We start from the raw sequence: 57,671 nt of genomic DNA on the forward strand, positions 1-57,671 counted from the left end.
CCCCCGCCCTTCTACCATCATTTGCTGCCCGCCCGGCGCTAAATAAGCACAACCAGGTTGGAGTCTATCGCCTTGTTGCGCTTCTTTTACTTTAATTTTACACAAGCTATCTAATCGGGTTGCAAACGCAGGTGTGAATGCCGCAGGCATATGCTGTATGAGGAGTATTGGGTGTGGAAAATTAGCAGGCAACTGAGTCAAAATAGTTTGCAGTGCAACCGGTCCGCCTGTTGATGTGCCAATAGCAACTAATTGATACTGCTTACCACTGGCGCGCGCTGATGTGCTACTACTGGTTGGTGTAGGAGCTGCATTATTAAAGCTGCGATCAGGTTGAACAATTGGCTTTTTAGCGAGATTAGAAAAGCGATCAGACTTGCTTGCAGCAGGTTTACTTATACTAGGATATGCTGGTGCTCTTGTGATTCTACCAATGCGCTGGCGACCTATTTCCTTTACCTTATCTTGTAATAACTTAATTGCGTCATCGTTATTACGGGCAATATCTTCAAACTTTTTCGGTAAAAAGTCCATCGCTCCGGCATCAAGTGCATCTAAGGTGGCTGATGCTCCAGCGCGTGTTAACGATGAGAACATTAAAATAGGAGTGGGGTTACTCGCCATGATCTCTTTAACCGCGCTAATACCATCAAGCACCGGCATTTCAACATCCATGGTGATCACATCGGGTCGTAACTGAGCTGTTTTATCGACCGCTTCTCGACCATTAACAGCGAAACCTATAACCTCAATGCCGCTGTCTTGTTCAAGAATTTCACTCACCCTGCGGCGAAAAAAGCTTGAATCATCAACTACTAAAACTTTAACAGCCATTTCGCTCTCTTATTCAATGAATGGGTAGGCATAACGTTTATGCCTACTTTTTATTATCCAGCGTAATGCTTTAGCATACTCGGCACATCTAATATCAGTGCAATACCACCATCAGAGGTGATTGTTGCACCTGCCATACCTGGCGTCCCTTGAAGTAATGCATCTAAAGGCTTAATCACCACTTCTTCTTGACCAATGAGCGAGTCAACAACGAACCCCACTTTTTGAGTTCCTATTTGCACAATCACCACATGGCCTTGTGCTTTTCGTTGTCCTCTATCAGCGCCTTTAATGAGCCAGTGTTCAAGATAGAACAGCGGTATCGATTTTTTACGAACAATAATAGTTAGCTGGCCATCAACCACATTAGTTTTTGTTAAATCTAAGTGGAATATTTCACTAACACCTGCCAGTGGCAAGGCAAACGTTTGTTCGCCAACCACTACCATTAAGGTGGGCAGTATCGCCAGAGTAAGTGGTACTTTAATTTCTAAAGTAGTCCCTACGCCCATCTCTGATTTAATATTTACCGAGCCATTGAGCTGAGTGATTTTTGTTTTAACCACATCCATACCAACGCCCCGGCCGGAAATATCTGATATCTCTTCTTTGGTTGAAAAGCCAGGCGCAAAAATAAGGTTATACGCTTCAGTATCAGAAAGGCGACTCGCTTGGTCGTGATCAAGCACGCCTTTACTAATCGCAATCTTTTTAAGCTTTTCAGCATCCATTCCGGCACCATCATCCTGGATAGTAAGTAGAATATGATCGCCTTGCTGAGAAGCAGATAAAGTCACAGTACCCGTTCTTGGTTTACCTGATGCTTCACGAACATCTGGCATTTCAATACCGTGATCTACTGAGTTGCGAACCAAATGCACTAATGGGTCTGCTAATGCTTCGACTAAATTTTTATCTAAATCGGTGTCTTCACCGACAAGTAATAAATTAATATCTTTCTGCAGCGTTCGTGCTAAATCACGTACCACACGAGGAAAACGACCAAATACTTTTTTAATTGGCTGCATTCGTGTTTGCATTACCGCACCTTGGATATCAGCAGTCACTACATCTAAGTTGGAGATTGCTTTACCCATGGCCTCGCTATCAGAGTTAGTCGCTAGACTTACTAAACGATTTCGCACAAGTACCAGTTCACCTACCATGTTCATTATTTGATCTAGGCGTTTGGTATCAACACGTACTGTTGTTTCTGCCGGTGGTGGCGCTGCTTTTTTAGCGGGAGCTGCTTTTGCAGGCTGTGCAGCCGGTACCGGCTTGGCTGGCTCTGGCTTGGGCTGTGGTTTTGCTGCAGCAACAGGCGCTGGTTTGTTAGCGGCTACGGGTTCAGATTTACTTTCAGGAGCCGGTGTTTCTATCGACTTAGGTGCACCTTTGCCGTGTAACTCATCTAGCAGAGCTTCAAACTCATCATCACTTATTTCATCATCGCTCGCGCTTGAATCATTATTTTGCGAGGCTGTAGGAGCTGATGGTGCTTGCTGTGGTGTGCTTGGGGCGTTTTGAGTTACTTCACCAAAACTACCGACACCATGAAGCTCATCTAATAAGCTATCAAACTCATCATCTGTAATATCGCCACTGACATCACTGTCGCTTGATGAGGATTGTTTTTCTTGCGGGGCTTGCCCTTTTCCATGAAGTTCATCAAGTAGACTTTCAAATTCATCTTCAGTGATCTCATCAATCTGAGAATCTGTACTACTAGTATCTGGGCCGCTAAATAATTCATCAAAAGCAAACGGATCTTCTTCCGCATCATTGCTTGGCTGCTCAACTACAGGTTCAGGTTCTACCGAGGGAGTTTCAACAGGAGCTATGTCTTCAACTGCAGAATCGCCGGCGAGTTCTTCAGCCGTTGGTGGTTGTCCAAGCTTGTGAAGTACTGCAAGTAACTCTGGATCTGCAGGCTCTGGCTGGTCACGATTTTTAATTGTGGCAAACATTTCATTAATGGTATCAAGTGCTTGTAAAATCACATCCATTAATTCAGAGTTAACTGTTCTTACACCTTGGCGCAATAAATCAAACACGTTTTCAGCACCATGACATGCATCAACAAGCTCTGTCATTGCCAAAAATCCGGCACCACCCTTAACGGTATGGAAGCCACGGAATATTGCGTTTAGTAGTTCAGTATCATCTGGGTTGTTTTCCAGTTCTACTAACTGTTCAGATAAAAGCTCAAGGATTTCTCCGGCCTCTACTAAAAAGTCTTGTAAAATATCTTCATCGACTTCAAAGCTCATGCAGTACTCTCCTATTAGAAGCCCAAACTTGATAATAGATCATCAACTTCATCTTGATCAGATACAACATCATTACGCGATTCTTTATCAATAATAGGCCCTTCTGGACCTGCTAGTGTTTGTGCAACAATGGAATCTTCTGTTTCTTCTGGTTGTTCAGTTGGTTGTACTTGCTCAACCTCACCTTGCGCCGCAAATGCAGTTAACAAGTGGATTAAGCTCTCTTCAACTTCACGCACAAGTTCAATAACACGACGAATAACCTGACCAGTTAAATCTTGATAGTCTTGAGCCATCAATACATTGGTCATCAACATTTGTAACTCATCCGTTTTATGATGAGAGCTGTTCATAAACTTATCAATGCTATGGCAAAGTGACTTAAACTCACCAAGCTCAATTTCACGGTTCATTAACCGATCCCATGTTGGCTTGATATCAGCTATTTCGTCAGCAATTTCTTGCGCTAAAGGTAAGCTTGCTTCAACCGCATCCATCGTTTTGTTGGCTGCGTTTTCTGTCATTTCCATAACATAGTTGAGGCGTTTTTTAGCATCAGGGATGGCATCAGTGGTAATGTCTGTTAATCGCGTATCTAATTCAAAGCTTTTTAAAGCTTCATGTAATTGACGCGTTAACTTACCCACCTCAGCAAATAACTGTGATTGCTCTTGTGAAGCTGTTTCTAAAATTAACTGATTCGCTTTATCTTGCTCACCATTTTCTAAAAAAGCCACTAATTGGCGAGCTTGTTCTAAAGTAATCTGAGGCGCAGCAGGTGCTGACATAAGCCTCTCCCTCTCATTAACCTAAGCGTTCGAACACTTTTTCTAATTTAGTCTTCAATGTACCTGCAGTAAATGGTTTAACAATATAACCATTAACACCTGCTTGGGCCGCAGCAATTATTTGTTCTTTTTTAGCTTCTGCCGTTACCATTAAAACAGGGATATGCTTTAATTTTTCGTCAGCTCGAATTGCCCTTAAAAGATCAATACCTTGCATGCCTGGCATATTCCAATCTGTTACCACAAAATCAAACACTTGATTTTGCAACATAGGTAAAGCAGTTGACCCGTCATCTGCTTCTTGAACATTGGTAAAACCTAAATCGCGCAACAGGTTTTTAATAATACGTCTCATCGTCGAAAAATCATCAACAACAAGAATTTTAATGTTTTTATCCAAAACATCCTCCAGTGAGGCCTGAACCTTTATTTACTTACTTCTAGTTTATCCAGTCATTGATCTTTGCTTTAAGCTTAATCATCGCCTGACCATGTATCTGACTTACACGCGACTCACTAACATCGAGTATATGCCCAATTTCTTTTAAATTCATTTCATCGTTATAGTACAAAGAAAGCACCATTGCATCTTTTTCCGGTAACGACTTTATCGCGCTGAGTAAAGACTCATTAAACCGTTCATTTTTAACATTATTGAAAGGTTTGTCTAGTGCTAAATCTTGACCATGAGGTGTAATCACATCATCGTCAATACCAAGGTCTTCAATACCTAAAACTTTACTTACGTTTACATCGTTTAAAATATGATGGTACTCATTTAACGAAATTTCAAGTTTTTCAGCAACTTCAATATCTTTGGGTTCACGGTTTAAACTGCTTTCAAGGGCAACTATTGTCTCTGCTACCAAGCGACTTTTTCTGTGAACTGAACGTGGAACCCAATCACCCCGGCGCATTTCATCTATCATTGCACCACGAATGCGAATACCCGCAAAGGTTTCAAAACTTGCGCCCTTGCTTGCGTCAAAGTTTTTAGAAGCTTCTATTAAGCCAATCATACCTGATTGGATCAAATCATCTAGTTGCACACTGGCCGGTAAACGAGCAATTAAATGGCACGCCACTTTTTTGACTAATGAGGCATGCTTTTCAACAATCATATTTAAATTCTGTGTTGACTGATATCCCATAGCTCTATTCACCGGTATTGTCATTGTTAGTTACTAACTAACTTCTCAATGAAAAACTCTAAGTGACCCGAGGCTTGACTAGGTGTTGGCCACTTAGCAATTTTTGTCGCCAGTGTTTTAAAAGCAATCGCAGCAGGAGAGCCTGGAAAAACTTCAACTATCACTTTTTGGCGACGCGTTGATTTGCGCATATTCTCATCATAAGGAACCGTTGCAACCAGCTCCATTGATATATCTAAAAATCGGTCGGTTACTTTTGAAAGTTTAGCAAATAATTCTTGCCCTTCACGTAAGCTACGCACCATATTGGCAACAATTTTAAATTTGTAAACACCGTGCTCACGGCTCAGCACTTTTATTAACGCATATGCATCAGTAATTGAGGTTGGTTCGTCACAAACCACCACAACCACATCCTGTGCGGCGCGAGAAAAACTCAATACCATGTCAGAAATACCCGCAGCGGTATCTACAATTAAAATATCAAAATCGGTGTTAAGCTCACTAAATGCACGTATCAGTCCCGCGTGCTCTGAAGGTGATAACTCAACCATACTTTGCGAACCCGATGTTGCTGGCACTATTTTAATTCCTGCAGGGCCTTCAACTAAAATATCTTCGAGTTCACACTCACCTGATAAAACATGAGATAAATTACGCTCTACGCGTAGTCCAAGCATAACATCACAATTGGCTAATCCTAAATCAGCATCTAATACCAGCACACGCTTGCCTTGTTGGCCTAACGCGATTGCCGTGTTAAGGGATACGTTTGTTTTACCCACTCCACCTTTGCCGCCGGTGACAGCGATAACTTTTACGCCGTTATTATTATTGTTGCTCATTTTGCGAAGGCCGCTTGCTTGATCTAAAACTGTGTTAATCATACATCTCTACTGTGCTCGACGCCACTGATTGGTGTCGTGATTGTTGTGCTTTTATTCTTTTTAAATACAATTGCTCAGCTTTTTTTACTAGTTTTTCGGCATTTGCCACTCTAATATCTTCTGGTACTCGCTGACCATTAGTAAGATACCCTATTGGGAGGCGGTTTTGAATCGCAATACTAATAATTTCACCTAAACTCAATGACTCATCTAGCTTAGTAAAAATACACCCACTGAGCTGTACCTTTTTAAAGTGCCTTACGGTTTCTTGTAATACATTAATTTGTGCTGTTGCACTTAATACTAAATAACTACGTATATCCACACGCTGATTACGCATTAAGGTATTAAGTTGCTCAGTTAAACGTAAATCTCGCTGACTCATTCCTGCTGTATCAATTAAGACTAGACGTTTATTTCGTAAATGGTATAAAACTTCTGCTAATTCATTTGCATCTTTGACTTGTTTTACGCCACAGCCAATAATTCGACCATAAGTTGCTAGCTGCTCATAGGCACCAATACGGTAGGTATCAGTCGTAATAAGCGCAACTTTATCAGCACCGTACTTTTGCGCACCTAATGCTGCCAATTTTGCAACAGTGGTGGTTTTGCCTACCCCTGTTGGGCCTACTAATGCATAAACACCACCTTGGCGAAGTATTTCGTTGTTAGTGGTTTGCATTTGGTCTTCAACCATATTCAATAAGGCTTTCCAACCTTGTTGGCGAGATACATCGTCGGGTACAAAGCATGCCATCTGCTCAGCAACGTCTTTATCTATTCCCATACCCACTAAACGGTCAATCATGCAGGCGCGGGTTGGATCACGACGCGCCATATCTTGTTGCATTAAACCTGACACTTGATGTTCTAGTAATTGACGAATTGCGTTCATTTCTTCGCGCATGGTGGTTATATCACTCGACTCGTTTTGCATCGTTTGCTGGCGCGGTGCACTCGGTGAGTCTAAATCGTCAAAGCCAGTGTCTAAATCATCAAAGCCTAAGCTATCAGCTTGGGTGCGAGGACGTGCAGGCGCGCTTTGTTCACGTTCAAACATATTTTTAGGTCGAGATTGAACAGCTTCTTGTTCTTGGTAATGACCAGAGGTATCAATTCCAGATTGTGAAAACATTGACGCAAGCTCTGCTGAACGAGGACGGGGAGATTGACGTTCTAATAAAGCTTGTAAACTGTCTGCTACCTTTGCTTGTGGCTTAGGTTGAGCGCGTTGAGGTTCTGGTTTTACAAAATTATGTGAACTCTCAGTATGCGCAAATGAAGCTCTTGCAGCTGGTTGGCTTTGAGGCTGCTCTGGCGCTTTTGTCGCGGCTTTGTCGTAATCAACAGCAGCAACAATTTCAACGCCATTAGCTAGTTTCTTATTTGACATAATAACCGCATCAACACCAAGCTCTTCTTTTACTTCTTTTAGTGCGGTGCGCATGTCTTTAGCAAAAAAACGTTTAATTTTCATAATTCAAACCCCTTTAAAATCTTATTGTTGGCCTACAGAGCTGACAATCTTGATCTGTCTTTCATCTGGTATCTCTTGATAAGACATCACTCGCAATCCTGGAATGGTGTATTTAACAAATCGAGATAACACAGTGCGTAACATTCCTGACGTTAGCAATATTGAAGGTTCACCGGCCATTTCTTGATTTTGATGCGCTTCATTCAATGATGTTTGAAGTCTATCAGCAAGTCCTGGTTCTATTCCGGCACCTTCATCACCTGCATTTTGAAGTGACTGATGCAACATCTGTTCCAACTCAGGCGCCAAGGTTATGACAGGGATTTCAGAAGACATACCAACAGCATCTTGAACGATTAATCTACGCAACGATATTCTCACTGCAGCCGTTAATACATCAGGGTCTTGGCTACGAGGGCCATATTCAACAAGGGTTTGAACAATTGAGCGCATATCACGTATTGCTACCCCTTCATTTAACAAGTTTTGTAGTACTTTAACGATAGTGGTTAGCGGTAATACCTCAGGTACTAGCCCTTCAACTAAGCGAGGATGGCTCTTACCTAACATATCTAATAAGTTTTGTACTTCTTCATGGCCGAGTAATAAAGCGGCACTATTAGTCAGTAACTGGCTAATATGAGTGGCTACAACAGTTGCTGAATCAACTACGGTATAACCTAAAGATTGCGCTTCATCTTTTTGATCTGGTTTTATCCATACCGCATCTAAACCAAATGCAGGGTCTTTGGTTTCAATGCCTTTTAGCGGACCAAATACTTGGCCTGGGTTAATTGCCAATTCATCACCGTGTTTAAGCTCTCCCTCACCACTTGATACGCCCATCATGGTGATGCGATACGCATTTGGGTCGAGCTCTAGATTATCGCGTATATGCACAGGCGGCACTAAAAAGCCCAGCTCTTGAGATAGTTTTTTACGCACCCCTTTAATGCGGTTTAATAGCTCACCACCTTGTGACTGATCAACCAGAGGAATTAAGCGATAACCTACTTCTAAGCCAATAACATCAACTTGTTGTACATCATCCCAGCCCAGCTCTTTTTGCTCTTGTTTAGCTGCAATCCCAGTGCCTGAAGCTGCATTTTCAGCTTCTTCGGCTTCAGCAGCCGCTAATTTAAGTTTATTTTGTTGGGTATAGTATGCAAGGTAGCCTAAAAGCGCCCCTAAGCTTAAAAATGCAAGGTGCGGCATACCGGGTACTAAGCCCATAGTTATGAGGATACCAGAGGCAATAAATAACGATTTTTCGTTACCTAGCTGCTGCTTAAACTGATCGCCCATGTTGTGCGATTCATTTTGACGCGTTACAACAATCGCAGTACCAATTGAAAGTAGTAATGACGGTAATTGCGCTACTAAGCCATCACCAATTGTCAATAATGTGTACACTTCCATAGCGCGAGAAAAGCTCAAGTCATGTTGGATCATGCCAACAAATAAGCCACCTACGATATTGATCACTAAAATGACGATACCCGCGATAGCATCCCCTTTTACAAACTTACTTGCACCATCCATAGAGCCATAAAAGTCAGCTTCACGGGTTACTTCTTCACGGCGCTCTCTGGCTTGCTCAGCGCTAATAAAACCAGCATTCATATCCGCATCAATCGCCATTTGCTTACCTGGCATAGCATCAAGGGTAAAGCGCGCTGACACTTCAGAGATACGCCCTGCACCTTTGGTGATTACCACAAAGTTGATGATGATTAGAATTAAAAATACCACTAAACCAACAGCGTAGTTACCACCAATCACCACCGAGCCAAATGCTTCAATTACCTTACCTGCAGCATCCCCACCATTATGACCTTCAAGCAGTACCACCCGGGTACTGGCTACGTTAAGTGCTAAACGCATAATCGTGGCGATTAACAACACCGCTGGAAACATGCCAAACTCAAGCGGTTTCATGGTGTATACCGTAACTAGTAATACAACTAATGCGAGCGCGATATTAAACGAAAATAATATATCAAGCAGAAATGGAGGCAGTGGTAAAATAACCATTCCTAGCGCAGCTAACACTAAAAGCGGTGTACCAACGCCCTTTGCATATTCTTTTTTATCTTTATTAAGTTGTTGTAATACCGCTTTAAATTCCATAACTCTACAATTTCAAAAAATTGACACTACGCTGAAATTGCAATAACTATTCCAAGTTAATTGGTTAGCGGTTAATACTTGAATTCATCGGGGATTGGCAGCTTTTTATTAAGTGCGACAGGGCGTTTTCCACGGCCTTTTTTAAACCGTTTAAGTTGAAATACATAGGCAAGTACTTGGGCAACTGCAGTAAAGAGCTGATCGGGAATTTGCTCCCCTACTTCAGCGGTATGATAAAGCGCTCGCGTTAAAGTAGGCGACTCAACAATGGGCACTTCATTACCCAACGCAATTTTACGAATTTGCATAGCAAGCTCGTCAACGCCTTTGGCTAGTACAATGGGGGCGCCTGCTCGCTCTGTGTCGTATTTTAAAGCGACTGAGTAATGAGTAGGGTTGGTAACAATAACATCGGCGTCTGGCACATCCTGCATCATTCTCTTTTGCGACATTTGACGTTGAGTTTGCCTGATACGCGCTTTGATTTGCGGATCACCCTCGGAGTTTTTATACTCGTCTTTTACTTCTTGCAGGGTCATTTTAAGCTGTTTGTTATGGCTATAACTTTGAAAAGGCGCATCAATAGCCGCAATAATAATTAAGGTGCAAGATAACCCTAAAAACATCCACGCTAATATTTCTAAAGCATGCACGATATTGCCCGGCGCGCTTTCTATACTCAAATGTAATATTTCATCAAAATAAACATTAATTAAAAAGATAGCGAAGGTTGCCACTAAGCCAAACTTTAATAGTGACTTTAGTAATTCAATAGCCGCTTGCGGACCAAACATCCGAGTAAAACCTTTCATTGGCGACATTTTACTGGCTTTGGGAGCGGCTGCCTGCCAGCTAAAATTAAAGCCGCCAAGCATGGTGTTACCAATAAACGCAGCTAGTACAATAATAAGTACAAACATCGACATAGGAAATAACAGTACGTCAGCCACCTCTCCCCACACTGCAAACATTTTTGTGGTGTCGTAGGTTTCATTGCGATTAAGGCTCAGCATTCTGCCCATAATACGGTACAAGCCTTTGCCAATTTCAGGGCCGTACATTAATAAAGAAATAGCAGAAAAAATAAGTACAAACATAGTACCTAACTCTTTAGAGCGCGCTATTTGGCCTTTCTTTTTGGCATCATCAACTTTTTTGGGCGTGGGTTCTTCGGTTTTTTCTTGTCCTGAATCTTCAGCCATTACACTCTCCTAAGGGGAACAACCAACCAGAGTACACATCAGCTCAACCATTTTTAGCCATTGGAACTCAAACTGAGTGATAAAGTTACCGAGGGTAGCCCAAATAATAACGAGCCCTGCCACTAAGGTAAACGGAAAGCCTATAGAGAAGATATTTAACTGCGGGGCAGCACGGGTCATGATGCCAAATGACATATTAATTACAAGCATGGCCGTTAATGGCGCTAACGAAAGCACTAGTGCGGTAGTAAACATCCAACCACCCCATGTCACTATGTCCCAATAATGATCAACCGCCCACCAATTACCATCAATTGGCAATACCTGAAAACTATGCACCACCATTTGAATCATCATTAAGTGGCCATTAAATACAAAAAATAACAAGGTAGCTAAAATGAGGTAGAACTGCCCTACAGCAGGCACACTCATTCCATTTGAGGGGTCAACAACAGACGCAAAACCTAAACCGGTTTGCATAGCAAGAATTTGCCCTGCTAATACAAACGTATTGAGCAATAGTGTAGATGCAAAACCAATCGCGACACCAATCAGCATTTGTTGTAGTACCACTAAAATCATTTCAAAAGAAAATAAATTAGTAAACGTAGCAGGAGGTAAAACAGGCACTACTAAAAATGTGACTACCACAGCTAAGCCCATTTTAATTCGAGAGGGTACATTTTTGGCGCCAATACCCGCCATGATCATGATCATTGAGCTTATGCGGACCAAAGGCAGTAAAAAATCACTTAGCCATTGAATAACAACGGAAAATGGAAACTCCATCGTTAACCTGCAATTTCGGGGATAAGAAGTACTAAGCGATTAAAAAAGTCCATCAGCTCTTGAGTAAACCAATGTCCACCCACAATTAATGCACCAATGGTAATTAATAAACGCGGTAAAAAGCTCAGTGTTTGTTCGTTAATTGAGGTTGCCGCCTGAAATACTGCCACTACTAAGCCAATAATTAAACCAGGGACCACAATGGCAGACACCAGCTTAATCACTAAAAACAGGGCTCCACTTAAAATATCAACAAATACTTCAGGTTCCATGGGCGACTCCTAGTGTGATTGGTTCAATTTATAAAGCACTGCTATGTGCCTAAACCAAAGCTTTTAGCGAGCGTACCCATCACCAAGCTCCAACCATCAACCAATACAAACAACATAATCTTAAACGGTAGCGATACAATCATGGGGGATAGCATCATCATACCCATGGCCATCAACACCGATGCAACCACCAAATCGACAATCAAAAAGGGAATGAAGAACATAAACCCAATAATAAAGGCCGTTTGTAGCTCACTGGTTACAAACGCCGGAATAAGAACAATCATTGGCGTTGCTTCAGGTGAATCAAGCTGATCGTACCCAGCTATTTTTGCAAAGGTTTCTAAATCTTTGAGTCGTACTTGAGAAAGCATAAAGGCTTTCATTGGCTCTTTGGCTAAATCGAGTGCCTCTAGTGATGTTACCTGCTCACTTAAGTACGGTTCGATTGCACGTTCGTTTATTTGCTCATAAATAGGCGCCATAATAAAAATACTTAAAAACAGCGACATACCTAATAAAACTTGATTCGAAGGGGTTTGCTGTAAGCCAATCGCTTGGCGCAAAATAGCCAATACAACAATAATTCGAGTGAACGAGGTCATCATGATAATGGCTGCTGGAATAAAGCTCATTGCCGTCATGATCGCTAATACTTGAAGCGTCACTGAGTAATCTTGTGTGCCGTCAGCATTAGTGGTTATGGTTAGCGCATCAATTCCTTCTGCATTAACACCAGGAATGAACACGATGGCAAGAATGATAAGCAGCCATTTGATCATAATATTAATTCTTTTTATTTTGATTAAGTTGCGGATTCAACATTTTGCCAAAACGCTTCGCTAATTCTGGTAACTCTTTTTCCGTTAAAGGAGTTTCTAGCTTATGTAAATAATTAATGCTGTGCGGGGTCACCCCTAATAGGTGCTGAGCGTTATCTATTTCAACAACCATTAATCGCTCGCGTGATCCTAGAGGAAGACTACGGATCACTTTAAACTCATCGTTGTTGGTTAAATTTGGATTGAGCTTTTTAACAAAAAAAGCCAACACTAAAATTAACACCACTACCACACCTAACGACATCACCATTGAAATAATGTCTGTGGTGGGTGTTGCAGCATCGGTAGCTGCAAACACTGAATTGCTTAAACCAAGTAATGCTATCATCGTAATTTTTTGATCCGTTCAACCTGACTAATTACATCTGTTAAGCGAATACCAAACTTATCGTTCACCACAACCACTTCACCATGTGCTATCAATGTACCATTAACTAATACATCAAGCGGCTCACCAGCAACCCTATCAAGCTCAACAACTGAGCCTTGGTTAAGTTGTAGTAAATTACGAATATTAATTTTAGAACGCCCTACTTCCATCGAAATAGTTACGGGAATATCTAAAATAGTGTCGAGTTTACGTTTTTCTTCACCGCTGAGCTCATGTTTTGAATCATCCAGCTCATCAAGTTCGGTTACTTTAACCTCTGCACTATCATCGTCAGTTCCCTCAGCCTCAGCAAGTGCTGCTGCCCATTCGTCCATTGTATCTTGATCATCGCTCATACTTTTAACCTTTTAATCAATTACCAGTCTAAGTCTACACCGTTTGAAAGGTGTAAATCATCTTCTAGTTCTGCTAATTCTGCATCTGAATCAATTTTTTTGCCGCCTTTGGTAAAGACATGCAGCTCAGATTTAACTGAATCAGGGCGTTTAATTTTTTCACTAATTTGTAGCGCAACGTTATCGCGTGAACGACCCATTTTAGCTCTAAATGTAGGTAACTCTTCCACAAACACAGTAATATGCTCTGGCATTTCAACAGGAATAATATCCCCAGCCTTAAGCTCCATAATTTGTTTTAAGCTTAAATCAACTTCAAGTAGCTGAGTCGATAAGTCGACTTCTACATCCATTATTTCGTCACGAAGCGCCTTACTCCAACGTAAATCAGTATCTTCAGTATCAGACTGAACACCTGCATCCAGTAGCTCTCGAATAGGTTCGAGCATTGAATACGGCAGCGCAATATGAAAGTCACCACCACCGCCGTCAAGTTCAATGTGAAAAGAGCTTATAACCACCACTTCGGTTGGACTAACAATGTTAGCCATGGCGGGGTTCACCTCAGAATCAAGATACTCGAACGACACATCCATCACCGGTGCCCATGCTTCTTTGTAATCTTCAAAGATTATTTTTAGTAGCATTTGCACGATTCGGCGTTCTGTTGGGGTAAATTCACGCCCTTCAATTTTGGCATGATAGCGGCCATCGCCACCAAAGAAGTTGTCTACCAATATAAAGACTAAGCGCGCCTCCATAGTAATTAGGCCGGTGCCCTTTAGTGGACGAAAACGCACCATGTTCAAACTAGTTGGTACAAATAAGGTGTGAATATACTCACCAAACTTGATCATTTGCACGCCGTTAATTGACACCTCTGCGGTGCGGCGCATCATGTTAAATAAGCTAATTCGCATATGACGCGCAAATCGCTCATTAACAATTTCAAGTGTCGGCATGCGACCACGTACGATACGATCTTGCGAAGAGAAGTCATACTGTAGTGTACTTCCCTCACCATCTTCACCGTCGTGTATATCTTCCTCTTCGACCTCATCAACACCATGTAATAGCGCATCAATTTCGTCTTGGGATAATAAATCGCTCACACTGGCCCCTTATTGCATCACAAAGCCGGTAAACAGTACCCGCTCAATTACTTTACTTCCTTCCACATCCATCATTGCAGCTTGCACTTTATCAAGTGCAGTAAAGCGCACTGTTTCTTTGCCCACACTAGTGCTAAGTTCATCTGCGGTGGTCATTGAGAATACACTCAATAGCGTGCCTTCAATCAGTGGAATGTGTTTTTTAGCTATTTCTTCATTGCCATCCCCGCGCACCAGTAATTGCACTTTAATTTGTACAATTCTATCGCGACTCGCCCCTGGGACATTAAATATAAAAGGTCTTGGCATAGCAACATATAGCGCACTGCCTACCGTTGCTGAGGAGCTTGATGGTGCAGCAGCTACTTCCCCACTAGCAGCATCATCTGTTAGAGTTTCTATGGGTTCATCAGTACCCGATAGTAAAAAGTAACCAGCTACACCGCCAACAATAACTAATACAGCGGCTATAATTATAATGAGTTTGCTTTTATTTTTACTGACTTCTTCTATTTCTAAATTAGTATCTTCAGCCATTGTATTTCCTTTATTCGCAAAGGTATTTGCTTGTTTTAACTATTATAATAGCAGGACTTAGGCATAGTAATCTATTGATGATGACGTTTGTTGTCCAGAACTATGTGTTTGCTTATCTGGTTGCTCACTATTTGTCTCATCTGAAGAGCGATTATTAGCCATTTGACCTTGTGCCTGACCTTCTTGTTGCTCATTTTGTTCTGCCGATGAATCGCCATAAGAAATACTGCTTTCACCTAGCTCTAAACCCTGCTGCATTAATAATTCTCTAAGCCTAGGTAGCGACTGCTCCAATGCTTCTTTGGCTTGCTGATTTTGCACTACAAAGTTTATTTGTGCTTGCTCTGCATCACTTCGAATACGAATCTGCATACTGCCCATTTCTGGCGGGTCTAAACGAATTTCAGCTTCTTTATTATTAATACTTAACATTGAGCTAACGCGCTCTTGTAGCATTTTTGCGGCATCACTTTTAATAATATTTAATGCCTGTAAGGTAGCAGGATCAATGCTTACCTGTTTAGCTTGTGCAGTACTTTGCAACTGCCCGGCCTGTAAACTTTGCGCTTCAATAATAGCTTGCTCGTAGCCTAAATTATCGTATTTAGCGAGCGTATTAAGCGACGATTTATCAAATATATTAATGATTTGAGAAAAAACCTGTGCAGCACGCGGTGGCATTTGTTCTGCGTTAGTGGCACGCATACTCTCTTTTTGTAACGCATCGAGCTGCTTAGCAAGCTCCTCAGGTGTTTCGGCTACCGATTTTGAACCCTCTGGTTTTAGCTCAGGTTTTACATTAGCTGATTCAGTACCTTGTTGTGTTTTAGGTGTAACAACTGGTGTCAAAGTATTATTGGCAAACAATGGCTTATCTTTGGCACTAAACAAAGTATCTGCGTTAATAGCAGTTTCTAAATCACTGATAACCCCTTTTAAAGAGGTAAGTTCTTTAGTAGAAAGAGACTCGCTTTTAATGTATCCCCGCAATTGATTGAGCAATGCCTGTTTCTCTGGGGTAGTTAGCGTACTTATTTGTGCATTAATGACCTGCTGAGGAGTCTGCGGCTTCTCACTTTCGCTAACATACTTACTGAGTAACTGCTTTAAATCCGCTATATTGTCTTTATTAATGGGCTTACTGATAGCATCAAGCTCAGTGGCTAGTTCATCTTGTTGAGCAGGCGTTAAGTTTGCTAAAAGTTTATCTGCTTTAATTGCATTATCATCTTTTGATAACAGCGCCAAAACAGACGCATCTATCGATGCTTTCGTGCCGGTAGTATCAGTCGGCTTTTCTGATGGTTTGGCCACCGCTAGATCATTTGTAACAGCCTCATATTGTCCAGCTGTCGCTATCGATTTAGTACCGAGCTGTGAAGACTCCACTGCAGCTTTGCTCGCTGATTCAACACCTACAACATTTTGTGTTTGTGAAATGGCAGCGTCATCAACAATTTCATCACTTGGCAAATTAATAACAATAGGTGCAAGCTTATCTTCAGGCTTGATGTTTATTTTGACACCGTCTTTATCTATTAACTGTGCGCCGCCATGAGGGGGATTTTTTACTGAGGTATCGAATACCTGTGCCGCATTAATTTGCGCCAGCATATCTTCACCGCTCAAAGGCTTATCTTCGTTAGTTTGCTCTTTTAAGTCGGATGGTTCATCTGATGATTGTTTTTGTGGCGCTTTGGCTTGCGCCCCTTGTGTTTCAGAAGCTTGACTAGCAAGGGCTAATTGATCAAAAAAGCCAGCATCATTACTGCTATCTAGCTTTGCTTTATCACTGTCTTTTTTGACTAAGTATGAGTCTTGCTCAGATACCGCCAACATTGAAATATCATTCATCGCCATAAATCACCTAATAAAAGCGGCAACAGCCCACCGCACAATCCTAACAAACATTGCTCTTATAGAATCTAAGCAATTAACATGCCTACCTTATAGCGCTTTATTCCTTTGATAAAACTGATTTGACGAAAACTCATCTAGCATTTTTTGTTCATTCTTAGCCACCAGCATGTCCGCTTTTAACTGTTGCTTTTCAATTAGCTTAGCAACCGCTTTGGCTTTAACTTGTTGTTTTAACCATAACGTTTTACGCTGGCTTACTACTTGTTTTGCGGTATTAACGGTACTCGCTTGTTGACGAGTAGCCTCTTCAATCTTGGCTATGAATGCGTGATACTGGCTAAATCCGGCACTTGATAAGCCCGATTGACCTTTAATATGCAGTTGCTGTGTATATTCCAGTCGAAAGTCATTTAAGCCTTGCAGCTTTTGCTGATTTAGCTGCAAGTTTTGATTGGCTTGCAAATAGCTCATCCGCAAAGTTTCTTCTTTTTCATTTTCAAGCTTGAGCAACAAATGCAGTTTATTTTTTGCCATTATGCTTGTCCTAATAATTGAGCGAGCCCTTGTAGGCCATCATCATAGCTGATCACGTCGCGCATACCTTGTTGTAAAAATGCGTTTACTCTTGGCATCATGTTTATTGCCTGATCGAGCATTTGGTCACTGCCTTTTTGATAAGCACCCAAGGTGATCATGTCTTTGTTCTGTTGATACATAGAATATACCTGTTTAAGTACTCGAGCTTGTTGCATATGTGGCTCTGAAACCACTTGTGGCATTACTCGAGAAATAGACTTTTCTATGTCAATGGCAGGGTAATGACCACTGTCAGCTAAATCACGCGATAAAACAATATGCCCATCAAGTATGGCACGTGCGGCATCAGCAATTGGGTCTTGCATATCATCACCTTCACTCAGTACAGTAAAAAAGGCAGTAATAGAGCCTTGCCCTTCTCCGCCATTACCGGCACGTTCCACTAATGCGGGTAATTTAGCAAATACTGAAGGCGGATAACCTTTGGTTGCAGGAGGTTCACCTACAGCCAGTGCTATTTCACGCTGCGCCATGGCATAACGCGTCACCGAGTCAAGCAGTAACAAAACGTTTAACCCTTGATCTCGAAAATACTCTGCAATGGTGACTGCGCTCTCACAGCCTTTTAATCGCATTAATGGTGAAGCATCAGCGGGCGCGGCAACAACAACTGAGCGTTTACGTCCTTCAACACCTAGTATTTCTTCAATAAATTCTTTAACTTCTCGGCCACGCTCACCAACTAAACCCACTACAATCACATCGGCTTCACTGCCTCGAGTCATCATGCCCAATAGTACTGATTTACCCACACCGGAGCCTGCAAATAAACCCATACGCTGGCCTTGGCCTACCGTAATTACTGAGTTGATAGCCCGTACCCCCACATCCATAGGTTTACTAATGGGGCGCCTTGCCAGTGGGTTTATTGCATTTTGAGCGAATTTAAGTGTGTGTTCTGCGTTTATTTTCCCCAGCCCATCTAAAGGGCGCCCTAAACCGTCGACAACCCGGCCAAGTAGACTCATACCAACCGGTAAACCAGTATCATTAACTTGAGGAATAACTCGGGCACCAGGTAGCACACCTGAGATATGATCATTAGGCATTAAATATAAGGTTTGATCGTTAAAACCAACAATCTCGGCGTCAACAAAGCCATTCATGGTTTCAATTTTACATTGGCTGCCTACTGGAGCTCGCAGGCCTTTGGCTTCAAGTGTTAAACCAACCACACGGGTTAAAACGCCCGCAACCGCAGGTGCTGGGGTTTTAATATGTCGTTGGTATTTAGATAAGCGTTCGCTTAATGAAGTATCGCTCACAGACATTGCACGCCAATAAAAAGTTAGATACCACTATTATGCAAAAAACTATCCAATGTTTCTTTGACACGAGTTTTCAAGGTCATATCTAAAGACGATAGTGTTGTCTTCACTTCACAACCGCCACGCTCTAATGTGGGTTCTGGAATTAACTGCCAATGATTATCTTCAATAGCTTGCTCACCATAACTGGTTTTTATTAATGTTAGGTCTTCTGGGTGAAGATGAATTTTAACTTTCTGTTGTTCTGCATTCAGTGCATCAATACTTTTTTTCAAGGTATGTAAAATAATATCAGGCGAGGTTTTTATCTCTTGATAAATGATGGCTTCACTGAGCATAGTCGCTAACTGTACTAACTGCTTTTCTGCCTGTTCATCCACTTTTTTAAGTGGATCGGATAAACTATCTAATAGGCTACGTAAGTGGGTTAACTGCTCATCCATTAAAGGCTTAACGTCTTCTTGGCCTTGGGTTTTACCCAGTTCAACACCTTCTTTGTAACCCGCTTCTTTCCCCTCGGTTACGCCCTTATCAAAGCCATCTATATAGCCTTGCTCGTGTCCTTGCTTAAGGCCTTCCTCGTACGCGTCTTGGCGAATGCGCTCAAGCTCCACCATAGTAAGAGAAGGAAGCTCTTGCTCTTCAGGTTCTTCAGCTTGCTCTTTGGCCATTTCTTTATGGTACAGCTCTGCCAATGGCGTGCCATAAGCGGTCGAGCGATTGCCAAAACTTCGCTCATCTGGCGCAACGTCAGGAATTGGCCAATTTTTTAATAGCTCATCAGCTTCATCAGCGTGTAACGGGCGACCCTTAGAGTTACTCATAGATTATAAGAACTCCTCACCACCGCCACCACCAAGCATAATTTCACCTGAATCTGATAGACGACGTGCTGTTGACAGTATTTCTTTTTGCGCTGCCTCTACTTCGCTAATACGCACTGGCGCCATAGCCTCTAAGTCATCAGCAAGCATTTCAGCGGCACGTTTAGACATGTTACCCAAGATCTTCTCTTTAAGCGCTTCGTCAGTACCTTTAATGGCTTTCATCAGTACATCTTGCGGCACTTCGCGTAAAATTGCTTGGATGCCTCTGTCTTCTACATCCATTAAGTTTTCGAAAACAAACATTAAGTCTTGAATTTGTTGCGACATTTCTTCGTCATGCTCACGGATAGAATCCATTAACTGCCCTTCAACATTGGTATCGAGGTAGTTCATAATATCTGCAGCCGCTTTTAAGCCACCCATCTTCGCAGCTTGTGCACCTGCTTGACCAGCAAATTGTTTTTCCATAATTTCGTTTAATTCTTGTAAAGCTGCTGGTTGTACTTCTTCTAAATTGGCAATACGCATGGTTAAATCTAAGCGCACTTTTTCAGGAAATTGCGCTAAAATTTCAGCTGATTGTTCCGGCTCTAAATAAGAAAGCACAATTGTTTGAATTTGCGGATGCTCATTACGAATAATGTTAGCTACCTGCTTTGAGTCCATCCATTTTAATGAATCAAGCCCTTTAGCGCCTGAGCCCATGACAATTTGGTCTATTAAGCTGGCGGCTTTATCTTCACCTAATGCAGCAGTAAGTGCTTTTTTGATAAAATCTTCAGACTGAAAACCTATCGTACTAAAGCTCTGAATTTGTTCAATAAACAAATTATGAACTGCGCTGATTTTAGCTTGCGACAAATCATCGATTGCCGCCATAGCCATACCTACCTTTTGCACTTGTTTTGGCTCTAAGTGTTTAAGGATTTGCGCTGCATCTTCTTCAGATAAACTTAGCAATAATATCGCCGCTTTATCTACACCATCGAGCTTATCAACATCAAACGCCGGTGGTAGTTGTTTTTGTTCTTGATCAGTCATCTTCTGTTAACCACGCTTTCACTACTTGTGATGATAGTTCTGGTTCATTGGCTACAAGGGCACGAACCGCTTTCAATAAGTCTTCGTCGCCATGTAAGTCTGGTAAGCGTAGTGTACCATCGCTTGAGAAGCCAACTGAAGCAGAATCAAAGTCATTATTTAGCATATCTAATGTGCTGTCACCAAGGTCAACACCTGAACTAAGAGAGTCTTCATCATATTCTTCAAGTGTATTATCTGGGTAAATTAAGCGTTTAAGCATAGGTTTAACAACGGCTAATATCAGTACAATAATAACCAGCGCACCTAATACTAAGCGCATCATTTTCATAAACCAGTCTTGTTCCCATAAAGGCAATTCAAAATCAAGCGCTGAGTCTTCACGAACAAATGGCACGGTTACTACTTCAAGAGCATCGCCACGTTGCATATCAAAGCCTACGCCACCTTGTAACAAGCGACGAATATTTGACAAAGCTTCTACCGAGCGTGGTGTCATGGTTGTTTCACCATTTTCACCCACCGTAGGTAAGTAATCGACCGCCACGGACACACTTATTCTGCGGATCACACCGGTTTGCTGACGCTTATGTGAAATAGTGGTATCGAGTTCATAGTTACGGGTAGCTTCTTTGTGAGTACGACTTGGTGACGTAGCAGTGCCCGCACCACCAGCCATCGCATCTTCAGGTATCGTTGAATTTACCGGAGGCTGATTAGTGAGTGCACCAGGAATACCTACCGCTAGACCACCTATATTATTTTCTTCAAAAGTGGTTTCACTTCTTACCGCTGGTAAATCTGGATTATAGCGTTTTTGTGTTTCTTCTATTGAACTAAAGTCCATGCTTAAATCTACTTGGGCGGTGTAATTACCCAAGCCAACGACGGGAATTAAAATGCTGTCAATTTTTTCTAGGTATTCTTGTTCACGTTTGCGCTCTAGGTCGTACTCTTTACGAGAGCGTGCAGCCAGAGAGGTTTGTGAACCTGAATTTAATAAACGGCCGTTTTGATCGGTCACCGTTACGCGAGAAGGCTCCAGGCCTTGTACCGCAGAAGCAATCATATCAACTACTGAGTCAACTTCTTCGCTATCTAGTGAGCGACCACGCTTAAGCGTAAGTACAACAGTTGCAGAAGGTTTTTTCTCTCGACGAGCGAACACATTTTCTTTTGGAATAGCTAACAACACCTTGGCGCGAGTAACATTGTTTAGCTCTTCTATAGTACGGGCAAGTTGTTGCTCACGGCCATGTTTAAGGCGCTCACGTTCTAAACGTTGGCTTACCCCAAACCCCATATCTTGCATAATAATATCGCTACCTGATGTCGGCCCTTGATCTAAACCTTCACGGGTCATCAGTAACTTAATATTTTGATACTCTGTTTCATCAACTGAAACCACATTACCATCAAGCTGGTAGTCAATTTTTTGCGCATCTAAAAAGTCGAGTGTTTCTATTAACTCTTGGGTTTGCATTTTACCTAATGGGCGCATATCTGGCTGACGAGCCCAAATAATAACGAAAATAGCAATGGCTAAACAAATGGCCAATGCAACAATCAGGGTAATTTGACGTAAAACATCAACACCGCCAAGGGCGCTGAAATAGCCTGACTTTTGCTCTTGTTGATCTTCGTTTTCACTTTGCTCCATCATGCCATCAGCAAGTGCCAGATCTGTAGATTGATTAGATTGCGCCACAATAATTCTCCACTACCTAGTTAAACAGGCATGTTCATAATTTCTTTGTAAGATTCAACAAGCTTATTACGAACCTGTACCGTAGCTTCAAATGCCACAGAAGACTTTTGCGAAGCAATCATTGCTTCAGCAAGCGATACGCTTCTGTCGCCAGTCTCTACTGCTTTTACTTTTTGTCCTGTGTCTTGCTGTAACTCATGCACTGTATTTAGTGCATTACTCAGCATATCACCAAATTGCGCTGTAGACGTTGATTGCACTTGCGTTGGTAAGTTATTAACTTGATTATTACGCGTGGCTTCTGAAGCCATAGATTGCATTTCTTGAAATAAAGCACTGTTTTGAATTTTCATAATTGTCTCTGATAATGCAGTAAACTCTTAAAGAGAATAAAGCACAAAACATGCCAAAAATAAAAACCAATTAAAACATGGGTTTAAGCTGTTATTTTGCGTAGTCAGAGTTTTGACAGCCCTAAAATCAGTTACTTAGATCTAGGGCTGTTGAAGTTATGCAGGGAGGGAAATACCTAAGTCGCGCATTTGCGCTAATTTGTAACGTAAAGTACGTGGACTAATACCTAAGGTTTCGGCCACTTCTTTACGCTTTCCTTGACAACGCGCCAAGGTTTCTAAAATAATGCGATGTTCTTTATCTTTAAGCTCATCTTTATAACTCCCCGTGTCTAAGGCGAGCAAATCATTTTTTTGTTCATCTTCGGGTATTGTTTTTTCATCATAATAAGCATTACTGAAGCTATTATTTGTAGGCTCAGGCACTGACGTTGTTTCAACCACAAACTGAGTTGGCGTTAAATTTTCGATAAAAATCGCATGCTCATCAATAGTACTGCCACTGCGTAAAATTAAAGCGCGTTGGATAACGTTATCCAGTTCACGAACATTACCCGGCCAGCTATGGCTAAGCAGTTTTTGTTCAGCGCTTGTATCTAGGTACGCCATTGGCTCTTTACTTTTACTTAAATGGCGTTCAATTAAGTGTTTCGCCAGCACAATAATATCACCTGGGCGTTCACACAGAGGCCGCCACAGCAAAGGGAAAACATTAAGTCGATAATATAAATCTTCGCGGAACTGATTATCAGCAACTGCCTCTTTTAATTCGCGGTTACTGGTAGCAAGCACACGTACATCTAGTGAAATAGTTTTTCGACCACCTAAACGCTCAACTTCGCGTTCTTGCAATACCCGCAGTAATTTGGCTTGTAAGCCTAAATCCATCTCGGTAATTTCATCAAGTAAGATAGTTCCTCCCTGCGCTTGTTCAAACTTACCTGGACAGGCCTGAATGGCACCGGTAAACGCGCCTTTTTCGTAGCCAAATAAAGTAGCTTCAAGCATGTTTTCCGGAATAGCAGCACAGTTAATCGCTACAAACGGTTCATTACAGCGCTTTGACTTGTCATGAATATAGCGCGCCAGCACTTCTTTACCTGAGCCACTTGGCCCAAGCACCATCACACTGGCATCTGAACGCGCCACTTTACTAGCAAGTTCGAGTAATTGAATACTACTAGGATCGGCAACAATGGGACCGTCTGTTTCTTTTTCCTTTTCAGGCAAGTAACGGCTCACCATATTCAATAAGACTTCTGGGGCAAATGGCTTAGCCATATAATCGATGGCGCCTAAGCGCATTGCCTCAACCGCATCATCAATGGTGGCATAGGCTGTCATCATCAGTACGGGTAAATCAGGGTGATTTAATTTAATACTACGTAATAAATCTAGGCCACTCATTGCGCCCATTTGCACATCACTGACCACCAGTGAAAATGCGTCTTTTTTTAATAGCAACATGGCTTGCTCAGCACTGTTGGCTGCTATGCAAGCGATGCCCGACATTTCTAAAGTATCAATTAATGCTTCACGAAGTCCGGCGTCGTCTTCTACAACTAAAATAGTGTTACTCATGTGACTCCCCTAATTTAGATGTGACACTAATAGGCAGCAACATACTGAAAATTGCTCCCCCATGTGGGTTGTTGTTTGCCTCAACCCGCCCTTGGTGTGCACCGGCTACCGAACTAACAACGGCAAGCCCTAAGCCTGTACCTTGGCTTTTAGTGGTATAAAAAGGCTCAAATATTTTCTCGCTCTGGCCTAGGTCAATACCTGGACCATTGTCACTAACGCTAATGCGCACAAAGTCAGCGTTTTGCTTATCGCGCAAAGCGCTAAGCTGCACCTGAGCGTCACTGCCGATAACTTGAATACTGTTATGAATAAGATTTTGAATAGCGCTTGCCAATGCGGTTTTATTACCCATAATTTCTATATCGGGTTCAGGTAAGCTTACATTTAATTCGCTATCATTGAGCGCTACCATGGCATCAGCACCGGCTTTAACTTCACTGAGTAACTGTTGCATCGACACTTGCTCAACCACCTGCTGATCACCACTTTTGGCAAATAGCAGCATGTCGTTTACTTGGGTTTCTAAATCTTTTAAACGAGACATTAATTTAGTGTGAAAACTGCCGCGTGAGGCTTCTGGTAAACGCTTTGAGCCTAAGTTGGCAGCGTATAACATAGCCGCCGATAAAGGAGTACGCACTTGATGAGCCAAAGATGCGACCATTTTACCTAACGCGCTTAAACGCTGCATATGCGCTACCCGCTTTTGTAAGCGTCGGGTTTCGGTTAAGTCGGTCATTAGTATAAGTTGCCCAGGCTCTGGCGCAAGCGCAGTAATATCGAGCTTTATTAAGCGCCCATCTTTTAACGACACTTCATGACCATCATCTTGATGAGGGCGAAATGAGCGCTGAATAACGCTAAACCATTTCTCCCCTTCTAATGGTTCACCGAGCATATCGATAGCAATTTGGTTCGCCTTAGCAATCATTCCTTTACCATCGAGTACAATCACGCCCGCAGGCATAGTATCAACTAAATGAGAAAGCCAACTTGCCTGTTGACGCAAATCACTCAACTCACCAACATACTCCTCTTGCAGTAAACATGGGTTATACTGATTAGCAGAAATAAACTGGGGTTTTAGCACACTTGCAAGGGCCATAATCAACTCTCTAAAATAATGTAGATGCAATGGCTAATGCACAATGTGTACCAAAATTATTTACTAGTAAATTCAATAAATTAAACCAACAAAACGTGTGTCGTAAAAATGACGCGCAAAGGAACATGCATGAATAAAGAGACTCACTGCCGCTGCCCATGGTTAGATACCTCAAAGCCCGACTATGTGGATTACCATGACCATGAATGGGGCGTTCCTGTGTATGACGATCAACTACTTTTTGAGTTTTTGACATTAGAATCGGCACAAGCGGGACTCAGCTGGTATACCATATTAAAAAAGCGTGAGAATTATAAAAATGCCTTCGCCAATTTTGATGTACGCAAAATAGCGGCCTTTACTGAACACGACATAGAAAAATTAATGCAAAATGTGGGTATAGTTCGCAATCGCTTAAAAATTGTCGCAGCAATTAATAACGCAAAATGCTTTATTACTATTCAAGAAGAATTTGGCAGCTTTAGTGATTATCAGTGGCGGTTTGTTGGAAATAAACCTCAGGTAAACGATTTAGAAACGCTGGCCGATTACCCCGCAGTTACTGAGGCATCAACATTATTTGCAAAAGATTTAAAAAAGCGTGGCTTTAAATTTTTAGGCCCAACCACAGTGTATGCCTATATGCAGGCGTGTGGAATGGTCAACGATCATAGTAATAATTGTTTTAGGAAGGAAGAAATTAAAAAGCTCGGCTAGGAGCGGGTTACGAGACACGAGGTAAACCGGCTCTAAAAGTTAAGCGCAGTGTTTATTTTTCTAACCTAACACCTAGCGCCTAGTACCTGCACTTAACTCTCAATCTCTAGAAAGGTTATATTTTTTCATTTTTTCAACCAGTGTGGTTCGCCTTACGCCTAGCACTTCAGCAGCACGGGCAACAACGTAATCAAAGCGCTCTAATGCCTGGGTGATTAAGTTAATTTCAAGCTCAGCTAAGTACTCTTTAAGTTCAATACCTTCATCAGGCAATAACCCAGGGGCCGCTTGAGCAAAATCATCTTCGAGATCTATTTCGTCTTCGCTAAATCCGCCGCTAAAAATATCATTAAATGCATCACGCTCCATCAGTTCTTCTGGGTACTGAGGCTCATAAGCTTCAACTTCAATATAGCGGTATTTATTTGGTAAATCAGGAACATCCACCACTTTATCAGGAAACATAATAACCATACGCTCAACAAGATTAGCCAGCTCACGAATATTACCCGGCCAAGAATGCTCTTTTAAACTATCGATAGCGCGCTCTGTAAACTTAGCAGTGGTGCCACTTTGTTCATTTACGCGGCGCATAAGCTCTTTAAGTAGCAAAGGAATGTCTTCTGCACGCTGTGCAAGCGAAGGGCTTTCAATAGGAAAAACATTGAGACGATAGTACAAGTCTTCTCGAAACGAGCCTTTTTCAATCATGCTTTCAAGGTCACGGTGGGTTGCAGCAATTACACGTACATCGGCTTGAATCGCTTTAGTACCGCCAACGCGCTCATAGCTACGCTCTTGTAGTACTCGCAATAGCTTAACCTGCATTTGCAGTGGCATATCCCCTATTTCATCTAAAAATAGGGTGCCACCTTGCGCCAATTCAAACCGGCCTTTACGTGCTGAAATAGCCCCGGTAAATGCACCTTTTTCATGGCCAAATAATTCACTTTCTAGTAGCTCTGCAGGAATTGCCCCACAGTTTACTGGTACAAATGGGCCTTTGTTACGCTTAGACAGCAGATGCACGTTACGAGCAACGACTTCTTTACCCGTGCCCGACTCACCTAAAATAAGCACGTTGGCATCGGTTTTAGCAACTTGAGTAATTAAAAAGCGTAAATCTTTTACGGCTTTGGTTTCACCTACAAGTCCATCAAAGGTGCTTTTTTCTTTATTATGTTGATGCTCATGAGGCAGCATACGCTGATATTGCTGACAATCATGTAGTAACTGAGTTGTAACTTCATGAGTAAATGGCTCACAAATTAGTCCAACAACATTGGCGAGACTCAGTAGCGGTTTGAGCGTTTCACCAATCAGTAAAAAAGGAAATGTTGGATAGCGTTTAATTAAACTTTCATGATCTAAAGACTGCAACGCCCCTAACACCACAATACATTCTTTATTATGGTACTGGCTACACGCCTGCTCAAAGTCAGCTTCAGTTTGCAATTGTACCGCTTCACCAATAAAAGTAAGCGATGCATATAATCCAATAGAGCGATTGTTATTATTGTCTAAAATTAAGATCATCTTTAGCGAGCCATTTATTTCACTAATTTGTTTTATTAATCAAATTGTAAGCCAGTTGGATTTGGATGCAAGCAATAGCGGCGATTTTTTGACATTAACGCCAAAAAACAGACACCCGCCCTGTAAAGCCAATACTTTATAACTAATAACTCTTTAGCTATTTATAACGGCATACCTACTTAGGATGAATTATCTAACACGTTTTGCCACTGATAAGGATGCGACTCTACACAGAAGAAACTCATAAAAAGTGCTATTATTACTTAAAGGTGTGACTGTTTTTGCCGATAAGTAATAGTCAAACTTATGTTGGAACTAAACTTGCTTAAGGTTCTACACAGTAATTAAAATTTGAGGAATTACCTATGGCTCATGCATCAATCAATAAATACCGTCAAATAACAGTTAGCAGCGTTAAAGAGATGACTCCCTACGACCAAGTTAAACTCGTGTTTGTAAATATTGTTGGCAAGCTCTCTGCTGCAAAAGGATTTATTGAACGTAAAGAGTTAGAAAAAAAAGGCAACGCAATCTCTGATTGTATTGTGTTACTTGGTGCGTTGCAGCAAGTGTTAAATTTTGAAGACAATAATGAAGTATCAACTAACTTAGACTCTTTGTACGATTACTGTCAGCGTTGTTTATTAACTGCAAACCTTGAAAACAACATTGATAAAATTGATGAAGTAATTACCTTAATTAAAGAGATTAAGTCAGGCTGGGAAGCAATTCCATTCGAACAAAGAGAACCACAACTGTAATGACTTTAAAGCAGGTTACGAGCTCACAAATTACTGATAGTAAGACCAGAGACTACTGCAATGAGCTGGTTAGTTTGATTGCTGACTCTCAGGATTGGGATATTGAGCAAGCACTGAATATTCATAGCCGGTTAGACAGTTACATGAATGAATCTTTAAAGCATGACGACGGTTTATATTCTGAATCTGAGCTTGAGTTTTTAATCGCATTTGTGGCAAAGCTTTCAACACTATTTGATAGCGAAAAACAAAAGTTAGCGATAGAAATTATAAAGAAACAAAAAAGCAAAGGTGCAGTGAATAAGTATAAATCTAATATTTAAAAATATTATTTACTTTAGCTCCCCCTATTTTATTCCCCTTTACAGAGTGATTAAGCAGATTTTTCACTCTGTATTTTTATTTCCTCAAGCCTCACTATAAAACAACACAGTTAGTTACTAACAATCGAACAAACATAAAAAAACCCGACTCATAAGCCAGGCTTTATTTGCTAAACAAGGTTAATTGTTTAGCTAGACTTTTTAACCACACCAGGTAGGTTAGCTAATTGCTGTTGCAAGTAACTCCCTGTCGAGTTTAGGTTAGCAACGAGTAAATCCATTGCGTTGTACTGGCTATATAATCGCTCTTCATATTTAGCCATACGGGTATTAAACTTTTCTACGTCAGTTTCTAGTTTAGAAATTTGTGATTCGCGGCCTTCTATACGAGAGCTGATAATACCATCAGACGCAGTATAGCCTTTAATCACCGTGTCTAGCTGACCAACAAAACCATCACCATCATTTTCACCAACGAAAAACGTTTGAATAGCTTGTGGATCGCTTTCTACCGCAGTTTTAAGCGCATCAGAATCAATACTTAATTTACCTGAACGCTCCGTTCTAATACCAAAATTAGCTAAAAAGTCGGTATTACCATTACCCGTACTAAATTCTGAGGTTAATAACGAGCGAACTTGATTTACAGAGCCTCTAAGTAATGAATCACCCGCAAGCGCACCTACCCCCTCTTCAGCACTAGAGCGACCTAACTGATTTGATAAATCAATAAACGCATTAAACTTTTCTACAAACGATTTTAATCCAGCCGAAACGTTATTATTGTTCTCTGTTATCGTTGCTTTACTTAAATCATCATCTGCGTTGTGCGTTTTTTTGGCATTAATGGTGACACCCTCAATGACATCTTTAAATTCATTTGTACTGCTCGTCGCAACAAGCGTCCCATCAATCGTAATTGAGGCATCGGTCGCTGCCGTTACTTCGTTTAGGTTTTCAGCATAAGTTGCTGATGCTGTATCACTATCATAGGCAAGGCGAGATAAACCCAAGGCATCTGTATTATTGCCATCAGAGACATCATCAACCACAATTTTTATTGCGTTTTCTGCGCCAGTCTCCTTACTTGATAATACCAATCGCTGCCCCGTATCATCGGTAATAATAGTGGCATTAACTGAGTCGTTATCGGTAGAATTATTAATAGCATCACGAATATCAGCAAGGGTTGCTGTATCTGACACATCAATATTAAAATTATTACTACCTGAACTAATGGTTAGCTTACCCTCACCCACGGCCTCATCACCTGCTATGGCACTTGAGGTTAACTTGTGGTTTTCAGCTAAGCTGTTTACTTTTATAGAATAGTTGTTAGTTTGCGCGTTTTTTTCAGAGCTTAAAGAAACAAAGTCGTCACCACCACTGATAGTACGCTTTTGAAAGTTTTCGATGTCCCCCAATGATTCTAGTGAACCATTAAGCTCTTCTAAAGACGCTTTTAAGGTCCCTACCGCAGAAATGTCCGTAGTAAAGTTTGCTTGCTGTTGTGTTACCCGTGCTTGATAAGGAGCTTTTTCAGCATTGACTAAAGCAGTTACAATTTCATTAACTTGAAGCCCTGAACCTATACCTGTAAATGAAATAGCCATAATACTTACCCTCTTAAATTGCTCAAACTAAACTTTAAAATCAACTAACACGCCAGTGGCTTCTGCTAATTTAGCAACAATACCTAATACTTCTTCAGAGGGATATTGCTTAACTAAATCACCGCTTTCTTTATCAATTACCTTAATAACATTACGGCCAGAATCTTCATCTACTTTAAACTGTAGGCTACGATTCATTTCGCCCATAAAGTCCTGCAATTGCTGTACCACCTTCTCTAGTTTTTCAGGTGACAACTCAGTTTCAGAGACTGCACTATTACTTGCCGTGGTGGTGATGGATGTATTCTTTTGCTCATCGGTGTTTTGCTTAACTTGTGATGGGGCTTGGTAACTTGAGCTAACCTCACCTTTTTGCGCTGAGCTGATATTTAGATTTAAACTTTGCGTTTCCATAATTCGCTCCTACTATAAAGCGATATAAAGCTTTATACCTATACAAGAAAGGAAGGGTTGCCCCTTCCTTAGTAGTTAAAGTATAGAGCTTATTGTTAAATTAACCTAATAAGCTAAGTGCTGCCTGTGGTAACTGGTTAGACTGAGCTAAGATTGTTGTACCAGCCTGTTGCATAATCTGGTTCTTAGTTAGTTTAGCCGTTTCTGCAGCGTAATCTGTATCTTCGATGCGGCTTTTAGAAGCTGATACGTTTTCTGATACGTTTGCAAGGTTAGCGATGGTAAAGCCAAAACGGTTTTGTACCGCACCTAAGTCTGCACGTTGTGCATCAATTTGCGCAAGCGCCGCATCAATTGTTTCGATTGCGTTTTGTGCACCAGCACTAGTTGTACCAGAAATATCAACAGTCTCTACTGAAACTAATTTACTTGTACCACCTGTTGCTCCGATAGCTGCAGCGCCAGTTCCTAAAACTTCGTTTGCCGTAGTACCTGATACACCAATTTTATCAGGTGAGCTTAGGCTTAATGAAGATGTAACGCTCATTGCAGCATTTGCACTAGCAACCTGAGCACCAGCTGTTAAGTTATTTTCTAAGCTTACGGTTGCATTAGCAGTGGTAGAGCCAGTAATCTGAATACCATCAACACCTTCAGTTTTAAGCGTTAGTTTACCGCCGTTTACAACTGCATCGTAACCATCTGCCTGCAAGTCAGCTGCTAAGCGGTCAATATCACCACCATAGTTAGCTAAGTCGTAAGAATCAGCACCTACGCCATCATCAGCACCATCAACCACACCTGAAGCGCCTGTAGCGGTGTTACCAATTTCTAAGATACCGTCATCACCGGCACCTAGCGCAGAGATTGTTACATCTAATTTTGCAGTTGCAGTCACACCTGCAGCAGCCTCATTAATTGTAGTGGCAATTGTTGCAGCGCCATCGCCAGCACCAACCGCTGTACTTTTACCATTTATAACTAATGCAGCATCAGCAGTAGTTGCTGTAGTTAACGCTGTTGCAGCAGCAGCAACACCTAAAACACTACCTGCACCTTCAATTTTGTTTGCGCCAATGGCATCAGCAGAAACATCACGCAGACTTACGTTGATTGTTTCGTTAGCGTTTGAACCCACTTGGAATTGTTTAGTACCGAACGAGCCATCTAGTAAGCTTGTACCACCAAATTTAGTCGTTTCAGCGATACGAGTAAGCTCTTGCTGTAATGCGCCCACTTCTTTTTGTAGTGCGGCACGAGCGTTTGCATCGTTTGAACCATTAGCTGATTGCAAAGATAGGTCACGCATACGTTGTAAGATGTTTGATGACTCTTGCATCGCACCTTCAGCGGTTTGCGACATTGAAATACCGTCATTCGCGTTACGCTGAGCAACACCTAAACCATTAATTTGTGAAGAAAGACGGTTCGCAATTTGTAGACCTGCCGCATCATCTTTCGCACTGTTAATTTTCATACCAGATGAAAGACGTTGCATTGATGTACCTAATGCGTCGCTAGATTTTGATAAGTTTCTTTGTGCATTTAGTGATGCAACGTTAGTATTTACTGATAAAGCCATGTTATAACTCCTGATTACTTTCGTAATGTAACTAATTGATTTTAACCAAGAGCCATCACAATAAAAATCTGTTCAAGCTCCGTTCTAATTAAGTTAACGGCCGTTATAAAATTACCTTTAGCTTTTTTTTAAAAAAAACAGTAAAAACTTTTAATTGATTGAAATACAGACAAAAAAGCCAAGCATATTTGCTTGGCTTTTTATAGTTAGCGGATATTAGCCACCTAAAAGACTTAATGCTGCCTGTGGCAACTGGTTTGCCTGAGACAAAATAGTGGTACCTGCTTGTTGCATTATTTGGTTTTTAGTTAGTGTTGCGGTTTCAAGCGCGTAATCAGTATCTTGAATACGACTGCGAGAAGCTGACACATTCTCAGATACGTTAGCAAGGTTGGCAATGGTAAAACCAAAACGGTTTTGTACCGCACCTAAGTCTGCACGCTGGGCGTCAATTTGCGCAAGCGCCGCATCTATAGTGTTAATCGCAGACTGCGCACCCGCACTAGTCGTACCTGATATATCAACACTTTCAACAGATGTTAATTCACCAGAACCACCGGTAGCTGAAATATTTGTACCGCCTAGAATATCATCTACATCAGTACCCGATATGCCAATTTTTTCTGACGAAGATAAGGTCAGTGATGATGAAACACTGATATCATTATTGGTAGCGCCACCAGCTACTGGCGTACCACCTGTTGCATTGTTAGCAATAGTAGCTGTACCGGCAGTACCTGTCATTTGAATACCATCAACGCCTTCAGCTTTTAGTGTTAACGAACCATCGTCTACGATTGCATCATAGCCATCGGCTTGCAGCTTTTCAGCAAGACGATCAAGATCACCACCAAATTCTGATAGTTTATACGTATCAACCGCAGCGCCAGCTTTGCGAAGAGTTAAGTCACTGTTATCCGCTGATGTCAGTCCTGCAATAGTGACATCTAATTTTGCAGTTGCAACTACGCCTGTTGCCTCTTTGTTAATGGTATCGGCTATTTCAGCAGCTCCCTTACCCGTAACACCTGCATCAGGGATTGCAACACCATTAATATTTAGTCCTGCCGTAGCAACTGCACCTGTTGCCGTAGCAAGCGGTGCTGTTTGTGTTGCAACAGCACCCAGTAACGTACTGTTTCCTTTTACTTCATATGCACCAATAGCGTTTGCAGCAACATTACGCAAACTTACATTAATGGTTTCATTCGCATTTGCACCTACCTGAAACTGTTTAGTACCAAAAGTGCCGTCAAGTAAGCTGGTGCCACCAAATTTAGTGGTATCTGCAATTCGAGTGAGCTCTTGTTGCAAGGCTGCTACTTCTTTTTGCAGTGATGCACGGTCAACCGCACTATTTGAACCATTCGCCGATTGCAGTGATAAGTCACGCATACGTTGCAGAATATTTGCTGACTCTTGCATTGCACCTTCAGCAGTTTGCGCCATAGAAATACCATCGTTGGCATTACGCTGAGCAACCGTTAGGCCATTTACCTGAGACGTTAGTCGGTTGGCAATTTGTAAACCTGCAGCATCGTCTTTTGCGCTATTAATACGCAAACCAGATGATAGTCTCTGCATTGAGGTTTCAAGTGCCATGCTAGATTTAGATAGATTGCGTTGCCCATTAAGTGATGCAACATTTGTATTTACGCTTAAAGCCATTTTACCATCTCCTAGTTTCAATCAGAATGTGGTTCAAAATATTTAAGCAAAAACCACACTGTCTATGACTAGTTGAATGCATTACTTGTGCCAACTAATAATAAAATATTAAACCCATGTTTTATAACAACTAAATAACGTTTATTACGGTATTTAATAAATAGTGAGCATTTTTTTGACAGGAGAGAAAAAGGGGGGTGACAGTTTTTTGCCGCTTCGTTAAGGCAAGTTATTACCTATTTTTCCTAAAAGTAATAACCTGCCTTGGATGGTATTTATAAATAATCGAATAATGAGAGTTTAGCCAAACGACCAAAAGTCGCTTGTGAGGCCTGTAATCCAGACTCATGTTTTGTGAGATCGCTAATCGCTTCAGCGGCATCAATTTCAATCAGGCTGGATCTGTTTTCTTGATTATTAATATCTAGTGCACTGTTTGAATCGGTTACACGCTCAACCACATTCATGCGCCCACCTAAGCCAGCTTGTGTAAATACAATTTGCTCACTGGCGTTTTTAAGCTGAATTAACCCATCTGATAATGCTTGGTTGATTTGCGCTTCATCAAGTTGATCGTCATTTAGGCTGATGATCAGATCTTGCAGCGTATTTAACACATTTTCTTTACTTGGTTTTTCAAGGGTAAAATCAAGCTGTCCTGGTGCTGCTCCTTCGAGTTGAATTTCCATACCAGCAAATTCAATCGGTTCGTCGGTTACTTCACCCGTAACGGGTGGCACAAGCGAGGCGCCGTCTCGTAATATTTCATACTGATCAGGCGCTGAGGGTGTTGCCCCTGGGATCACATTAACGTTATAGGTATTGATCGTTGGAGAAATTAGTGGATCTGGGTCTGAGTTATAATTAGCTTTGTGAAAACGGTCAAACTCACCTTGATTTTCAACATACACTGTTCCAGCGATAATTCCGCCCGTTGGCGCTCCATCGTTTGAAACTACATCTAGTCGCGCATCTACGCGTTCAAATACATTAAAGCCATTATCGCTTGATTTGATCTCAACCCCTTTTGCGATCGTTACCTCGTGCTGACCTTGATCGCCTTGGTATTCATATTTGCCATTAGTGCTATTAAATGTATATGTTTGAATATTATCTTGATAGCCAGAAAAAAGGTATTTACCTCCTTCCGACTGGCTATTCATTAAATTTAGTAACGACTTTTGTAACTCTTGCAGTTCACCCGCTACCGCCGCTAAGTCATCTTTACTTAACGAACCGTTACCCGCTTGTATAGTTAACATTTGAGCTTCTAAAATAGTGTCGTTCATACCTTGTAACAAGCTTTCTTCGGTTTCTAAACGCCCTTTTAGCTGGTTAATATTTTTGGTCAGCTGCTCATTAGTTTCTATTTTATTGGTGTACAACATCCCTTGCGATATAGCAGCTGGGTTTTCAGAGGTACTCAAATATTTTTGACCCGTGGTAACACGCTCTTGCGCACCTGCTACATTTTGTTGATTCTCAAGTATTTTATTAATGTTATTTTGATACATTAAATTATTTGATAAACGCATAATTACCTCGCCGCACTCAGTAAAGTGTCAAAAATAGAACGTGCTGCAGACAATACTTGAGCAGATGCAGCATAAGATTGCTGAAAACGCAGCAAATTAGCCGCCTCTTCATCTAAGTTTACGCCCGACAATGATTCATACCAGGCTTCTGATTGTTGTGCTAATGCATCAAATGCAGCACCGTTAGTCATTGCTTGGCTGGTCACTACCCCAACATCAGTTACCAACCCAGCATAGGCCTGATTCAACGTTTTATGATTATCGGCTGAGGCACTTGCCACTACATTTTGACGTACTAAATCGGTATTTTGTAAATCTGCGAGCTTTTGGCCATTACGGTTATCATCAAAACCGCCTTCATTAAATTCCAAATTAAAGGTATCACCTGTAGCTGGTACACCTTCAATATTAAAGTCAAAACCATAGCCATCGTAAGGCGCTCCAGCTTGAGCGAGTATATTATTAGCAGGCGGTGTAACCGTAAACGTGGTCGTGCCATTACCGTCAGTCAGTTGATATTCGTTAGCATTAGCTGTTTTAACAATGCTAATAGGGCCATTTGCTAGCCCTAGAGGGTTACTAAAACTGCCAGTGGTTACATCGCTCACATCACCCGGTGAAATAGTACCTGTCCCTGTATTATCAAGGCCATCTGCTGTTCTAATTGGAGAGGCCAAGGCAATGTCTTCACCTCGACCACTGGTCAACGATATATTACCCGCAGCGCCACTGTTAAGTTTTACCTGAAATTGATCCCCAGCATTACCGGCTCCCGTTACATTAAGCTCTAAGCCAAACGATTCCCCACTAGTAATCGCTGCTGAATCGATAATGCCACTAGGTGGTATAGTTGCTAAAGACGCTGTACCTAAAGGCTCACCTTTATTATCAATAGGCTGAATACTCACCTCATTAGGGTTACCCGTATAAGTGATCACAAAGTCACTGGCTGGTAGTTCACTGCCTTTACCTGCCTCAACAGTTGCTGACATATTAGCTGTTCCGGTATTTGCTTGATAAACATAAGCACTAACCGTTGGAATTTCAAAAATATCTCCACCTAATTCACCATTAGCATCCATCCCTAAACGGTTTTGCTGATTAAACGAATCGGCAAGTGCAATGCCCATCTGGCCTATTTGATTTTGTGCAGGCACCAAAATATCGTCTCTAAATGCCAATAAACCGCCAATTTTACCTTTTAGTTTAGTAGGGTCTATATCGAGTGGCACGGCTTGACCGCCATTTACATCTAAACGTAACTCTTTAAAATTGGCATCTGGATCGCCACTAATCGAGAACAAGTTGAATGACCCATTTTGCATAACAACCGCTTCACCTGAGCCCATAAATACTTGTTTTTCACCATTGGGGCCATCGAGTGTTTCTATATCAATCAGTTCAGATAAATCACGTATTGCTTTATCACGCTCATTATAAGCTGAGCTCGCATCCGCTTCGTTTTTGGTACCATGAACACCTGCAATTTCTTGGTTCAACGAACTAATACTTTCGATTAGTGTATTCGCCTCTTCCGAAAAAATTTCTAATTGCTCATTAACCACCGCTTTTTGCTCTGAAACAATACCTGCAAGCCTGTCCATTTGATCAATCAGATTTTGCGCATCACTCATCACTAATGAACGAGCAACAGTTGATGAAGGTTGATTAAGAGCCTCTTGTACGTTATTGAACATTGAGTTGATACTAGTTGATAAGCTATTTGATTTTTCTGAAAAGATTTGATCAACTCGACTCGCTTCACTAACAAATTGATCAAAAAAGCTTTTATTTGAGGTATCTCGGTTTAATTGCTTTTGCGCAAACTCATTCAATAATCGATACGTTTGGCCACGGCCTACCTGATTATCAATCATGGTGGTAAACTCGGTGCGCTCACGTACATACCCTTCGGTATTAACATTTGCGATGTTTTTACTTGTCGTTTGCAATAACTCAGAGTTTGCTCTTATTCCTGAATTAGCAATGTTTAATAAATTAAACGACATGTTACTCTACTCCCTGGCGGATCACGCTTGTGGCGATATTCTTCAATTCGTTACTGTTCAGCACTCTTTTTATTTTGTCTGCATAATTAGGGTCGGTTGCATAACCAGCTTGCTGTAAAGAGTCTAAAAATTTATGCGGCTTTGCCGTATTGTTTAATGCATCTTGATAGCGCGGGTTTTGTGTTAAAAAATCCACAAAGTCATTCACGCTATCTTTTATCGAATCATACGCTCTAAAGTTTGCATGCTTTTTGACAGCAGCACCTTGCTCAAACTCTAAAGTAACTTTACTGGCTTTTTCACCCTGCCAACTTTTATCTGACTTAATATTGAATAAATTGTTTGAGCTATTACCATCACCTTTATTAATAATATGTTTACCCCAGCCAGTTTCTAATGCTGCTTGTGCGACCATAACCGCCGGATTTAAACCAATTTTTTTAGCCGCTGTTTTTGCGTGTTCCCACACTGTGCTCACAAATTCCTCAGCACTTTCAAATGTGCCAGACGCTATGTTTTGTTCGCTTTTTTCAGTTGAATCAACGAGCGGCACTTTTTCAGTGACCTTTTGATTTTCTTGATGAGGTAAGGTGCTACCCGCACGTTGATCACTAAAGAAATCTGATGTGGTGCGAAGAACAGAGCCTGGCATAAAGTTTTTTCCATCTGGCGATAGTTGCTGCACAATTAAATCTGCAAGACCCAAAGAGCCATTTGATGAAAGCTCTGTGGCCATCTGTTGGTCGTGCATTTCTTCAAAAAACTTAACGCCACTAGCATTAAACGGGCTTTCTTTATCTTCGAAAGCCTCATTGGCTTTACGCATACTTTTAAGCAACATTTGGGTGAAAATAGCTTCAAATTGTGCCGCTGCTTTTTTTAACGCCGCTTTAGATTCATCGGTTGATGCGTCACCGCTGTTTAAAGCATCTCGACGCAAAGAGTCTAAGTTGCCTAAATCAAAAAAGTTTTGCTTATCTAGATGATTTGTTTCCATCAGCTTTTTGACACAATAATTAATAATACTTAATAAAATGCAATAATTGAGCCAAGAGAATTGAAAGGTTCTAGGTTCTAGGTTCTAGGTTCTAGGTTCTAGGTTCTAGGTTCTAGGTTCTAGGTTCTAGGTTCTAGGTTCTAGGTTCTAGGTTCTAGGTTCTAGGTTCTAGGCAAAGATTAAACTAAGTGAGAGACGCGAGGTAAACTCGCTGCTACTTATTGTGAAAGGTTAAATTCAATGTTTATTGCTGTGGTAGCAGCGGCTTTATGCCGCGTCTTTTTTAGGTTAACTGTTAAAGACCCTAAATAGGGTCTTATAAAACTAAATTACAACAAGCTGGCCATTAATGGCGCCGGCTTCTTTAAGTGCTTCAAGAATCGCCATTAAATCACCAGGGGCAGCGCCAACTTCATTAATTGCGCGAACTAAATCATCAAGACTCACACCTGGGTCAAATACAAAAGCGCGTGAATCATCCTGATTAACATCAATAATACTTTGTTGGGTCACCACCGTTTCCCCCTCGGCCAGAGGGTTTGGCTGCGCAACATTTTGCTGCTCAGCAATCGTTACTGTTAAACCTCCATGGGTAATTGCCGCAGGTTGTAATTTTACATTTTTACCTATAACAATAGTGCCGGTACGCGAGTTAACAATTATTTTTGCTGAAGTATCTGCTGGCTTAAACTCTAAGTTTTCAAGAGTTGATAAATACGATACACGTTGCGAGGCATCACGAGGTGCAATAACACGAATAGAAGCTGCATCGAGTGCTTGAGCGCTATTTGGACCAATTAAATCATTAATGGTTTTCTCTAAACGTTTAGCAGTAGTAAAGTCAGGACGGTTTAAATTAAAGGTAATATAGTCGTTTTGCATAAATGGGCTTTTAACAGCACGTTCAACGGTTGCACCATTTGGTACACGTCCTACTGTTGGCGTATTAATCACAACGCGACTACCATCAAGGCCTTCAGCGCCTAAGCCACCTACAATTAAACTGCCTTGAGCGATGGCGTAAACATTACCATCAACCCCTTTTAAGAATGTTTGTAGTAATGTGCCACCGCGCAAGCTGCCTGCACTGCCAATCGATGATACAGTTATATCTATGGTTTGCCCTGGCTTTCTAAATGGGGGGAGTTCAGCATGAACAGCAACCGCTGCTACATTTTTAATTTTTGGCTTTAAACTAGAAGGTAACGTAATACCAAAACTATTAAGCATGCCTTTAAAGCTTTGCTCGGTAAAACGGCTTTGCTCACCGGTGCCTGGTAAACCAACAACTAAGCCATAGCCCACTAATTGGTTTGAGCGCACCCCTTCGACCATAGACACATCTTTAATTCGCTCAGCACTGGCAGTAAATTGCCAGCCTAGTAGCACCATAAAACAAAAAACTTTAAAACCATTCATGTCGAATGTCCTCTAAAAGGGAAACAATGAGCTACTAAAGAAACGCGTTAACCAACCTGGGCTTTGTGCCTCTTGTGTTTGGCCCTTACCTGAGTACTGAATACGCGCATTCGCAATTCGATTAGACTCAACGGTATTATCGGCATTGACATCTTGTGGACGCACTAACCCTTCTAAGCGAATAAATTCTTCACCGGTGTTTAACGTTAGCCATTTTTCACCGCGAATCACTAAATTACCATTTGGTAGTACTCGCATTACGTTAACCGAAATATCGCCAACTAAGCTATTTGATTGATTTGATTTTGAGTCACCTTTAAATGAGGAGTCACTGCCAATACCAAATTGAATGCTATCGCCGCCAATATTCACAGGTAAACCACCTAAGCCAATCACAGGGTCGAGGCTGGCATCGGTTTCTTTATCCGTTTCTGTTTTAGCTGCTTTAGTCGCTTGAGTTGACTCTTGTAATTTAACAGTAATGATATCGCCTGTTCGCAGTGCTTTTTTATCGGCATAAAGATCATTCGATAATTGAGTACTGAACAAAGAGCCGGTTGCGACTACTGGCTCCATATTAGGCTCTGGATACATAGGTGCATAATAGGGATCGTCTTGTACTACCTCATTATTTTGTGTAGCTACACAACCACTTAATAGTAAAGTCCCTACTGTAAATAACATAATATTACGCATACAATCCCCCAAAACTATAACTGTTGATTGATATAACTCATCATTTCATCAACGGCTGAGATCACTTTTGAGTTCATCTCATAAACGCGCTGCGTTTCAATCAAATTAACTAACTCTTCGGTCACATTTACATTTGATGTTTCAAGTGAACCTTGAATAATCGTACCTAAACCTTCAACACCTGGGTTACCTTGAACAGGCGCACCACTTACAGCGGTTTCGGTATATAAGTTTTGCCCTATAGGCTCAAGGCCCGACGGATTAATAAAATCACTAATCGTGATCTGACCAATAACCACGTTTTCGGCCTGACCTTTAACGCGAACTGACACTTCACCGTCTTGAGATACGGTGATCGACTGTGCATCGTCAGGTACATTCATTTCAGGCTGAACAACATAACCAGCACCCGAGGTTACAACACGCCCGTCACCGTCAGTAGTAAACTGGCCGTTACGCGAATAAGCAATATTGCCATCCGGTTGCAGTACTTCAAAAAAGCCAGGGCCTGAAATCATCCAATCTAATGAATTTTCAGTGGTGAGCATATTACCTTGCGAAAAGTTTTTTTGGTTAGCCACCACCTTAGTACCCGCGCCAAGCATTAAGCCTGACGGCATTTCGGTGTCTTGCGATGAGCGACCGCCTGGTTGATTAATATTTTGGTAAAGCAAGTCTTCAAAAATAGCGCGGCTTTTTTTGTAACCTACTGTACTGGCGTTCGCTAAGTTATTTGATATAACCGATATATCAGTTTGTTGAGCGTCAAGCCCTGTTTTACTTATCCATAATGCTGGATTCATAATAATGTCCTCACGTTAAAGTTAAACGATGCGCATCAGCTGCTCTTGACGTTCGTCAATCTCTTCAGCTGTTTTCATCAGTTTTACTTGTAATTCAAATTGGCGTTGGTGACTGATCATATCGACCATTTCATGCACAGGATTTACATTCGACTTTTCTAATGTGCCACCTAATACTTGTACATTGGCTGATGTTTCAACTATTTCGCCTGGTTTAGCTCTAAATAAGCCATCATTACCCTTTTCGAGCGTGGCGTTGTTTGCATCAACCACTTTTAGCCGATCAACTTCTTCTAAAAAGTTAGCCGGTGCACCTTGAGGGCGAACTTGAATAGTGCCATCTTTGCTAAATTCAATTTTTTCAATCGGTACAGGTAATATGACTGGCCCACCTTCGCCAATAACTTGACGACCGTCGCTGGTAGTTAACATACCTTCAGCCGTTATATTTAACGAACCCACTTTTGTGTAGGCTTCATTACCAGAGGCATCCTGAACACTCAGCCATGCATTATCACTCATAGCAATATCAAGGCTGCGACCTGTTTCGACAACACCGCCCGATGTCATGTTTGATCCTGGGCGCTCCTGCATAGCAAAAACACGAGTCGGCAAACCTTCACCGAAAGCCTGCATTGATCGCGCTTGCGCAAAATCAGATTTAAACCCAGTGGTATTTGCATTTGCCAAATTATTGGCTTTAAGAGCAAGCCCTTGCATGCTTTGTTTAGCGCCAGATGCCGCTATGTAGACCATTTTATCCATAACATCGACTCATTAATAAATCTATGCATGAGTAAATGCAATATAAGTGCCAAATTAAATTTAAGGATGAATAAGATTTTAAGAAGGGAATAAAAAAAGGCTGCATTAAGCAGCCTAAATAAATCAAAATAATGATTATCTGATCTGAAGGATGTTCTGTTGAATAGTTGAATTAACCTCAAGCGCACGAGAGTTTGCTTGGAAGTTACGTTGCGCACTAATCAAATCGACCAGCTCATTGGTTAAGTTTACATTAGACTGCTCAAGCGCTGATGAGTTAATGTTACCTAAAGTACCTGAACCAGGCTCACCCGCAATTGGCTCACCTGAGGTTAAACTCTTTTTCCATGAGGTATCACCGACCTGTTGTAGGCCTTGCGAGTTTGAAAAACGCACCATGGCAACTTGACCTAAGAAGGTTGAATCACCGTTACTGTATGACGCAACCACTTTGCCATCAGTACCAATATCAATCCCCGCTAAACGACCCACTGTCGCACCATCTTGCTCAAGCGCCTTCACTTCAAAACGACTCGCATACTGAGTAGGTGTTCTGTTAGCGGTACCCGCTTCATCACGCCAGTTAATAGCAATATCATCAAATTGAGCGCCATTAGATAAAATACCCGATAAATTTGCACCGGTTAAATTGACATCAGTAAACGTAGGGCCAACATTTGGAGCACCATCGGTAGTCGCAGGTAAACCACTGGCATCAAAACCAAACGTGCTTAACGGGCTTGGTGTTGCAGTAGCTGCACCAGTCGCATCAAAAGGAGTTTGATCTAACGTGCCATGTACTTGCCATTCGTTTGGCGCTGTTTTTACAAAAAAGAATTGTAATACATGTGGCTCACCTAACGAGTCATACATAGTCGTTGATGTTGAAGAGTTGTAAGTGGTGCTGTCGGTTGCATCAAACGGCACTGCGATAACATCTTCACGAGAATCAACATTAAACGAAGTGTATACATTACTGGTAGAGCGAGGTGAACCAGAAGAATCTGGAATTTGTAATGCCGATGAAGTACTTAAACTCACAGACGTTGTGTCACCACTGACTTCATCAACTGGGAAGCTCTGTAAAAAATTACCTTTAGCGTCGACAACAAAGTTGTCTTTATTAAGCTTAAACGCACCCGCTCGCGTGTAGGTAAAATCTTGTGCGCCTAAGTCTTGGCTGGTAGCAAAGTAACCTTCACCGGTAATCGCTAAATCCAGTGAGTTATTAGTAAACTGTAATGAGCCTTGATGAAATTGCTGAGCAACCATGGTGGTTTGTACACCATCACCATTTTTAGTTTTACCTGCACTAAATACCGATGATGCGTATACATCAGCAAATTCAGCACGTGACTCTTTAAAGCCTGTGGTGTTTACGTTGGCAATGTTATTGGCGGTAACATCCAAATCTTTTTGTGCGGCAGCAAGGCCTGTTAATGCAATATTGAAGCTCATAATTAACCTCTAACCTAAAAGTATTTAGCCTGATGGCTAAAAAAATACATACAATCTATTACGCGATTTCTGCGACATCAGTCAGCCTAACCGCACCTTCTTTGGTATTAATAATAATGCCGCTTGAGCCATTAATATTAACACTCTCAATATTTTTGAATGAAGCAATTGGGAGGCTTGAAAATTCGCCATCCGTACTGCCTTCAGCTTTAACCTTGTATTCACCAGGAGGAAGCCGTTCACCCGCTTCATTTTTACCATCCCACGCAAAGCGCACTGCACCTGCAGGCTGAGTGCCTAAATCAATGGTTTTAACTAACTGCCCTGACGCATCTTCAATACGAAGTGTTAAATTATCTACCGGCTTTTCAGCAACAATAGCTCCCTTAACCTCACCCGACTCATTAAGCTCAAGCGTGTCAGACTCCAGCAGTGCTTGTTTACCAACCAGTGTTGATGCTTGCAATGCCGAATTTGATGTCATCGACGCGGCTAAAGACTCAAAGTTAGAGTTTAAATTTGAGATCCCTTCAGCCATAGTAAAATTGGTCATTTGCGCAATCATCTGATCATTATCAGCTGGTTTGCTGGGATCTTGATATGACAATTGCTGTGTTAACAACGAAAAGAAATCTTCTTGGGTTAACGCATCACTTTCCTCTTTTTTTGGCACTTGCTTATCTTGCCAACGTAAAGAGTCCATGTAGGATGAAGAAGTACTAATATCGTTACTCATGAGCTACCCTCAGTTACCGCTGACCTAGCAGCAGTGTTTTACTTAACATTTGCTTAGCTGCATCAGCAACTTGAACATTTGTCTGATAAGAGCGAGATGCAGAAATCATATTTGCCATCTCCTCAACAACATTCACGTTGGGTTTATAAATATAACCATTTTCATCCGCACTGGGATGGTTTGGGTTATATTCAATTTGTAGTGGTTTATCACTCTCAACCACTCCTAACACTTTCACTCCAACGGCAGAGCCCTGTGGGTTGCTTGCTGACGCTGACGCTTTTGTTAGCTCCGCAGCAAATACAGGTTGTCGCGCTCGGTACGTCTCATTTTGTGAAGAGCTAACTGTATTAGCATTAGAGATATTACTTGCGGTGGTATTTAATCGCACGTTTTGTGCACTCATACCAGAACCAGCAATATCAAACACATTATATAAACTCATAATTAGGCTCCTTGACTACCGAGGGCTTTTTTCAGGCCTTTAAATTTACCATTAAGAAACTGGACACTGGCCTGATACTCCATAGCATTCTGTGTATACAAGTTTCGTTCCACTTGTATATCAACAGAGTTGCCATCACCTGTATCTGTTTGATTTGGCGTACGAAATAATTCATTACCACCTACACTACGGGTACCACCGGCAATGTGTTTTTCATTGGTTCTTACCATGCTATTGCCGCTTAGTTGGTTAGACTTTGCCGTTTTTAATGCTGAGGCAAAGTCGATATCTTTTGCTTTATAGCCGGGCGTATCAGCATTTGCGATATTAGTAGCGAGCATTTCTGCTCTTTGCGAACGGATCAACATCGCATGCGGATGCACGCCTAATGCTTTATCAAAACTGATAGCCATAACTACCTCCAAAAAATTGACTTAGCATCAATAAAGCAATAAGTAAGCCAGCAATGAAAATAGTGATGATTAAAACAAAAAACGACGCAGTGAGCGTCGTTTAAAGGAGGGTAATATATTAAGAAGGTTATTTCTTTTGGTAAATAATACCGGGGTTACAGCGCACCATATCAAAGTCCGTACTTAAGCCAGACATAGACTCCGACGCACCTAAAAACAAATACCCTTTAGGGTTAAGTGCTTGAGAAAATTGTGCAATTATTTTAGCTTTTACTTCAGGTGAAAAATAAATTAAAACATTACGGCAAAATATAATATCGAATTTACCCATCAAGGCGTACGAATCGAGCAAATTTAAATGCCTAAAGCTCACTTGCTTTTTCAATGAATCAACCACTTGTGCCATACCATTGCCGCTGTCTTTAAAAAACTTTTTACGGCGTTCAGCAGATAGCCCGCGGGCCAATGCCAATGCATCATATTCAGCATGTTTACACATATCCAGCATGGTATTTGATATATCTGTACCAATTATTTGTGCACCCATTTTTAAAACACCAGGGCTGCTTGATTGAAACTCAGCCACCGACATAGCAATTGAATAGGGTTCTTGGCCTGAAGAGCTCGCAGCAGACCATATTTTTAATGGCCTATTTAACGTTTTAAACTCAGGAAATAATCTGGTTTTAAGTAACTCAAACGGATATTGATCTCTAAACCACAATGTTTCATTGGTTGTCATCGCATCAACAACGGCTGCGCGCAACTGGCGCTCATGCACACCTAGCGTTTTAGTTACCAGTTCAGATAATGAATCAACATTAAATCGCGTCATTAATGGCGCCAAACGGCTTTTAACCAAATACTGCTTATTTTCACCTAAAACAATACCGCACTGTTGTTCTAAAAATAAGCGAAATTGATCGTATTCTTTTTGCTGCAAATCTTTATTAGTCAAATCAATAACACCTGTGTTTATTAATCACAATGAACCCACTTATTAACGGCTGTAGCAAGCTCGTCTGGGTTAAATTTTGCAATAAAATCATCTGCTCCTACTTTTTCAATCATTGCTTGATTGAAAACACCGCTTAAAGATGTATGTAAAATAACATGAAGTGGTGCAAGTTTAGGATCGGCTTTAATCTCTGCAGTGAGTGTATAGCCATCCATTTCTGGCATTTCTACATCAGAAATTAATAACCCTACACGCTCTGTAATATCATTAACGCAATCAAGCTCTGCAATTTCTTTTAGTCTTCTTAGAGCTTCTTTACCATTTTTAGCAAGCTCAGTAGTAACACCTAAAGGCTCTAGCGCTCGTTTAACCTGATTTCGTGCAACAGCCGAATCATCGGCAATAAATACAATTCTTTCACCTAGGTCTTTTTGTATATTTCCTTGAGCAGCAACATCATCACTCACGGTAGTATTCACTGGGCAAATTTCGTTTAAGATTTTTTCTACGTCAAGTATTTCTACCAGTTCATTTTCAATTTCAGTGACGGCTGTTAAATAAGAATAGCGACCCGCACCTGATGGCGGTGGCATTATTTTTTCCCAGTTCATATTAACAATTCGCTCAACACCACCAACTAAAAAGCCCTGCACTGTGCGGTTATATTCTGCAATGATAATAAAGCCATCCTCTGTGCTTTTTATAGGTCGCCCGCCAACAGCCATAGATAAATCAATCACCGAAATAGTTTGGCCTCGAATATGCGCTACACCACGAATATAAGCGTTAGATTTTGGCATGCTCGTTAATGGAGGACATTGAAGAACTTCTCTCACCTTAAACACATTAATGCCGAAGCGCTGACGCCCGTTAAGCTTAAATAACAATAATTCCAAGCGGTTTTGCCCAACCAACTGAGTACGCTGGTTTACTGAGTCTAAAATACCGGCCATTTAAATCTCCTAAGAAAACAAATATAAGGAACGATAATTGCTTTCAATTAATAAAGCGTCATAACACAACGGGGGCGTCTAAATTCTGACGCAAAATATTTATACCCTGTTTGCAACCATAAGCATAGTCGAAACATTATGAGTTTGTTAAAAAAAACCAGAAGATACAGTGTTTTTTATTTTCTTGCTAGCCTCTGCTTCACTTTGCCACTAAAGGCTCAAGTATTTAGCAAAGAATCGCTTCAAGAAATGGCTGTATCTTATGTTGCTCAAAAAGCAGTAACTACAAATGATAACAAAATACAGTTTAGCGCATTACCGTTAGATAGCCGCATACCCGATCGCCAGTGTAACTCTGAGCCAGAGTTAGTAACGCCAAGCGAACCCCCTTTTAATCGTCAAGTCACCATTCAAATAAAATGTAACGATAGTGACAACTGGGCACAATACGTTCATGTCAGAATCACTGAATCAGCACCTGTTGTTGTTGCAACTACTAATTTAGCACGAGGTGAAGTAATTACTCCATCCCATTTAAGTATTGATATGCGTCCTGCGCACTTTATACGTGTTCAGTACCTTGATGATCCTGCGCTACTTATTGGTAGCCGCAGTAAACGTAATATTCGTGAAGGTATGCCTGTGCTGCTCAATCAAATTTGTATGGTTTGCAAAGGCGACTCTGTCAACATTTTTGCCAATATTAAAGGGTTAAGAGTAAAAACCACGGGTGTTGCATTAGAGGATGGAACCTTAGGTGAACAAGTACGAGTAGAAAACAAAAAAACAGGTAAAGTTTTAAATGCACGGGTAGATGGTGTAGAGTCTGTGCAGGTAAATATTTAATGTAATTTATGCTAAAGTATCTTTAGTAAATGCCGATATATAGGCATCAGTTGGGTAATAAATGGGTTTTTATCATGGTCGGTCAAGTAAACAAATCAAATCAACAGCCTGGTGTTTTAACAAACACTCAACAGCAAAAAGTTGATTTAAAAAGAGATAATGCAAATACGCAGGCTGCGCAAACGCCTTCGCCAAAAGCTGCAAGCGATTCGGTGAGCCTAACACCGCAAGCCAAGCAATTAAAATCTTTACAAGAAAAAGCAGAGCAGTCTTCTGGTTTTGACAGTAATAAAGTTGCTGAACTTAAAAAAGCCATTACCGAAGGCAAGTATCAAATAGATAGTGAGAAACTTGCCAAAAACTTAGCAGATTTCGAGTTTAATGTTTATGGCTGATCACAATAGTTTAATTACGATTAAACTAAACGAACAAATTAATTGTTTAACAACCTTGAGTGAGCTTCTTACTCAAGAGCTTAATGCTATTGCCTCACGTAGAGGCGAAGGTTTAAAAGAAATTGCCCAACAAAAAATGTCTTTTTTAACCAGTATAAGCACCCTAGATAAAGAACTAAGTAAACTGATTGCCAGTAATGATCAGCAAACAGATGAAAACGCTGACTTAATAAAGCTGACCAGAACTAAGCTTGAGCAATGTCAAAAACAAAATGAAGTTAACGCTCACGCAGCACATCAGGCACAGTTAAGTGTAAAACAGTTGAAAGGTATTTTAATTGGTGCGCCATCATCGATGACCTACGACCAAGCTGGCAGCGTTGTAAATACTGATAACAGTATTGTACGTAACCTAAAAGCCTAAAAGAATACCCATAAAAAAACGCCTAAACGATAATTCGTTTAGGCGTTTTTTTATGGGTATTAATTTGTCGCTTAGTAATAAGTCACTTTTTTCACTTCCCGTGGCTTTATCTCACCTATGTACAAGTCGTGCACGCGTTTCATATTAAGCTCAAGCTCGGTTATATACATATCATTAACGGCATATGTTTTTATAATTTGCGCACCTTTAATAATACCTTGTACTTTGCTTTGTAAATAATCATCTTGGGCAATAGAGCCTGCAACCGTTGTACCTGCGGTAATTTTTTGCCCGTATACTTGCTCTGTTAGTTCGCGATAAGCCTCGAGCTTTGAAGCCTTAATCGCCATAAGTTGTTTTTGAGTGTCATTACTTCCCGACTGCAAACTAATGGGCGCGTACCCTATTGCTTTTAATACAGGGTAATTATTTGGCTCAACATATTTATATTCAACGTGCTTATCAAATATATTGCTACAACCGCTTAACGTTAAGCAGCCTAATGTGATCATTAATGGCATTACTCGCATCATACAGGGCCTTTAAAAACTAATTAAACTCAGTTATGCACGTTTAATGCCAGTGATACCTATATTCTGTAACAACAAATAATAGTGGTACATTACTTGCTGAGACTCATTAACGCTAACGTTTAATTGGAGTAAGAGTATGAAGTCGTTTTTAAAAGCAGTATTAGCAGGATTAAGCACCACTGCGGTATTAACGTTTTCACCTTTTACCCACGCTCAGTGGTATGAGTCTACAGGCCATGCGGTTATTCAAAATAGCGACATTCCCGGTGCAAAGGCCGCTGCAATAAAAGATGCAATTACCCAAGCCCTTGTATTCTCTGGGGCACGGGTGAGCTCGGTGCAAACGCTTGTTGATGGTGTTTTAACCCAAGATCAGCTAAAAATAAGTAGCCAAGGCGAAATTCAAAAAATAGAGCTTGTCAGTGAAAACCGCAGCAGTGATGAGTTTGCAATTACCTTACGCTTAGATATCTTTGCGCAAACAGAGCAATGTCCACAAAGTAACTTTAATAAGTTTATAGCTGTCACGCAAAGCCAATTAACAAATCGTGAACAAGCGAGAATGGGTCAAATATTTGACATTAACAAAGCAGTCAGTAAAAACATTTATACCTCGTTGCAAAAATCAAAAATGAGTGCAATACCCGTTGCCTATTTCAATAAAGCGATAAAAGTCGATACTTACTTTAATCAACAACATGACTACTCTAATAGCCAGTTAGAGGAAATTTCATCGCGCAGTAACGCGCAATATGTGTTGTTAAGCCAAATTACCAGTTTATCCACCACCGATAAACTCAATAGCGACTATGCATTTTGGCAAGATGAAAGCTATCAGCGTCACTACCAAATAGAGTTTAGTTTATTTAATGGCACTACTTATGAGCCCTTGTGGCAACAAAGCTATCAAAGCCAAGCCATCTGGCCATTTGAAAAAACAGCCATTATTGATGTAAACAGTAATCGTTTTTGGCAGTCGCCTTTTGGTCAAAGTATTAGTGAGATAAACCAAACCCTAAGTTACGATTTGCAAGCAGCCATGGCGTGTCTACCCACCCAAGGCAAAATTATGCACATGGAAAATAATAAACTCGTCATTAATTTAGGAAAGGCACATGGCTTAGAAAAAGGCCAACAGCTGAGTATTGCTCATCATAATTATTTAACAGACGCGCAAGGCAACACCATGCCGCATACTATAACCACTTTGAACCGTATTCGTGTAGAGCAGCTATATCAGCATAGCGCCATTGCCGTCAGTATTAATGATCAGCCTTTACCGGGCGTACAAATTAACGATATTGTGGAAGTTGCAACGCCCTAAAGTACTTGGGCTAGCTTAACTTTTAAATTATCGTGAGCGCTTAACCAATCAGCTAACTGCTCAACCCCAGATAAATGCGGGTAGTGCTTTCGACAGGCTAATACAATATTACGTTGCTGATTAGGAAAAATAGGCAAATAATGAATTCCCTCTCGGGGTATTGCAGCAAGTTTTGGCACAAACGTAACCCCATCGTCCATTGCCACCAGCGCTAGTAAGGTTTCTAAGCTGTTGCCTTGGTACTGGCTAGAAACATCCACTCCTGCCGAAAAACAAAACTGCTGAGCTTGATCTTTAAAGCAATGCCCATCACTTAACATTAATAGGTTACTGCCTTGAAGATCTTGCAGTGCTACCTTTTTATTTACAGCTAAACCGTTATCAGCAGATACCGCAACTAAAAAATCTTCTTTATATACATTAATCGTATGGTAATTTTTTAGTTCAGGCACATCCGCTAAAATTGCAAAATCCACCTCGCCACTGTCCAGCGCAGCTAAAATGGTAGAAGTTTGCATTTCAGTAAACGAAAACTGGCTTTGAGGAAATGCCGCTTTCATTGATGTAAGCAGCGTAGGTAATAAATACGGAGCAATAGTAGGAATAATGCCAATACTTAGTTTGCCCTGTAACGGTTGGTTAGAAGTAGCAGCCAGTTCTTTTAATATTTGAGTTTGCTCTAATATAAGGTTGATTTGTGTCAACAAACGTTCACCTTGGGTTGTTAAGGTAACGTGCTTAGTTGAACGGTCAAATAATATAACCCCTAATTCTTGTTCTAGCTTTTTAATTTGCCCACTTAAGGTAGGCTGGCTTACAAAGCAGGCATCGGCCGCTTTGCGAAAATGTTTAAAATGCGCAACGGCTTTTACATATTCTAAATCTTTTAAGTTCATATTCACACTTAAACTGATAGCTTATACCTATCAGTTTAATACAAACAAACGATTGGAACTATATTTAATTGTTCGCCATAATGGCTATCAACAAATCAAGAGGAACTAAAAACATGTTAAACAATATTGAAGGTCAAACAATCCCTAACGTTACATTTGCAACGCGTCAAAACGACGAGTGGAAATCAGTGACTACCGATGACATTTTTAAAGGCAAAACGGTCGTTGTGTTTTCACTACCAGGCGCATTTACACCAACGTGTTCATCAACTCACCTACCACGCTACAACGAGTTAGCTGGTGTACTTAAGCAAAATGGCGTTGACGACATTGTTTGTGTATCTGTAAACGATACCTTTGTAATGAACGCATGGGCTGAGCATCAAGAAGCGCAAAACATTACCTTATTACCAGATGGTAACGGCGAATTTACTGACGGCATGGGTATGCTAGTTGATAAAAACGATTTAGGTTTTGGTAAGCGCAGCTGGAGATACTCTATGCTGGTTAAAGATGGCGTAGTAGAGAAGATGTTCATCGAGCCAGATTTACCAGGCGACCCGTTTGAAGTATCAGACGCTGACACTATGCTTGATTACATCAACCCAACTCAAATAAAACCAGAGGCGGTTACTCTATTTACTAAGCCTGGCTGTCCTTTCTGTAAAAAAGCAAAAGAGCTACTTACAGCTAAAGGCTTTGCTTTTGAAGAAATCGTAATGGGTGCTGGCGCATCACTTACTAGCCTTAAAGCAGTATCGGGCCGTGAAACCGTACCACAAGTATTTATTGGCGGTAAGCACATTGGCGGCTCAGACGATTTAGAAAAATACTTTGCTTAATTAAGTAAATAAAACAGGGGCTGCAACGCCCCTGTTTATTAAAGGAAAAACACTATGAAAGAATTGCAAACCGACGTTGTTGTTATAGGTGCAGGTACCGCTGGTTTAAGTGCCTACCGTAATGCTAAACAATTTACTCAAAACGTACTTATGATTGAATCAGGCCCATACGGTACAACCTGCGCACGTGTTGGTTGCATGCCAAGTAAGTTATTGATTGCTGCAGCAGAAGCCGCGCACTCAATAGAAATGGCACCTGCCTTTGGAGTTCACAGCTCAAAACCTGTTATTGACGGTAAAGCCGTTATGGCACGAGTTAAAAGTGAGCGCGATCGCTTTGCAGGATTCGTAGTAGAAGCCGTAGATGAAATACCTAGCGAAGATAAAATTCGTGGCTATGCACAGTTTTTAGACGCCAACCGCGTGCAAATAGATGAGCACACCATTATCACTGCTAAACGCTTTGTAATAGCAACAGGTTCACGCCCATCTTACCCTGGCGTATTTAATAACTTTGGCGACCGACTGATTATTAATGACGATGTATTCGACTGGGATGATTTACCAGAATCAGTAGCCGTATTTGGCCCTGGCGTTATAGGCCTTGAAATTGGCCAAGCGTTGCACAGATTAGGGGTAAAGGTAAAACTCTTTGGTGTAGGTGGTGCCATAGGCCCATTAACCGACCCAGTAGTTAAAGATTACGCTAATACCGTATTTGCAGAAGAATTTTATGTTGATACCGACTCAAACGTTTCAGATATGAAACAAATAGGTAATAAAGCAGAGCTAACCTATACCGACAAACAAGGTGTTAAACACACCGAGCAGTTTGACTATGTTCTGGCTGCAACCGGGCGAGTACCTAACACCGATAAACTAGGGTTAGAAAACACCGGCATAGAGCTTGATGAACGTGGCGTACCACTCGCTGATGCCCACACTATGCAATGTGGCGACTCTCACATATTTATTGCCGGCGATGCCAGTAACATGATCCCACTGCTTCACGAAGCATCCGATCAAGGAACAATCGCAGGGCAAAACGCAGGCCGCTACCCTCAAGTACGTGCGGGTTTACGCCGCGCTAAAATTGCCGCTGTGTTTAGCGACCCACAAATAGCCATGGTTGGTGAAAGCTTTAAAGAAATTAGCCAACGATTAGGCAGCTGTGATTGCTTTGAAATAGGCGAAGTCAGCTTTGAAAACCAAGGTCGTAGCCGCGTTATGCTAAAAAACAAAGGTCACATGCGTGTGTATGCCGAGCACGGCACAGGCTTATTTTTAGGTGCTGAATTTATAGGCCCACAAGCAGAGCACATTGCTCACTTATTAGCATGGGCTGTACAAAACAAAATGACTGTACCGCAAATGCTAGATATGCCTTTTTATCACCCTGTTATTGAAGAAGGCCTGCGCACTGCACTGCGTGATTTAAACGCTAAATTAAAATTTGGCCCAGACATTATTAACCATTGTATGGAATGTGGCCCAGGCGCATAACACATCACTAATACACACTTGCTACTCAAAGCCAAAACCATTGTTTTGGCTTTTTTTATGTTAAAAACTGGTATATAAAATGGAGTTTAAACTGCTACACTCAGATTAATAAACAAACAAAAATGGACCGAAAATGAGCAATAATAAATATAGACTTGTCACTCGCAGCGATTTTGACGGCCTAGTGTGTGCCGTATTACTTAAAGATTTAGATTTAATCGACGATATTTTATTTGTGCATCCAAAAGACATGCAAGACGGTAAAATAGCCATTACCAGCAACGACATTACCACTAACCTCCCCTATGTTGCCGGTTGTCATATTGCATTTGATCATCACTTGAGTGAAACCGTTCGTAACGCAAGCGATATAAAAAACCACATTATTGACCCAGATGCGCCCTCTGCAGCACGTGTTGTATACGACTATTATGGTGGCGCTGAAAAATTCCCTAATATTTCAACTGACATGATGGAAGCGGTTGATAAAGGGGATTCTGCACAATTTTCAAAAGACGAAATTTTAAACCCAACTGATTGGGTACTGATGAACTTTATTATGGATGCGCGCACAGGGCTTGGCCGTTTTCGTGAATTCAAAATTTCTAATTACCAGTTAATGATGAAGTTAATTGACGCCTGTAAAGATCACAGCATAGAACAAATACTAGCAATGGAAGATGTTGCCGAGCGTGTTGCGTTATACCACGAGCACAACGCACAGGCTAAAGAGCAAATAGACCGCTGCTCATCAGTACACGACAACTTAGTGGTCCTTAATTTAACCGAAGAAGAGACCATATTCGCCACTAATCGCTTTGTTATTTATGCCATGTTCCCCGAGTGTAATATCTCAATTCATAAAATGTGGGGGCTTAAAAAGCAAAACGTGGTGTACGCCATTGGTAAATCAATCACCAACCGCAGCTCAAACACCAATGTGGGCGAGTTATGCCTTAAATACGGCGGCGGCGGCCATTTAAATGCCGGTACTTGCCAAGTAGACACTGACAAAGCTGAGCAGGTACTGAGCGAGCTTATTGCTACGATCACTAGCGATGGCTGAGTTATAGCCTCAGGGTTCGGGGTTCGGGGTTCGGGGTTCGGGGTTCGGGGTTCGGGGTTCGGGGTTCGGGGTTCGGGGTTCGGGGTTCGGGGTTCGGGGTTCGGGGTTCGGGGTTCGGGGTTCGGGGTTCGGGGTTCGGGGTTCGGGGTTCGGGGTTCGGCAAAGTATTTTATAGAGCGAGCTAATTATAGCTCGCTTTTTTATTATGCATAATTTAATGGAGGGCTTCTTTGAGCGAAAACCTGTCATTGATATTGGATAATATAATAGTCAATTGGGTGATCAAACTGCACTTTGCGCATATATTCACGAAAATGAGCGACGCGCGCATATTGTTCTATTTAACTTTATTCAACGTTTTAGAAAACTTAGTAATAGTAATACCTTAGCTTATTTGATAAAACTATATTATGCAGAAAAATGAGCGTAGCGTCGGCAGAAATATGCGCGATGAGCGCACTATTAAATTGTTGAACTAAGCCGCTACGCGGAGATCCTATTCTATATCATTTGAGCCACACTTACCTTGGGGTTATCCCATAACTTGGAGGTAAGTCATGAATACACTCATTGAACAAGTCAAAACTGAAATAGCCTATCGTGGTTATTCGCAAAGTACATGTAAAAGCTACTGTGAACATTTACTAAAACTCAGTCATTATTTTAATAAACCGCTCGATTCGATTACTGATGAGGAACTTAACGCCTTTTTTAACGATCCTGCGATTCGTAAACTTTCTAGAGCAAGCCAAAAAATACAGATAAACAGTACTTGGTTTCTGTTTAAGAATATTTTACATCGGCCACTTAACTTAGATATTGTACTGCCAAAAGTAAAACTTCGCGCACCCGCGTATTTATCGCGCGATGACATGCGACGGCTTATAGAAAGTTGCACCGATATGCGCTTAAAAACATTGATTATGGTGTGCTATGGGTGTGGCTTACGTATTAATGAACTGCTACGCATTAAAGTGCAAGATATCGATGGACAGCGTAAAACTATTTTAATTGAACAAGATAAAGGGGATAAATCACGATATGTGGTTGTATCAGATAGCGTGCTGGCTCAATTACGTTGTTATTGGAAAATGTATCACCCAACAGGTTGGATGTTCTATTCACGGTTATTAATGGATAAACCTATGTCAGCATCAACCTTCAGGAAGCCATTGAGAAAACATGCACAAGCGTGTGGCTTAAAGCACTGTAATCCACATACTTTACGCCATGCTTATGCAACACACCAACTTGAATCAGGTATGCCACTTCATCAACTGCAACATCAGCTTGGCCACAGTGATATTAAAACCACACAAAGTTACTTACACTGGTTACCTGAATTAGGGCATGGCGGCATTGATTTACTTGCGAGTTGGGGTAAACAATGAACGCCTTACACCTCGCTGATATTTTAAACTCAAGCCTTGAGAGTTATCGCCAACATCATACGGTGAGTTATCAACAACTGCGCGTGTGTCAGCACCTTCAATCATGCAGAACGGGTCAGCTCGGTTATCAAGCATGGCAATGTGATAACTGTGGGGAGTCGCAAAAGATTGGATGTAGCTGTCGAGACCGTCATTGCCCGCGTTGCCAAGGCATGGCTACGGCTAAATGGGTGCAAAAACAGCAGGAGGATTTATTACCATGTAGGTATTTCCACCTTGTTTTTACACTCCCGCATGAGTTGAATATCATTGCGCACTACAACCCAAACGCGTTGTATCAGTGTTTATTCAAAGCCACATGGCAAACGCTGAGTAAATTTGCGAAACGAAAGAGGCATGGTCAGTTAGGCATGACAAGTGTACTGCATACGTGGGGGCAAAACTTAGGTCAGCATATCCATTTACACTGTTTGATACCCGCAGGCGCGCTTGATAAAGCGCACTGGCATGAAATAGAAAAAGGCTATTTATACCCCGTTAAAGCATTATCAACAGTGTTCAGAGGGAAAATGCTGGCGGCGCTCAATGAATGCGATAGTTCATTTACGAAGATAAACACGCCAACCAAATGGTGTGTTTATAGCAAAGCCTGTTTAACGTACAGTGAAAAGCTAGTTAGTTACCTTGCTCGTTATACCCGAAAAGGCGTGATGTCAGAATCGCGATTAGTGTCAGCGACTGAAGAAACAGTGAGCTTTAAATACCGCGATTATGCAGATAACAACCGCGATAAAGTCATGACTCTGAGTTGTGATGAATTTTTACGGCGCTACTTACAACATGTATTGCCCAAAGGGTTTATGCGCATTCGCCACTATGGCTTTTTAGCTAATGCGTGTCGCAAGCGAAAGTTAGCATTAATAAGGTCACAAGAATCACACAGAGGTAAAGTGGAGAAGCTAAAGACAGAAAACGTAACACTGATACCGCATTGGCCTTGCCAGTCATGCAAGACAGGTACCTTACGATTTATTGGTGTGATGAATATAGATGTGGCGACAAATAAAATAGCGCGAACGAGTTAGCAGTCTTGCTTGCTGCATCAAATCAATGAGTTAACCTGCTTAATTGCTCAGGCTAGCGGCCTCTGTACGTGTAAAAAATATAATTGCTTATTAAGCCAAATTTAGGTGTAATGAATACATAATAAGCGCTGAGCAATGCAGGGAAAGCTTACATAACACTAGCTAAGCTGATTAAATTAGCAAGGAAAGTGAGAGCCTTCAA

General features: G+C 41.3%; 57 protein-coding genes (1 of these 57 running past the window's edge). 12 read left to right on the forward strand and 45 right to left on the reverse strand.

Features of this window, described 5'->3' with window-relative positions; translation table 11 throughout:
* From B1F84_RS10760 to B1F84_RS10880, 25 genes are all read right to left on the reverse strand, one after another.
* Nucleotides 1–834, reverse strand: partial view of a chemotaxis response regulator protein-glutamate methylesterase gene (locus B1F84_RS10760; protein ID WP_131691398.1) — the 5' portion only. The gene continues 318 nt to the left of window position 1, outside the view; 834 of the gene's 1,152 nt are visible here — the first part of the coding sequence; the start codon lies at nt 832–834; the stop codon falls past the left edge of the window.
* Nucleotides 835–887: 53 nt separating this feature from the next.
* On the reverse strand, nt 888–3,104 hold the full coding sequence (locus B1F84_RS10765; RefSeq protein WP_008465398.1) for a chemotaxis protein CheA: 2,217 nt from the start codon (nt 3,102–3,104) through the stop codon (nt 888–890).
* Nucleotides 3,105–3,118: 14 nt separating this feature from the next.
* Nucleotides 3,119–3,892: a protein phosphatase CheZ gene (locus tag B1F84_RS10770; RefSeq protein WP_008465396.1), complete on the reverse strand. Its 774-nt coding sequence runs from the start codon at nt 3,890–3,892 to the stop codon at nt 3,119–3,121.
* Between the two features lie 16 nt (nt 3,893–3,908).
* Nucleotides 3,909–4,292, reverse strand: coding sequence for a chemotaxis response regulator CheY (gene cheY / locus B1F84_RS10775; RefSeq protein WP_008465395.1), 384 nt, complete (start codon nt 4,290–4,292; stop codon nt 3,909–3,911).
* 40 nt (nt 4,293–4,332) lie between these two features.
* On the reverse strand, nt 4,333–5,043 hold the full coding sequence (locus B1F84_RS10780; RefSeq protein WP_036933071.1) for an RNA polymerase sigma factor FliA: 711 nt from the start codon (nt 5,041–5,043) through the stop codon (nt 4,333–4,335).
* 26 nt (nt 5,044–5,069) lie between these two features.
* Nucleotides 5,070–5,930: a MinD/ParA family protein gene (locus B1F84_RS10785; protein ID WP_008465391.1), complete on the reverse strand. Its 861-nt coding sequence runs from the start codon at nt 5,928–5,930 to the stop codon at nt 5,070–5,072.
* On the reverse strand, nt 5,923–7,410 hold the full coding sequence (gene flhF / locus B1F84_RS10790; RefSeq protein WP_131691399.1) for a flagellar biosynthesis protein FlhF: 1,488 nt from the start codon (nt 7,408–7,410) through the stop codon (nt 5,923–5,925). Before flhF ends, B1F84_RS10785 begins: the two co-directional genes overlap by 8 nt.
* Before the next feature lie 21 nt (nt 7,411–7,431).
* On the reverse strand, nt 7,432–9,540 hold the full coding sequence (gene flhA / locus B1F84_RS10795) for a flagellar biosynthesis protein FlhA (protein ID WP_076918267.1): 2,109 nt from the start codon (nt 9,538–9,540) through the stop codon (nt 7,432–7,434).
* A gap of 71 nt (nt 9,541–9,611) precedes the next feature.
* Nucleotides 9,612–10,742, reverse strand: a complete 1,131-nt coding sequence (gene flhB, locus B1F84_RS10800; protein WP_076918268.1) for a flagellar biosynthesis protein FlhB — start codon at nt 10,740–10,742, stop codon at nt 9,612–9,614.
* A gap of 9 nt (nt 10,743–10,751) precedes the next feature.
* A complete protein-coding gene (gene fliR / locus B1F84_RS10805) occupies nt 10,752–11,531 on the reverse strand; it encodes a flagellar biosynthetic protein FliR (RefSeq protein ID WP_076918269.1) in 780 nt (259 codons plus the stop codon).
* Nucleotides 11,532–11,533: 2 nt separating this feature from the next.
* On the reverse strand, nt 11,534–11,803 hold the full coding sequence (locus tag B1F84_RS10810) for a flagellar biosynthetic protein FliQ (protein ID WP_008112198.1): 270 nt from the start codon (nt 11,801–11,803) through the stop codon (nt 11,534–11,536).
* Nucleotides 11,804–11,844: 41 nt separating this feature from the next.
* Nucleotides 11,845–12,585, reverse strand: a complete 741-nt coding sequence (gene fliP / locus B1F84_RS10815; RefSeq protein ID WP_131691400.1) for a flagellar type III secretion system pore protein FliP — start codon at nt 12,583–12,585, stop codon at nt 11,845–11,847.
* A gap of 4 nt (nt 12,586–12,589) precedes the next feature.
* A complete protein-coding gene (gene fliO, locus B1F84_RS10820; protein ID WP_010387917.1) occupies nt 12,590–12,973 on the reverse strand; it encodes a flagellar biosynthetic protein FliO in 384 nt (127 codons plus the stop codon).
* A complete protein-coding gene (fliN, locus tag B1F84_RS10825; RefSeq protein WP_010387913.1) occupies nt 12,970–13,371 on the reverse strand; it encodes a flagellar motor switch protein FliN in 402 nt (133 codons plus the stop codon). Before fliN ends, fliO begins: the two co-directional genes overlap by 4 nt.
* Before the next feature lie 20 nt (nt 13,372–13,391).
* Entirely contained in the window at nt 13,392–14,483 is a 1,092-nt protein-coding gene (fliM, locus tag B1F84_RS10830) for a flagellar motor switch protein FliM (RefSeq protein ID WP_010387912.1), read from the reverse strand.
* Nucleotides 14,484–14,492: 9 nt separating this feature from the next.
* A complete protein-coding gene (gene fliL, locus B1F84_RS10835; RefSeq protein ID WP_131691401.1) occupies nt 14,493–15,020 on the reverse strand; it encodes a flagellar basal body-associated protein FliL in 528 nt (175 codons plus the stop codon).
* A gap of 57 nt (nt 15,021–15,077) precedes the next feature.
* Complete coding sequence (locus B1F84_RS10840) at nt 15,078–16,880, reverse strand: flagellar hook-length control protein FliK (protein ID WP_131691402.1); 1,803 nt, start codon at nt 16,878–16,880, stop codon at nt 15,078–15,080.
* Between the two features lie 87 nt (nt 16,881–16,967).
* Nucleotides 16,968–17,414: a flagellar export protein FliJ gene (gene fliJ / locus B1F84_RS10845; RefSeq protein ID WP_010387909.1), complete on the reverse strand. Its 447-nt coding sequence runs from the start codon at nt 17,412–17,414 to the stop codon at nt 16,968–16,970.
* Nucleotides 17,414–18,748, reverse strand: a complete 1,335-nt coding sequence (gene fliI, locus B1F84_RS10850; RefSeq protein ID WP_076918273.1) for a flagellar protein export ATPase FliI — start codon at nt 18,746–18,748, stop codon at nt 17,414–17,416. The genes fliJ and fliI overlap by 1 nt, the downstream gene beginning before the upstream one ends.
* Nucleotides 18,749–18,765: 17 nt before the next feature.
* The gene (fliH, locus tag B1F84_RS10855) at nt 18,766–19,569 is read right to left on the reverse strand and encodes a flagellar assembly protein FliH (protein WP_131691403.1); all 804 of its coding nucleotides are present in this window, start codon (nt 19,567–19,569) and stop codon (nt 18,766–18,768) included.
* Nucleotides 19,570–19,572: 3 nt separating this feature from the next.
* A complete protein-coding gene (fliG, locus tag B1F84_RS10860; RefSeq protein WP_010387902.1) occupies nt 19,573–20,613 on the reverse strand; it encodes a flagellar motor switch protein FliG in 1,041 nt (346 codons plus the stop codon).
* Nucleotides 20,606–22,321 (reverse strand): flagellar basal-body MS-ring/collar protein FliF, encoded by a 1,716-nt coding sequence (gene fliF / locus B1F84_RS10865; RefSeq protein ID WP_131691404.1) that lies wholly within the window; start codon nt 22,319–22,321, stop codon nt 20,606–20,608. The genes fliG and fliF overlap by 8 nt, the downstream gene beginning before the upstream one ends.
* A gap of 20 nt (nt 22,322–22,341) precedes the next feature.
* Nucleotides 22,342–22,674 (reverse strand): flagellar hook-basal body complex protein FliE, encoded by a 333-nt coding sequence (gene fliE, locus B1F84_RS10870; RefSeq protein ID WP_131691405.1) that lies wholly within the window; start codon nt 22,672–22,674, stop codon nt 22,342–22,344.
* A 156-nt stretch (nt 22,675–22,830) separates the two neighbouring features.
* Complete coding sequence (locus B1F84_RS10875; RefSeq protein ID WP_131691406.1) at nt 22,831–24,255, reverse strand: sigma-54 dependent transcriptional regulator; 1,425 nt, start codon at nt 24,253–24,255, stop codon at nt 22,831–22,833.
* A complete protein-coding gene (locus B1F84_RS10880) occupies nt 24,248–25,363 on the reverse strand; it encodes an ATP-binding protein (RefSeq protein WP_131691407.1) in 1,116 nt (371 codons plus the stop codon). Before B1F84_RS10880 ends, B1F84_RS10875 begins: the two co-directional genes overlap by 8 nt.
* A gap of 129 nt (nt 25,364–25,492) precedes the next feature.
* On the opposite strand from B1F84_RS10880, the gene B1F84_RS10885 reads away from it, so the two are divergent.
* Nucleotides 25,493–26,080 carry a DNA-3-methyladenine glycosylase I gene (locus B1F84_RS10885; RefSeq protein WP_205988821.1) on the forward strand — a complete coding sequence of 196 codons (588 nt, stop codon included), beginning with the start codon at nt 25,493–25,495 and terminating at the stop codon, nt 26,078–26,080.
* Nucleotides 26,081–26,179: 99 nt separating this feature from the next.
* On the opposite strand, the gene B1F84_RS10890 is transcribed toward B1F84_RS10885, so the two are convergent.
* On the reverse strand, nt 26,180–27,616 hold the full coding sequence (locus B1F84_RS10890; protein WP_131691409.1) for a sigma-54-dependent Fis family transcriptional regulator: 1,437 nt from the start codon (nt 27,614–27,616) through the stop codon (nt 26,180–26,182).
* A 365-nt stretch (nt 27,617–27,981) separates the two neighbouring features.
* Here B1F84_RS10890 and fliS point away from each other — a divergent pair, with 365 nt between their 5' ends.
* Both fliS and B1F84_RS10900 read left to right on the forward strand, forming a co-directional pair.
* Entirely contained in the window at nt 27,982–28,377 is a 396-nt protein-coding gene (gene fliS / locus B1F84_RS10895; RefSeq protein ID WP_008112168.1) for a flagellar export chaperone FliS, read from the forward strand.
* Nucleotides 28,377–28,700, forward strand: a complete 324-nt coding sequence (locus B1F84_RS10900) for a hypothetical protein (RefSeq protein ID WP_131691410.1) — start codon at nt 28,377–28,379, stop codon at nt 28,698–28,700. Before fliS ends, B1F84_RS10900 begins: the two co-directional genes overlap by 1 nt.
* Nucleotides 28,701–28,888: 188 nt before the next feature.
* Here the strand turns inward: B1F84_RS10900 and fliD are convergent, their stop codons facing one another.
* From fliD to B1F84_RS10985, 17 genes are all read right to left on the reverse strand, one after another.
* Nucleotides 28,889–30,313 carry a flagellar filament capping protein FliD gene (gene fliD / locus B1F84_RS10905; RefSeq protein ID WP_131691411.1) on the reverse strand — a complete coding sequence of 475 codons (1,425 nt, stop codon included), beginning with the start codon at nt 30,311–30,313 and terminating at the stop codon, nt 28,889–28,891.
* Between the two features lie 27 nt (nt 30,314–30,340).
* Entirely contained in the window at nt 30,341–30,727 is a 387-nt protein-coding gene (locus tag B1F84_RS10910; protein WP_076918284.1) for a flagellar protein FlaG, read from the reverse strand.
* Nucleotides 30,728–30,827: 100 nt separating this feature from the next.
* The gene (locus B1F84_RS10915; RefSeq protein ID WP_131691412.1) at nt 30,828–32,309 is read right to left on the reverse strand and encodes a flagellin; all 1,482 of its coding nucleotides are present in this window, start codon (nt 32,307–32,309) and stop codon (nt 30,828–30,830) included.
* Nucleotides 32,310–32,525: 216 nt separating this feature from the next.
* Complete coding sequence (locus B1F84_RS10920; RefSeq protein ID WP_096038660.1) at nt 32,526–33,977, reverse strand: flagellin; 1,452 nt, start codon at nt 33,975–33,977, stop codon at nt 32,526–32,528.
* Between the two features lie 275 nt (nt 33,978–34,252).
* The gene (gene flgL, locus B1F84_RS10925; protein ID WP_131691413.1) at nt 34,253–35,512 is read right to left on the reverse strand and encodes a flagellar hook-associated protein FlgL; all 1,260 of its coding nucleotides are present in this window, start codon (nt 35,510–35,512) and stop codon (nt 34,253–34,255) included.
* Between the two features lie 2 nt (nt 35,513–35,514).
* On the reverse strand, nt 35,515–37,521 hold the full coding sequence (flgK, locus tag B1F84_RS10930) for a flagellar hook-associated protein FlgK (protein WP_131691414.1): 2,007 nt from the start codon (nt 37,519–37,521) through the stop codon (nt 35,515–35,517).
* Between the two features lies 1 nt (nt 37,522).
* A complete protein-coding gene (gene flgJ, locus B1F84_RS10935) occupies nt 37,523–38,518 on the reverse strand; it encodes a flagellar assembly peptidoglycan hydrolase FlgJ (RefSeq protein WP_131691415.1) in 996 nt (331 codons plus the stop codon).
* A gap of 324 nt (nt 38,519–38,842) precedes the next feature.
* The gene (locus tag B1F84_RS10940) at nt 38,843–39,937 is read right to left on the reverse strand and encodes a flagellar basal body P-ring protein FlgI (RefSeq protein WP_036953616.1); all 1,095 of its coding nucleotides are present in this window, start codon (nt 39,935–39,937) and stop codon (nt 38,843–38,845) included.
* A gap of 12 nt (nt 39,938–39,949) precedes the next feature.
* Complete coding sequence (gene flgH, locus B1F84_RS10945; RefSeq protein ID WP_010387881.1) at nt 39,950–40,633, reverse strand: flagellar basal body L-ring protein FlgH; 684 nt, start codon at nt 40,631–40,633, stop codon at nt 39,950–39,952.
* A gap of 14 nt (nt 40,634–40,647) precedes the next feature.
* Nucleotides 40,648–41,436, reverse strand: coding sequence for a flagellar basal-body rod protein FlgG (gene flgG, locus B1F84_RS10950; protein ID WP_010387879.1), 789 nt, complete (start codon nt 41,434–41,436; stop codon nt 40,648–40,650).
* Nucleotides 41,437–41,457: 21 nt separating this feature from the next.
* Nucleotides 41,458–42,201: a flagellar basal body rod protein FlgF gene (locus tag B1F84_RS10955; protein WP_131691416.1), complete on the reverse strand. Its 744-nt coding sequence runs from the start codon at nt 42,199–42,201 to the stop codon at nt 41,458–41,460.
* 135 nt (nt 42,202–42,336) lie between these two features.
* Entirely contained in the window at nt 42,337–43,659 is a 1,323-nt protein-coding gene (gene flgE, locus B1F84_RS10960; RefSeq protein ID WP_076918291.1) for a flagellar hook protein FlgE, read from the reverse strand.
* 58 nt (nt 43,660–43,717) lie between these two features.
* Nucleotides 43,718–44,395 (reverse strand): flagellar hook assembly protein FlgD, encoded by a 678-nt coding sequence (locus B1F84_RS10965; protein WP_008113070.1) that lies wholly within the window; start codon nt 44,393–44,395, stop codon nt 43,718–43,720.
* A gap of 13 nt (nt 44,396–44,408) precedes the next feature.
* Entirely contained in the window at nt 44,409–44,840 is a 432-nt protein-coding gene (gene flgC, locus B1F84_RS10970) for a flagellar basal body rod protein FlgC (protein ID WP_076918292.1), read from the reverse strand.
* A 2-nt stretch (nt 44,841–44,842) separates the two neighbouring features.
* Nucleotides 44,843–45,253, reverse strand: coding sequence for a flagellar basal body rod protein FlgB (gene flgB / locus B1F84_RS10975; protein WP_008113066.1), 411 nt, complete (start codon nt 45,251–45,253; stop codon nt 44,843–44,845).
* Between the two features lie 127 nt (nt 45,254–45,380).
* Nucleotides 45,381–46,211, reverse strand: a complete 831-nt coding sequence (locus B1F84_RS10980) for a protein-glutamate O-methyltransferase CheR (RefSeq protein ID WP_131691417.1) — start codon at nt 46,209–46,211, stop codon at nt 45,381–45,383.
* A gap of 20 nt (nt 46,212–46,231) precedes the next feature.
* Nucleotides 46,232–47,164, reverse strand: coding sequence for a chemotaxis protein CheV (locus tag B1F84_RS10985; protein WP_131691418.1), 933 nt, complete (start codon nt 47,162–47,164; stop codon nt 46,232–46,234).
* Between the two features lie 138 nt (nt 47,165–47,302).
* On the opposite strand from B1F84_RS10985, the gene flgA reads away from it, so the two are divergent.
* From flgA to flgN, 3 genes are all read left to right on the forward strand, one after another.
* Nucleotides 47,303–48,010, forward strand: coding sequence for a flagellar basal body P-ring formation chaperone FlgA (gene flgA / locus B1F84_RS10990; RefSeq protein ID WP_076918294.1), 708 nt, complete (start codon nt 47,303–47,305; stop codon nt 48,008–48,010).
* A gap of 74 nt (nt 48,011–48,084) precedes the next feature.
* Nucleotides 48,085–48,405: a flagellar biosynthesis anti-sigma factor FlgM gene (gene flgM / locus B1F84_RS10995; protein WP_010387860.1), complete on the forward strand. Its 321-nt coding sequence runs from the start codon at nt 48,085–48,087 to the stop codon at nt 48,403–48,405.
* On the forward strand, nt 48,398–48,829 hold the full coding sequence (gene flgN / locus B1F84_RS11000) for a flagellar export chaperone FlgN (protein ID WP_036932872.1): 432 nt from the start codon (nt 48,398–48,400) through the stop codon (nt 48,827–48,829). The genes flgM and flgN overlap by 8 nt, the downstream gene beginning before the upstream one ends.
* 71 nt (nt 48,830–48,900) lie before the next feature.
* Here flgN and B1F84_RS11005 read toward each other — a convergent pair whose 3' ends face one another.
* The gene (locus B1F84_RS11005) at nt 48,901–49,359 is read right to left on the reverse strand and encodes an LPP20 family lipoprotein (protein ID WP_036933530.1); all 459 of its coding nucleotides are present in this window, start codon (nt 49,357–49,359) and stop codon (nt 48,901–48,903) included.
* 139 nt (nt 49,360–49,498) lie between these two features.
* Here B1F84_RS11005 and B1F84_RS11010 point away from each other — a divergent pair, with 139 nt between their 5' ends.
* On the forward strand, nt 49,499–50,686 hold the full coding sequence (locus tag B1F84_RS11010) for a flagellar assembly protein T N-terminal domain-containing protein (RefSeq protein ID WP_131691419.1): 1,188 nt from the start codon (nt 49,499–49,501) through the stop codon (nt 50,684–50,686).
* Here the strand turns inward: B1F84_RS11010 and B1F84_RS11015 are convergent.
* Nucleotides 50,683–51,582 (reverse strand): LysR substrate-binding domain-containing protein, encoded by a 900-nt coding sequence (locus tag B1F84_RS11015; RefSeq protein WP_109874258.1) that lies wholly within the window; start codon nt 51,580–51,582, stop codon nt 50,683–50,685. The genes B1F84_RS11010 and B1F84_RS11015 overlap by 4 nt on opposite strands.
* Nucleotides 51,583–51,695: 113 nt before the next feature.
* On the opposite strand from B1F84_RS11015, the gene B1F84_RS11020 reads away from it, so the two are divergent.
* The 5 genes from B1F84_RS11020 (at nt 51,696) to B1F84_RS11045 (ending at nt 57,469) form a co-directional block, all read left to right on the forward strand.
* A complete protein-coding gene (locus tag B1F84_RS11020) occupies nt 51,696–52,424 on the forward strand; it encodes a glutathione peroxidase (RefSeq protein WP_131691420.1) in 729 nt (242 codons plus the stop codon).
* Between the two features lie 54 nt (nt 52,425–52,478).
* Nucleotides 52,479–53,927, forward strand: a complete 1,449-nt coding sequence (locus B1F84_RS11025; RefSeq protein ID WP_131691421.1) for a dihydrolipoyl dehydrogenase — start codon at nt 52,479–52,481, stop codon at nt 53,925–53,927.
* A 133-nt stretch (nt 53,928–54,060) separates the two neighbouring features.
* Nucleotides 54,061–54,993 (forward strand): exopolyphosphatase, encoded by a 933-nt coding sequence (locus B1F84_RS11030; protein ID WP_131691422.1) that lies wholly within the window; start codon nt 54,061–54,063, stop codon nt 54,991–54,993.
* 557 nt (nt 54,994–55,550) lie between these two features.
* On the forward strand, nt 55,551–56,384 hold the full coding sequence (locus B1F84_RS11040) for a tyrosine-type recombinase/integrase (protein ID WP_131691424.1): 834 nt from the start codon (nt 55,551–55,553) through the stop codon (nt 56,382–56,384).
* Nucleotides 56,381–57,469, forward strand: a complete 1,089-nt coding sequence (locus B1F84_RS11045) for an IS91 family transposase (RefSeq protein WP_131691425.1) — start codon at nt 56,381–56,383, stop codon at nt 57,467–57,469. The genes B1F84_RS11040 and B1F84_RS11045 overlap by 4 nt, the downstream gene beginning before the upstream one ends.
* Nucleotides 57,470–57,671: the final 202 nt, after the last annotated feature.

This window comes from Pseudoalteromonas sp. DL-6 (genome assembly GCF_004328665.1).
In the GTDB taxonomy this organism is placed as follows: domain Bacteria; phylum Pseudomonadota; class Gammaproteobacteria; order Enterobacterales; family Alteromonadaceae; genus Pseudoalteromonas.

Excerpts from the sequence above, each read along its gene's own strand:
- B1F84_RS10765 (WP_008465398.1), bottom strand. The coding sequence starts at position 3,104 with ATGAGCTTTGAAGTCGATGAAGATATTTTACAAGACTTTTTAGTAGAG.
- B1F84_RS10770 (WP_008465396.1), bottom strand. The coding sequence starts at position 3,892 with ATGTCAGCACCTGCTGCGCCTCAGATTACTTTAGAACAAGCTCGCCAA.
- B1F84_RS10780 (WP_036933071.1), bottom strand. The coding sequence starts at position 5,043 with ATGGGATATCAGTCAACACAGAATTTAAATATGATTGTTGAAAAGCAT.
- B1F84_RS10785 (WP_008465391.1), bottom strand. The coding sequence starts at position 5,930 with ATGATTAACACAGTTTTAGATCAAGCAAGCGGCCTTCGCAAAATGAGC.
- flhF (WP_131691399.1), bottom strand. The coding sequence starts at position 7,410 with ATGAAAATTAAACGTTTTTTTGCTAAAGACATGCGCACCGCACTAAAA.
- flhA (WP_076918267.1), bottom strand. The coding sequence starts at position 9,540 with ATGGAATTTAAAGCGGTATTACAACAACTTAATAAAGATAAAAAAGAA.
- flhB (WP_076918268.1), bottom strand. The coding sequence starts at position 10,742 with ATGGCTGAAGATTCAGGACAAGAAAAAACCGAAGAACCCACGCCCAAA.
- fliR (WP_076918269.1), bottom strand. The coding sequence starts at position 11,531 with ATGGAGTTTCCATTTTCCGTTGTTATTCAATGGCTAAGTGATTTTTTA.
- B1F84_RS10810 (WP_008112198.1), bottom strand. The coding sequence starts at position 11,803 with ATGGAACCTGAAGTATTTGTTGATATTTTAAGTGGAGCCCTGTTTTTA.
- fliP (WP_131691400.1), bottom strand. The coding sequence starts at position 12,585 with ATGATCAAATGGCTGCTTATCATTCTTGCCATCGTGTTCATTCCTGGT.
- fliO (WP_010387917.1), bottom strand. The coding sequence starts at position 12,973 with ATGATAGCATTACTTGGTTTAAGCAATTCAGTGTTTGCAGCTACCGAT.
- fliN (WP_010387913.1), bottom strand. The coding sequence starts at position 13,371 with ATGAGCGATGATCAAGATACAATGGACGAATGGGCAGCAGCACTTGCT.
- fliL (WP_131691401.1), bottom strand. The coding sequence starts at position 15,020 with ATGGCTGAAGATACTAATTTAGAAATAGAAGAAGTCAGTAAAAATAAA.
- B1F84_RS10840 (WP_131691402.1), bottom strand. The coding sequence starts at position 16,880 with ATGGCGATGAATGATATTTCAATGTTGGCGGTATCTGAGCAAGACTCA.
- fliJ (WP_010387909.1), bottom strand. The coding sequence starts at position 17,414 with ATGGCAAAAAATAAACTGCATTTGTTGCTCAAGCTTGAAAATGAAAAA.
- fliI (WP_076918273.1), bottom strand. The coding sequence starts at position 18,748 with ATGTCTGTGAGCGATACTTCATTAAGCGAACGCTTATCTAAATACCAA.
- fliH (WP_131691403.1), bottom strand. The coding sequence starts at position 19,569 with ATGAGTAACTCTAAGGGTCGCCCGTTACACGCTGATGAAGCTGATGAG.
- fliG (WP_010387902.1), bottom strand. The coding sequence starts at position 20,613 with ATGACTGATCAAGAACAAAAACAACTACCACCGGCGTTTGATGTTGAT.
- fliE (WP_131691405.1), bottom strand. The coding sequence starts at position 22,674 with ATGAAAATTCAAAACAGTGCTTTATTTCAAGAAATGCAATCTATGGCT.
- B1F84_RS10875 (WP_131691406.1), bottom strand. The coding sequence starts at position 24,255 with ATGAGTAACACTATTTTAGTTGTAGAAGACGACGCCGGACTTCGTGAA.
- B1F84_RS10880 (WP_131691407.1), bottom strand. The coding sequence starts at position 25,363 with ATGGCCCTTGCAAGTGTGCTAAAACCCCAGTTTATTTCTGCTAATCAG.
- B1F84_RS10885 (WP_205988821.1), top strand. The coding sequence starts at position 25,493 with ATGAATAAAGAGACTCACTGCCGCTGCCCATGGTTAGATACCTCAAAG.
- B1F84_RS10890 (WP_131691409.1), bottom strand. The coding sequence starts at position 27,616 with ATGATCTTAATTTTAGACAATAATAACAATCGCTCTATTGGATTATAT.
- fliS (WP_008112168.1), top strand. The coding sequence starts at position 27,982 with ATGGCTCATGCATCAATCAATAAATACCGTCAAATAACAGTTAGCAGC.
- B1F84_RS10900 (WP_131691410.1), top strand. The coding sequence starts at position 28,377 with ATGACTTTAAAGCAGGTTACGAGCTCACAAATTACTGATAGTAAGACC.
- fliD (WP_131691411.1), bottom strand. The coding sequence starts at position 30,313 with ATGGCTATTTCATTTACAGGTATAGGTTCAGGGCTTCAAGTTAATGAA.
- B1F84_RS10910 (WP_076918284.1), bottom strand. The coding sequence starts at position 30,727 with ATGGAAACGCAAAGTTTAAATCTAAATATCAGCTCAGCGCAAAAAGGT.
- B1F84_RS10915 (WP_131691412.1), bottom strand. The coding sequence starts at position 32,309 with ATGGCTTTATCAGTAAATACTAACGTTGCATCACTAAATGCACAAAGA.
- B1F84_RS10920 (WP_096038660.1), bottom strand. The coding sequence starts at position 33,977 with ATGGCTTTAAGCGTAAATACAAATGTTGCATCACTTAATGGGCAACGC.
- flgL (WP_131691413.1), bottom strand. The coding sequence starts at position 35,512 with ATGCGTTTATCAAATAATTTAATGTATCAAAATAACATTAATAAAATA.
- flgK (WP_131691414.1), bottom strand. The coding sequence starts at position 37,521 with ATGTCGTTTAATTTATTAAACATTGCTAATTCAGGAATAAGAGCAAAC.
- flgJ (WP_131691415.1), bottom strand. The coding sequence starts at position 38,518 with ATGGAAACAAATCATCTAGATAAGCAAAACTTTTTTGATTTAGGCAAC.
- B1F84_RS10940 (WP_036953616.1), bottom strand. The coding sequence starts at position 39,937 with ATGAATGGTTTTAAAGTTTTTTGTTTTATGGTGCTACTAGGCTGGCAA.
- flgH (WP_010387881.1), bottom strand. The coding sequence starts at position 40,633 with ATGCGTAATATTATGTTATTTACAGTAGGGACTTTACTATTAAGTGGT.
- flgG (WP_010387879.1), bottom strand. The coding sequence starts at position 41,436 with ATGAATCCAGCATTATGGATAAGTAAAACAGGGCTTGACGCTCAACAA.
- B1F84_RS10955 (WP_131691416.1), bottom strand. The coding sequence starts at position 42,201 with ATGGATAAAATGGTCTACATAGCGGCATCTGGCGCTAAACAAAGCATG.
- flgE (WP_076918291.1), bottom strand. The coding sequence starts at position 43,659 with ATGAGCTTCAATATTGCATTAACAGGCCTTGCTGCCGCACAAAAAGAT.
- B1F84_RS10965 (WP_008113070.1), bottom strand. The coding sequence starts at position 44,395 with ATGAGTAACGATATTAGTACTTCTTCATCCTACATGGACTCTTTACGT.
- flgC (WP_076918292.1), bottom strand. The coding sequence starts at position 44,840 with ATGAGTTTATATAATGTGTTTGATATTGCTGGTTCTGGTATGAGTGCA.
- flgB (WP_008113066.1), bottom strand. The coding sequence starts at position 45,253 with ATGGCTATCAGTTTTGATAAAGCATTAGGCGTGCATCCGCATGCGATG.
- B1F84_RS10985 (WP_131691418.1), bottom strand. The coding sequence starts at position 47,164 with ATGGCCGGTATTTTAGACTCAGTAAACCAGCGTACTCAGTTGGTTGGG.
- flgA (WP_076918294.1), top strand. The coding sequence starts at position 47,303 with ATGAGTTTGTTAAAAAAAACCAGAAGATACAGTGTTTTTTATTTTCTT.
- flgM (WP_010387860.1), top strand. The coding sequence starts at position 48,085 with ATGGTCGGTCAAGTAAACAAATCAAATCAACAGCCTGGTGTTTTAACA.
- flgN (WP_036932872.1), top strand. The coding sequence starts at position 48,398 with ATGGCTGATCACAATAGTTTAATTACGATTAAACTAAACGAACAAATT.
- B1F84_RS11005 (WP_036933530.1), bottom strand. The coding sequence starts at position 49,359 with ATGCGAGTAATGCCATTAATGATCACATTAGGCTGCTTAACGTTAAGC.
- B1F84_RS11010 (WP_131691419.1), top strand. The coding sequence starts at position 49,499 with ATGAAGTCGTTTTTAAAAGCAGTATTAGCAGGATTAAGCACCACTGCG.
- B1F84_RS11015 (WP_109874258.1), bottom strand. The coding sequence starts at position 51,582 with ATGAACTTAAAAGATTTAGAATATGTAAAAGCCGTTGCGCATTTTAAA.
- B1F84_RS11020 (WP_131691420.1), top strand. The coding sequence starts at position 51,696 with ATGTTAAACAATATTGAAGGTCAAACAATCCCTAACGTTACATTTGCA.
- B1F84_RS11025 (WP_131691421.1), top strand. The coding sequence starts at position 52,479 with ATGAAAGAATTGCAAACCGACGTTGTTGTTATAGGTGCAGGTACCGCT.
- B1F84_RS11030 (WP_131691422.1), top strand. The coding sequence starts at position 54,061 with ATGAGCAATAATAAATATAGACTTGTCACTCGCAGCGATTTTGACGGC.
- B1F84_RS11040 (WP_131691424.1), top strand. The coding sequence starts at position 55,551 with ATGAATACACTCATTGAACAAGTCAAAACTGAAATAGCCTATCGTGGT.
- B1F84_RS11045 (WP_131691425.1), top strand. The coding sequence starts at position 56,381 with ATGAACGCCTTACACCTCGCTGATATTTTAAACTCAAGCCTTGAGAGT.